We start from the raw sequence: 57,671 nt of genomic DNA, 5'->3' as shown, positions 1-57,671 counted from the left end.
GAATACCACTGCGAATCAATTCCGAAAAGTCTTCATTGGGAATCATAACAGTCAATGTGTACAAGCGAGTAGAACCAGTATTTTTAATCAAATGAGTACCAGTGGGAGGTACTAATAAACTATCCCCAGCCTTGATCGTGGCACTCTTGCCGTCACAGATGGCGATCCCTTCGCCTTTGAGGACGAAAAACATTTCCACCGCCCACTGATGGCGATTTGGAGGTGTTTGTCCACCAACATCGAAAATTTCTATGCAGCAAGTCAACGAAGTGTTAGCACTTGTCGAATCGAAGATAATTGCTAATCGATTCGAGGCGTCGGGACTGATGCGATATACTTGGTAATCTTTACTAGATTTGATAACCGGAATTACACAACGAGTAGCGTACATTTATTTATCCCCTCTGAAGTTATCGATGGGTATGAAAATTCCTAAAATAGGATCAATCTAAAATCTAAAATTCAAAATTGATTCACTCCTCACCTTTTTGCAGCGCTGTTAAAATCTTTTGGGAGTCAGTCACAAAACCGAAGCATTGTTTGACATTATACAACGTCGCCAGCCAACAATATTCAGGAGAAGTGGTAGCAGTACAGTCTTTAACTAACACGCAATCATATCCTAAGAAGCTAGCATCACATAACGTAGTTAGCACACATTGATCGGCATTAACACCAGCAAAAAATAATGTTGTCTTTCCCAGATTTCGCAAGATACTATCTAATGGCGTATCCCAAAACCCACTCATGCGGTATTTGTCTATATAAATATCTTCGGGTATTTTTTCTAATTCGTCTACTACTGCTGCTGCCCAACTACCTGCCATGAGTACTCTAGCACCATTGCTTGGCAGTGGATCGCCCAATCCTACACCCTCTCCTGTGGGATTATAGACGTGACGCGAACCAGCACTAATATTGAGTAAGTCGGGACGATTTCCCCAATTTATCCAAATAACTGGAACACCAACTTCACGCAGTTCTGGAAGCAAGTTGTTCAAAGGTTCAATAGGCTGACGCGCCGGAGTTACGTCTACGCCGATATGCGCTAACCAGCCGTCAGGGTGACAGAAGTCGTTTTGCATATCAATGACGAGGATAGCTGCTTTTGCCAAGTCTAGGCGCAGGGTTTTAGTTTCTGTTGATAAAATAACGGGTTGTGGGGCCTTTTGAGGACGAGTGATATCTGCGATCGCATCATTCACTGTCCACGCATTTGGTGGAACTCCCAATGTCCGTAATGGTAAATTCATAAAATTGCAATACCGAACGCCATTTTCTATTTTGTAACTTGAAATTCAGTTGAGAATACAATTACTTAATCAAGGTTAAATATGGTAAGTTTCACCATCCAGAATGTTTTAATTGCCGCCGATGATGATTATGCAACGGTAGATGTACAGATTATAGATGGTGCAATTGCAGCCATTGCCCCTAATCTACAGGTAATCGGCACACCTATAGATGGCAAAAACAAGCTATTGCTACCTGGCTTTTTCAATGCTCACACTCACTCATCAGAGATGTGGCAACGGGGGATCATGTCAGCTTTCCCTTTAGAATTATGGTTAGCAGAACTGTATGATTTTGCCCCTCTCGATCCCGAACAGGTTTATCTCAGCGCCTTGGGTACTGCGGTGGAAACTCTACTTTCCGGCGGGACGAGTGTAGTAGATCATCTGGTGTTAATTCCCGGACTTGAGTTAGAAACGATCGCCATTGCAACTCGCGCTTACAGAGAAGTAGGAATTCGCGCCTTTATCGCCCCTTTAATTCAAGATGAATCCCTCAGCGCAGGTATCCCATCTGGGGAATCAGCCCGAAAGCATGAACCTTATTTTCGCTCAACTGCGGCAACATTAGAAATTATCGAAGAGGCGGTAAGACAGTTTCATCGCCCGGATGAGGGTATAAATATTTTAGTTGCACCAACAGGGATACAGTTGTGTACTGATGCTTTATTTGAAGGATGCAGTGAGTTAAGCGATCGCTATAATCTTTGTCGTCACTCCCATTTACTTGAAACCAGGGCACAGGAAAAACTCGCCCAAGAAAAGTACGGTTGTACTGCTGTAGAACATTTGAAAAGAATCGGATATTTGAGCAATAAAACTTCTCTTGCTCATTGCGTTTGGTTAAATGATGCTGATATCGCCATTCTCGCCGAAACTCAATCTACAGTTGTTCATAATCCCTTAAGTAATTTGCGTTTAGGCAGTGGCATCGCCCCTATTTTAAAATATCGTCAAGCTGGAGTAAATGTAACTTTTGGTTGCGATGGTGCTTCGAGTAATGACTCTCAAGATTTGCTAGAAGCAATCAAAATGGGTTCTATTTTACATAATGTTACAGACTCAAATTATCAAAACTGGATTACGCCCAGACAAGCTGTAGAAATGGCATCCTTGGGAGGCGCAAAGGGACTGAATATAGCAGACAAACTCGGTTCTTTAACTGTGGGTAAACAAGCAGATTTGGTACTTTATGATCTCACCAATCTATCATTATTACCCCGTACAGATCCCATTGGTTTATTAGTCTTAGGTCGTCCTACCAATGTTGTTGATAGTGCTTGGGTAAATGGTAAGCAAATTGTTGCTGATGGTAAAGTTACCACAATTAACGTTGATGATTTGCGACAAGAATTATTTAACCGCAGTCAATGGGAGACAAAACGCAAGTCTAAAACCGTCGCGCAAATAGAAGCGCATTATCGCACAGTTATGGGGTTGTGAAACCCAATTAAACACGCTTTGATCCCCTTATGCCTTATAATTAATTACCCTATTTAATGTGTTAAACTGCACCTTTGCAGTCCGGAGTCTTAATGGATTTCAATCTACAGGCTGAAATCAAACAGTTAGTGGCAACGAAGCGAGAAGGTCAATATTGGGATTTTAAAGAGAAGCATCATGACAATAAGGCTTCACTGCTTCACGATATTCTTTGTCTCGCTAATTCGTTACATAAGGGAAATAAGTACCTAATCTTTGGAGTGGGCGATCCTCAAGCTGGCTGTGAAATAAAAGGAGTAGAGCAAGAAAATAGAAAGTCACAAACTGACTTGATCGATTTTTTGCGATCAAAGCCGTTTGCTGGCGACATAAGACCAGAGATCGAATTAAGGACATTTGAATTAGAAAGCCATGAAATAGATGTTTTAATAATCTTTGATAAACCCTTTAAACCTTACTATTTAAGAGACGAGTACAGAGATAGGGACAAGCAAATAAGAGCAAACAGCATTTACACAAGAAACATTGATACGAATACACCTATTGACAAAAGTGCTGACATCAGAATAATTGAAATGATGTGGCGAGAACGTTTTGGGTTGGATGTCCAGCCCGGTGATAGAATCGTCGATTTCTTATGGAAGCCAGAGGAATGGGACAAGGATATAGGAAATAAAGAGTGTGCTTATCACAAATATAATCCTGAATATCAAATAAAATTCGGAGAACCAAGAGAGTTTAGGGATATATTCAGTTATTTCTATATAAATAAAAGTTCGTTTATAGGAGAAGCAGAATTTAAATACTTATCTACAACATTGTTCACGTTGCCTTATATGTACTGCGATGAAATGAGGATTGAATTAGCAGTACCTAATAATGGTCATGTTCGAGTATCAGGACGTGAAGTTTGGTATATCTACTATGTGCTTAAAAGCAGGAATGGAGCGTTTCTAAATTTCATGACAGATAGCAAACTAGACTTTCAGAGTCGGAGTGGAGAGGCTATATTTCTGTTATACAGAAATCATGATGAGCGCAAGGAATTTGAGAATTATCTCTCGAATAATTTAAGTAAACTGGATGACATAGATGATTCAGATATCGGTAGGTATATTCAGAGTGACCTCGATAGAGAGGATCAGCACTTTATTTTTAAACCTGTAGAGATGGTGAAAGTTAAAAATCTATTTGAATATTGGAGAATACATAAAGATATAACTTAACAAGTCAGTTGCACCCCATGAAACAAGACTTTCTGGTTAGGATCAACAGTATGATGAAAGATACAAAATATTTAGATAGCTACTGATTGCTGTGTTTGCTAGAATATCGCGCAGAGGCTCAATGCCAAAGGAAGTAGCTCTATGCCAATTGTCATTACCCTTAGCCCAGAATTAGAAGCATTATTACGTGACAAAGCCACTCGCCAAGGTCAAGATGTTAGTCTTGTAGCATCTGAGTTGCTTACCAGTGTCTTAGAGTGGGAAGTACAAGAATCAGAGGAGGCAATAAAGGGGATTCAACAAGGATTAGATGATTTTGAGACAGGACAGTTCCGGTCTTTTCATGAATTTGCCCAAGAACAGCGTCGCAAGTATAATCTGCCAGCTGATTCATGAAATATCGCATCGAAATTTCCAGTGTGGCGGAGTTTGAAGCAGACAGTGCCTTTCTCCGGTTGTCCCAAGTCACATCCCCTTTAAGGGCAAGTCAATGGTATGCCGAATTGCTGGAAGCAATTGATTCTTTGTCTCAAATGCCGAAGCGCTGTCCTTTAGCGCCAGAAAACGAGTATTTCAGCCAAGAAATTCGACAACTACTTTATGGTCGAGGACGCAACTCATACCGCATCCTTTTCACTATTTTGGAGGATCAAGAAGTATCTATGGTGCGTATTCTGCACATCCGACACACTGCACAGCAAATACTGGGTGAAGATCCTGAAAAACCCAACGCCACCTAACAAATTCACTATACCCGATCGTCTAGAGATTATATCCTGAGTATTTAATGTTATCTGCCACCAGTTATCTTGGTCTTATTTCGTTGTGTGTACCTTTACAGATGAGAGCAACTATGCTGAAGTTATGTCGGGTATACAAAGAGATGAACCTATAATTACTGTTACACACTGTATCTGGCAAATTATTGGTGTTTGCGATCGCAACTTTGGCATTGAGTCTGGTTATGGTGGGATAACTGGCACAGATAACCAAGGGAGCCAGCGCGGTCTTGGGGGTTTCCCCCATGAGCGACTGGCGTGTGGGGTTCTTCGGGTTTAATAAATAATCAAGCGAACATAATATTAACCTCCATACCGCCATGTTTTTCTACAATAATTTGAAGTGCGATCGCTAAATCCTTCTTTACACCATTAAAACTTGAGTAATTCACTACAAACCCATAAAAACACGCGGATTTTTGTGTATGCTTTGTGGCCAAGTGCCTTTGCCATACATTTCCGGGAGTAAATATGGAACGCGCCATTTCTGCGTTGGGGATTTTAGTTTTTATCGGTATATCCTACGCTTTCTCGGTTAATCGTCGTGCGGTTCGTTGGCGCATAGTGGCGTGGGGTTTGGGATTGGAGTTTGCATTGGCGCTAATAATTCTTAAAACTCCTTGGGGTTTGAATGTGTTTAAATCTCTGGGAGATATTGTCAGCCAATTTTTAGCATTTTCTGATGTTGGTGCAAAATTTGTCTTTGGAGAAAATTTTAAGGATCATTTTTTTGCCTTCCAAGTGCTGCCGACAATTATCTTTTTCTCTGCCTTCATCAGCGTTTTGTATTACTACGGCATTTTACAGCGAGTCGTAAATGTGATGGCGTGGGTAATGATGAAGACGATGAAAACATCCGGTTCTGAATCTTTATCCTGTGCAGGTAACATCTTTTTGGGGCCAACAGAGTCGGCGCTGATGGTTAAACCTTATATAGCGAACATGACGCAATCAGAACTTCATGCTGTGATGACGGGTGGTTTTGCCACAATTGCGGGTGGAGTTCTAGGGGCATATCTCTCCTTTGGGATACCAGCAGAACACCTGATTGCTGCTTTTTTTATGACTGCTCCCACATCGTTGGTGGTATCAAAATTGCTGTATCCAGAAACAGAAGCATCAGAGACGGCTGGCGAGGTAAAAGCGAGTGTAGAAACCAACTATGTAAATGTAATTGATGCTGCTACTAGCGGAGCAATTGATGGTGTGAAATTAGCAGTTAATGTTGGGGTGATGATTATTGCCTTTTTAGGATTATTAGCTGCCCTAAATGCACTGCTGGGATGGTTGGGAGCATTTGTGGGTTTACAGCAACTCTCATTACAGTGGATTTTATCTTTTATTATGGCTCCCGTAGCTTGGCTGATGGGCGTACCTTGGGCTGATTGTCGGCAAGTGGGGGCTTTGTTGGGTACAAAGACAATTTTGAATGAGTTTATTGCTTTTTTAGATTTGAAAGCACTAATTGAAAGTGGTAAAATTTCCCAACGTGCAATAATTATTGCGACTTACGCCTTATGTAATTTTGCAAATATCGGTTCAATTGGAATTACTATTGGCGGCATTACTGGAATAGCACCTAATCGCCAGCATGATTTAGCTCGCATGGGTCTAAGGTCAATGATTAGCGGATTGTTAGCGGGTTTTATTACCGCTTGTATTGCTGGGATGTTGATTTAAAGCAGGCAGGGGGGAAAAAGGGTTTTCCGATTTTTGCGATCGCTCTTACCCCCTATGATGGAGAAAGCGATCGCTTAGTGAGTCTTAACACCTGCGTTTCCAAAATAAGTTACCAGCTGAATTACCAACCTCAATTGCAGATTTGCTAGTGCAAAGGTATGACTAAAACTTTTTTATAATCATGCTTCACAGTAGTTAAAACGCCATAATACGTTGCATTTATGTGAAAATACTGGGTTAAAGGGTGGATTAAAACCGGATTTATTACTTTATATCCAGAGGAGTTCTCAGGAAAAATGTTACATATTAGACACTTTAAAAATTCTAATTTATCCGTAGATTCACTTTTATAAAATTGTATTTTGCAAAAAAATAATTCCTAGCCAAAAATCTTGGCGCAATCATGCCTAACATTTTTGATTGCGATGCTAATTTTCAGTCTAGTATTTGAAAATTTACTGTCACAGACAACTATCTAAAGAGTGAAAGTTCTTCCTCGAAATCCAGCCAATAGTTAGTTGTATAATTTACCTCAAAGATTAATAATACAGTATATAGCCAAGACAAATTTTATTTCTTAAATGTTGCTAAAGATTATGATTCATGTAGCTTGACGGCATTAACCATCTTCTGCAATCATAAAGAGATGGCTATTAAAAGCTAATTATTCTAGTGCTTGGCTGCGATTTTATAACTGATAAAATCGCATACTTGCATGTAAGAATCTTTATTTTTGCAACATATCCATATACCACAATATCGTTGCTTATGCATATTAGTGTTATATGCGGTTTTTGAAAAACCAAATAGAAATTTTGTACTGCGTGTGGTGAAAATTCAGATAATAGAGGATGTTTCCATGTTTAGTTCCTTTCGTTGGCCATCAGCAAGGGTTGCTTTAGTAGTTCTGGGAATGACAGCTGCTACAATCACTCCCATCGTAATATCTACCCCAGCCTCATCTCAAACTACTGTTCCATCTACGACACCATCACAAGACACACAATCACCTGCAACACCATCACCTGCGACACCATCGCCTACTTCAACAGTAAACTTGTCTGATGTTTCCTCAGATTATTGGGCGCGTCCCTTCATTCAAGCCTTAGCTGAAAATAACGTAATTAGTGGCTTTCCTGATGGCAGCTTCAGGCCGAATCAAGGTGTGACTCGTGCAGAGTTTGCCGCCCTAATTCAAAAAGCTTTCCCTAGCCAAAATCGAGTTCGGCAATTAAGCGCAGGTGGATTTAGAGATGTTCCTGCTGGCTATTGGGCGGCTTCTGCAATTCAGAACGCTTACGAAACTGGATTTTTGGCAGGCTATCCTGGTAACGTGTTTAGACCCAATGAACAAATACCGAAGGTACAGGCGATCGTTGCTATAACCAGTGGTTTGGGTTTAACTGGTAGCACCACTGGAAGCAGTACTGACCTCAGCACCTACTACAACGACGCTTCAGCTATTCCAGGCTATGCTGTTGCTGGTGTGACAGCAGCAACTCAATCTAATATTGTTGTTAATTATCCAGATGTAAAACAACTCAATCCGCAACAGCCTCTAACTCGTGCTGAAGCTGCGGCAATTTTATATCAAGCTTTGGCTAAACAAGGAAAGGTGCAACCCATTGCGAGCAATCTTCCAGCTAGTCAATATATTGTCGGTTCAACTCAAACCGGTACTGATATTGTTTCTCTTGCTGCATCCAGTAGTTCTTTGACAACTCTGACTTCTTTATTAAGAACATCAGGTTTAGCAGATATTCTTCAACAGCCTGGCCCTTATACAGTCTTCGCTCCCACCGATCAAGCATTTGCTGCTTTACCTGCTGCTACCTTACAGCAATTACAGCAACCAGAAAACAGAGATGCATTGATTAAGATTTTGTCATACCATGTGGTTCCTGGTGCAGTAACTTCTAGTCAACTCTCGGCTGGAGAACTGAGAACCTCTGAACAAAGCCCTGTAAATATTAAAATTGATCGCGCTAATAATCAAGTTGCGGTGAATAATGCCACAGTTATTCAGGCAGACGTAAAAGCTAGCAATGGTGTTATCCATGCAATTAACCAAGTCCTGATCCCGCCTGATGTTAAGCTCAGTCAGTTAAATCAACCAGGGACAGGAACCCCAAATGCTACAACGCCTGAGGTGAGGCCAGGTAGAACTACTCTTGGTGGCCCTAGCTATATTGGAGTTGCTGGTAACATTGGTTTGAGTGGTAACGATACAGCTTTGAGTGATGGTAACTTTGCAGCAATTAGCAAAATTGGTCTGACACGCAATATATCAGCACGACCATCAGTGATCTTTGGGGATGATACACTAATTCTGGTTCCCTTGACTTTGGATTTTTCGCCCCGCACAGCAGGTTCAGTGGGTTCAAGAACCTTTGCCATATCTCCTTATATTGGTGCTGGTGTAGCAATTGAAGCTAATGCTAATACTGATGTTGGATTACTGTTAACTGGTGGTGTAGACCTTCCTGTTGGTTCTCGATTTACGGTGACAGGTGGTGTAAATGCTGCTTTTCTGGATGACACTGATGTAGGGCTATTATTTGGCGTTGGCTACAACTTCTAAGTAAATAGAAGTAGAACACGCAATGGGGTAGCATATCTATGCTACCCTTATTTATATCAATACTAAGTTTGCATCAAACTGTATTAAGGTCGCTTGATGGCTAAAGTAAGCCCATCAGCAATGGGGACAAGGGAGAGCGTTACCCGTTCGTCATGATGTAACTTCTCGTTGAGCGCCCGGATAGCTTGGGTGCTTTCATCTCGATTTTCTGGGTTAGCAACTTGTCCTGACCATAAAACATTATCAATAGCAATCAATCCACCTGGACGCACTAATTGCAGCGATCGCTCATAATATCCATCATAATTTTCTTTATCAGCATCAATAAAAGCAAAATCAAATGTCTCGGCTTGCCCAGTTGCCAACAGCTGATCTAAAGTTTCTAAACCGGGTGCTAATCGTAGATCGATTTTATCGGCAACTCCAGCTTCTTGCCAATATCGGCGGGCGATCGCAGTAAATTCTTCACTTACATCAGCAGCGATTATCTTCCCATCAGGCGGTAGCGCCAAAGCTACAGAAAGTGAGCTATAACCAGTAAATACTCCAACTTCTAGGGTTTTCTTAGCTCCAATAAGCTGCACCAAAAGTCTCATAAACTGCCCTTGTTCTGGTGAAATCTGCATTCCACTTCGGGGATGGCTGGCGGTTTCTTGGCGCAACTTCAAAAGAATCTCCGGTTCCCGCAGCGAAACAGATAAAAGGTAATTATAGAGTTGGAGATCAAGACCTATAGACTGTTTTGGCATAGTAGGTGAGAGAATTTAAAGAAACTACAGTTATACTATCGCTTAAGAGTGGTTTATCAGGAATCCCCAGTCAGCTTAATCTCTATCGTCTTCGTCTGGGTCTGGTATTTGTATTTTTAGCTTTAAGAAATTCTTAGGATTTGGGAAGACTAACTTTATGTTGATGCGGTTATGGCTAGCCTATAGCAATGAAAATTTCTCACAAACTGGCAGGCGAGCAATTCCGAGATTTAAAAACTTGCCAAAATGGCAACCAAATTCTAATTAACCAAGTTAAATTGTACAAAGATAAACGACTTCAAGGGTTTTGTTATCAGGGACTACCACGTAAGCAAATTCCTTTTGTAAAACACTATTTACTAAGTGATTTACAAGAAAAAACTATCTCTACCAATTATTTGCAGAGGATTTTCATCAGCAGATAAATATTAATAATCAGGTTTGGTATTTGCTGCAACAGGACTATTAAATGCTTATGGGCGTTGTTGTTGAAGTACGCATTAAACCTAAAATAAGGGCAACGTCTGTATACATTCCTGTTCACTTCAGCAGCAAATAGCTGAGTGGGAGTTTGAAAGCTGACTGATACGCTTCCTCCCACTCTCTTTTTATTCTTCTATTGATAAATAAAGTTTTTCTGTCCGTAATTATGAATTATATCATGTCCGCCTAATTAGTTATAATTCCCGCATATATGCAAAAACTAGGAAAACTTCTTTCCCCCTGCTCCCTGCCCCCTGCTCCCCTGCGGTTTTAATGATAAGTCTTTCACCGAACACGATATTATTGGTCAGTATCCCGTAAAAACTCAATAATCGCTGCATTCAATACTTCAGAAGCACCACTTGAGGCATCATGATAGCAGTTAGACAAAATTTGTAATTTAGAATTGGGAATATACTGATGCAATTTTTCACCATGACTAACAGGAAACCAACTATCTTGTTCACCCCACAAAACTAATGTAGGACACTTAATTTTACTTAGGCTATTTTGAATTTTGGTGAGCATATTAGGCTTATTTTCTTGCCAATTCTCAATTTCTCGCGCTGCTATTTGTAACTCTTCGGCGACTTTTGCAACTGTACCAGGTAGCTCAATAAATGGGTAAGTTATCCAATAAACATCTTCCTGTGTCAAAATTGACGGATCAAATAATACTCTACGTCTTTCTATCGCCATAATTTCTCTAAATAGAGGTGCAAACAAATATGCTAGACGTAAAGAATCAATTGTTTGTATTATTTCCAAAGGCGTTTGGGCAAGTAACCACATAGCCCAATGGGGTAGACGTTCGGCAAAAATAGGTACATTTACAACTATAAGCCGCCCGACTAACTGCGGATTTTCTTGAGCAATGGCAAGGGCAACCAATCCCCCCAAAGATTCAGCCACAATCACTGCGGGTTCGTCACATAATGCCTCAATAACTCTTTTAAACTCAATAACTTGATGACCGTTGTGTTCTCTACGCGATAATGGTTTTTCGGAAAAACCAAAACATTTGGCATCAAAACAAATTACCCGAAAATATTTAGATAATGGGGCTATACTATGGCGCCAATTATAGCTCCAACTACCCATGCCATGTAATAAAATTAACGGTTTACCTTTACCTTTTTCGCCATAAGCAATTTGTACAGGATACCCTTGTGCATCAGTAATAATTAGACTTTGCCGCCCTTTAGGAAAAGTAGCTTGCCACCAATCTTTCATTCCGTTATTAATAAATAATTTAACTGCCAGTTAAGGCATTCCACAGCATTCTAACTAGTATTACTGGTAATGCTACTAAAACAATGGCAATCAGCAACAATCCTACCAAAACACCAAAGATAAACCACCTGTCTGCACTCTTTTGCTGACTAGGAAACTTTAAGTAATCTTCCAACAGCTTGATATTATTAGTATTAGCTCTCCAGGTAAAATCAAAAAAGTCTCCCAAAACTGGGACAGCGCCTACTAAGCCATCAATGATTACATTTAGAACCATTTTGCCTAAAGTGGCTCTAGATACACCCAGCCGCGCTGCTTCTAGGATGATGTAGCTAGAAAACATGATTCCCAAAAAATCACCACCAATAGGTATTAATCCTAAAATTGGATCTAGACCAAAACCAATCTGCGTACCAGGAATGGTAATAACGTTATCAAGCAGTCGGCTTAACTGACGTAGACGCTTCAAGGTGGGTGCTTTGGCATCGGGTTCAATCATCGAAAATCGAAAAGGAGAATCAGGCATGAAGGCGATCGCTAAGTTTGTCTTGAATCGTTAGACATTCTACTCCCCTATTGAACTTTTGCAAAAATTTTCTCAGAGATTTATAATGATATTTACAAATTAATATTTTTTACGAGATCCTGACGTGCTTTTGGGCGCATATCTTCACCGACAGTCACATTCAACTGATCGCCGATTAACAGAACCGCAGCACTCATCAATAACCAAAGCATTAAAACTATCACAGCCCCTACTGCGCCATAGACTTTATTATAATTGCCAAAATTCGCCACATAAAGCCGAAATAGAGCTGACAATATCGCCCAGAAAACAGCTGCTAAAATTGCTCCAGGCATCATTGGCGTGCCTGAGTTCCACTGGCTTGGGCCATAGCGATAGACAAAGCTAAAGGCGACAGCAACAATGCTTAAAGCTAAAGGCCAGCGTAACAGTTGCCAAAGATGCAACAAGAAAATCAAAGAACTATTTCCACGCACTACCATTGCCAATAGAAAATCACTGGTAAACACTAAGAAAGAAGCCAACACTAAAAGCAACATAGTACCGACTGTTAATCCCAGAGAGACGAGCTTGGCTTTCCAAAAGGGACGGATGTTTTCTGAAGGAATTTGATGGATTTGGTCGAAGGCAGTCATAGCAGTACTCACCGCCCCAGAAGCAGTCCAAATTGCTAATACGAAGCTCAGAGAAAATAAACCACTGTTTTTGGAGCTGGTAATTTCTGTAGTGGCAAAATCACGAATCAGAGCCAAGGCTTGTTCTGGTAGAACTTGACTGAGTTGTGCGGCCAGTTGTTTAAAGGTAGCTTGTAAAGATTCTGCTAATAAGCCAATGGCTGTAACGATCGCAAGAATTGCCGGAAACAGGGATAACATAGCATTGAAGGCAATTTCCGAGGCGAGTCCAAAAAGTCGTCTTTCCATTGTCCTAGCAAAAGTTTTTTTGAGCGTGTGCCAATTGAGGTGGCGAAAGAAGCGTAAAAAACGAGGCTTTGGCATAATTTAGAGTTAAAACTGGTTAGCTTTATTAATTACTTTGCCAAATTTTGCGTAGCGATCGCATTTATCTTTTTTCCGCAATAATACTTAGTAGGGAGTGGGGGAAGAAAACAAATGACAAATTATTTATGAATCAAGATTTAACACAAGAGTGGTTGACCGAAATCCAGACAATCAAAGAGCAGATGGCGGTACTTCAGAGCGATCGCGATGCTGCTTGGGAAAGCGCCCAAAGATGGCGTCAGCTTTACAACACAGAAGCAGAACAAAGGCGCACAGATGCCCAATTGTCCCAACAGGCGATCGCATCCCTCAAGGCAGAATTGCATAAACTCCAGGGTCTTGAGATGGAAACACTGGCTCCTGGAACGCCAGTAACAGCAATCCAACAAGAAATAGAACAACTAAAATCTGTAGAGGAATTGCAAGATAAACTCATCAGCGTAATCAAAGAACGCGATCGCCTCTTGCAAGCTTTGAAAACTGAGCAGGATAAGCACGCTCAAACCCGCAATAGCCTTACTACTGCTTTGGGTGATGCTATTGATAGCTTGACACAGGAACGAGCCAAAGGAGAAAAAGAGAGTAAATAAGGGACTTTCAAATAAAAAAATAATCAATAGTTTTGGAAGGCAGGGGGAGAAAAAATTGGATAGTGATGTTGGATGTAGAAATTGAATAATTTAATTCTTGGATGGGATGTCCCTAACCTACCGCTAAATACTTAGGCTTTGTAACACTATTCTTGTCTCGGCTGAATGCCAGATGCAAGTAATGTTTCTATCGATTTGCTATCTAAAGGTTTGGAGAAGAAATATCCTTGTGCGTGCTTACATTTCATGGCTCTAAGTAGTGCCAGTTGCTCTACAGTTTCTACGCCCTCTGCTATTACATCTATATTTAGACTCTGAGCTAGGGTGATGATCGCTTGAACAATCTCCAAGTTTTCGCCGTTAGCACCAATTTTGGTAACAAAAGAACGATCAATCTTCAAGGCGTTACTTGCAAAGCGGTGCAGGTAACTCAAAGATGAATAGCCTATACCAAAATCATCTAAGTGTATTTGGATATTCATCTCTTGCAGTTGCAAGAGCATAAAAGTTGCTGATTGAATATTTTCCATCAGTACGCTTTCGGTAATCTCCAGCTTTAAGTTGCTGCCTTCCAGACCAGTCTCTTGCATAATTTGGCAAATTTGCTCAATTAGCCCAGGCTGTGAGAATTGTTTAGTGGAAAGATTTACACTAATTGTCAAGGGTGGGTCAATAGGAAATTGTATTTGCCAAGCATGCATCTGCCGACAAGCTTCGCGCAGTACCCAATAACCAATAGGGATAATCAACCCAGTTTCTTCCGCTAGTGGAATAAAGTTGTCTGGAGGAATTAATCCCTGTTGTGGGTGCTGCCAGCGAACAAGAGCCTCAAAACCAATAATTTTGTAAGTTTCTAACAATACAATTGGCTGGTAGTAAACCTGAAACTCCTGGCGTTCAACTGCCCGCCGTAGATCCATCTCTAACTCTAATTGCTCCGTTGCTTGCCTGTACATGCTTGAGTCAAATATCTCATGGCGTGCCTTACCCAATGCCTTAGCGCGATACATTGCAATATCAGCATCGCGTAGTAGTTCTTCTGGTAGGTTGTAATTACCCTTATTTAAAGCGATACCAATGCTGACGGTGGTAAATACCTCATATCCACTGAGTTGGAATGCAGATGTCAGAGCTTCGTGTATCCGCTCCACTACGCCTGTTACGTCATTGATATTGTTGAGATCCTCAAGCAAAATCGTAAACTCATCTCCCCCTAGACGCGCAACCGTATCTCCAGCACGTAGGCAGCTTTCTAGTCTGCGAGCAAGGGCAGTTAGTAGTTGATCGCCAATTGTATGGCCAAGACTGTCGTTAACAACTTTGAAGCGATCTAGGTCTAGAAAGAGAACAGCAAATGTATAGTTCGCACGTCGTTTTGACAGCATCAGCGCCCGTTCTAGTCGTTCCATAAATAAGGCGCGGTTTGGCAGACCCGTTAATATATCGTGAAAAGCGTCATAAATTAATTGCGCCTCTGCAAGTTTTAGGGCAGTAATGTTGCGAGAAATACTCAAAACACAATATACTGAGCCATCGCTAGCGAATTCAGGCACAAGACGGATATGGTAATGTTTTGTTTCCTGAGCGATCGCTAAACTGCATTCAAACTCCGTCTCTTGCTTAGTTTGGAAAACTTGCTGGAGTTTGCGATCGCATATCCGGCAAAATTCGTCTGGCAGATTTAACTCTGTGTTTGTTTTGCCAATAAATGTTTCGGCTGAGATTCCTGTAACATTTTCAATAACTGGATTAACGTAAACGTAGCGCAATTGAGTGTTAAATCTGGAAATAATATCAGGTGCATTTTCAACTAATGCTTTAAATTCTTGCTGACGACGCGCTAGTGCCTTCAATATTTGCTGACGCTCGGTAATATCCTGAAAAACGCAAACTGCACCCGTGATGTTACCGTTGTCATCTTTAATCGCTGCAACACTATCATCAATTGGGATTTCTGTACCGTTTTTAGTAATAAGTATCGTTTTTTCTGGTAGACCGACATTAACGCCAGATTGAAGGACTTGCTTGATCGGACTTTCAATTGTTATCCGAGTTTCTTCATGAGCAATATTAAATATTTCTGTTGCTTCTTTACCAAAGGCATCAGAATAATTCCAACCCGTCAGCCCTTCTGCCATAGGATTCATAAAAGTTACATTTCCAGAGGCATCGCTAGTAATGACAGCATCTCCAATACTTTTAAGTACAGTAGTCAACCATTGTTCATTCTGTTTTAACTTTTTTTCTGTTCGATGTTTAGAAAGTGTAATTTCAATAGTGAACTTTAATTCCTTTTCTTTGAAAGGCTTGAGAATGTAGCCAAATGGCTCTGTTTCCTTTGCTCGATTCAATGTTGATTCATCTGCATTAGCGGTAAGATATATTACTGGAATTTTAAAAATATTATGAATTATTTGAGCGGCCTCCACACCGTCCATCTTTCCTTTGAGATGAATATCCATTAAAACTAAATCTAGAGAATCATTTGCTGCTTTTTTAATAGCTTCTTCTCCAGAATCGGCAAGCCCCATAACAGTGTATCCAAATTTTCTTAGCCGATTTTGTATATCCATTGCTACGATTATTTCATCTTCAACAACTAATATATTTACTGGATTCATGATTTTTAAGCTTATAGCTTTATAAATTCTTAGTCGGGAATATAATTTTATACTCTACTCCGTTATAGCTGATAAAATCGATATTGCCCTGTAGCTGATGTGTTAGACCTTTGACTAATCGCAAACCTAACGATTCTGTAGCTTGAAAGTCAAAATTTTGGGCAAAACCGACACCATTATCACTGATAGTAAGTTTAAATAAATTTGCTTCTATGGAACAAAATTCAATACAAATTTCTCCTAATTCTCTTTGAGGAAAGGCATATTTTAGTGAATTTGAAATAAGCTCATTGATAATCAAGCCACAAGGAATAGCTGCATCAATGGCTAAAAAAACCTCCTCAACGTTCATTTTTAAGGTAATAGCACTGGAATTAACGTTATATGAATAAAATAAATTAGTTACTAAATCTTGGATATAATCAGCAAAATTAATCTTTGCCAAGTCTTGAGATTGATATAGTTTCTCGTGGATCAAAGCCATTGAGTCAATCCGGTTCTGGCTATCTTTGAATACCTCAAGGGCTTGATTATCCTTGAGATACTCTGCTTGCAGGTTGAGCAGACTAGAAATAATCTGCAAATTATTTTTTACTCGATGATGAATTTCTTTTAATAGCACCTCTTTTTCTTGAAGCGATGCTTTAATCTGCTCCTCTGCTTGTTTACGCTCTCGTCTCACCTGTGCCTCACGTAACTCGCGGGCAACAGCAGGGATAAGTCGTGCTAAATTGCCTTTGATAATGTAGTCATGGGCACCAGCTTTCATGGCTGCTACTGCGGTATCTTCACCAATAGTGCCTGAGACAATAATAAATGGCAAGTCAAGTCCACTTTCCTTGACTTGCTTCAATGCAGCAGGGGCGCTAAAGGTGGGCATAGAATAATCGCATATGACGATATCCCATATTTGCCCAGCGATCGCAGCTTTCATAGCTGTGGGCGTATCAATCCGTTCAAAGGTTACTTGATAGCCACCACGTTGCAGTTCACGCAGCACCAACAAAGCGTCATCTTCTGAATCCTCAACAAGTAACACGCGCAGTGGTATACCCATGTAATTCGTAATTCGCAATTAAGAAAGTTAGCCTTGGACTCTAGCCGCATTTTGAAGGACTGGTATAACGGACTTCCAAGAAATAAATTATCCAATTTCACCGAATTAAAAGGATTTTCTCTCCCTCTGCTCCCTGCCCCCTGCCTATACCCTTGGCGGTGATTCGTTTAACACAAACCAGTACAATCCTAGTTGTCGCACTGCTTCACTGAATTGAGAAAAGTCTACTGGTTTACGAACATAGCTGTTGGCACCTAAGCTATAACCATTGATTAAGTCTTGCTCCTCTTTGGAGGAAGTGAGAATGACGACGGGAAGGATTTTTGTCCTGTCGTCGGTTCGCAGGTGTCGCAAAACTTCCAAACCATCCATTTTAGGCAACTTCAAATCTAGCAGGATAAGATTCGGCATAACGCTCATGTCGCGATCGGCGTATATACCTTTACCAAACAGATAATCTAGGGCTTCTACCCCATCGCGTGCCACTATTACCTCGTTCATAATATTGTTTTTCTTGAGTGCGCGTAGGGTTAGCGCTTCATCATCAGGATTATCTTCTACAAGTAAAATCATGTTGTGTGTTCTCCTATAGTTAAAGGGTGAAGTAAAATGTTGCGCCTTGCTCTACTGCACTTTGCGCCCAGACACGGCCACCATGACGGTGGATAATGCGTTGCACAGTAGCTAGTCCGATGCCAGTGCCTTCAAACTCAGTCATGGCGTGTAGGCGCTGAAAAGCACCAAAAAGTTTATCAATATAAGCCATATCGAAGCCTGTGCCATCGTCACGGACAAAATACACATGGGTGTCATCTTGCTGCAAAAGCCCAAATTCTATGCGTGCTTTTTGATTTTTTCCTGTAAACTTCCACGCATTTCCCAGCAGGTTTTCTAGCACGATCCGTAAAAGATGAGTATCACCATTGGCAACCAATCCCGGTGTAATTACAAACTCTACTTGGCGTTCTGGTTGTGTTCTGTGCAACTCTGTGGCGATCGCTTCCACCAATGCGCTCAGATCCACCTTTTCGTAACGCATCTCACTACGCGTTAGTCTTGACAGATTCAGTAAATCGTCGATCAGTTGTGCCATTCGCTGGGTGGCTGCACGCACTCGCTGTAGGTAATTTTGCCCTAGTGCGTCAAGGTTATCACTATAATCTTCTAGTAGCGCTTGGCTAAAGCCGTCGATGCTCCGTAAGGGGGCCCGCAGATCGTGAGATACAGAATAACTAAATGCTTCCATTTCTCTATTAGTGGCTTCGAGTTGTGCTGTACGTTCTGCAACTCGCCCCTCAAGCTCGGCGTTCAAGCGCAGAATCTCTGACTCTGCCTTTTTACGCTCATTAATTTCAGTTTGCAATTCTTCGTTAGTGTTTCTCAGTTCGGCAGTCCGTTTGCTAACTTCTATTTCTAACTCATCACGAGCTTTTTGCAGAGAATTTTCCATCCGCTTGCGTTTGAGAAGTTCCTGATTGGTAATCATCGCTGCTAAACCGACGATCGCAGAAGCGATAACGCTGCCAAAAATAGTTAGCAAAGTTGCTTGATGAGCGCTGATGTTCGCCTCTCTCGACCTCTGTTTCAACAACTCATTCTCTTCTTTCTCCATATCTGTAGTCAGCATTCGGATGTCCTCCATAACCTGCTGACCTTGATCTGTCTGAATTATTTGCAGCGCAGATTCTAAATTTTTGCTCCTGGCGTTAATTGCCTGTTCCATCAAAACTAGTTTTTTGGCAACCAGGGGTTCAAGGCGATCAAGCCGCCGTTGTTGACTGGGGTTATCCGCAGTCAATTGGCGCAAAGTCTTAATTTTCTGAGTAATCTCGCTAGTTGCAGTGCGATAGGGTTCTAGATACCGTTCTTTACCTGTGAGAATATAGCCTCGTTGTCCAGTCTCTGCATCTTTGATTTGTGACATTACTTCTTTAGTTTTGTCCAGCACCTCGCGTGTATGTGTTACCCATTGAGCATTTTCTCTATACTGAAGCAAACTAAGATACGAAACTACGCCAACACCAGTCATAATTGCGACTGCTATTACAAAACTGCCCGTATTCTTTTTGTAAATAGCCCATTCCATTTTTTACCTTCCTAGTTGAAAAAGTAGCTGCTGACTAAATTGGTAAAAACGGTGAGCCACCTCTGTAGACGGGTAACACCTATTAGTGCAGCGTTAGCGACCTTAGAAAATCCTTACCTCTACCTCTAAGCAAGCTACGCGTTAGCGTCGTACCGCACAGAAGGAGAAGGTTGACTAGCAGCCCGAGTCCAAGCGGCTATATCTTCGTTCCAACCAAACAAGACCCATGAAAAAATTGGCTTGCTGAATAAGAAAACCGATATAGAGACGCGATATATCGCTTCTCTACCTCTTGATTCATGTCTAAATCAGTAATGCCAAAAGTTTTTCACAGTACTACTCGTCATAGTCGTGCTAACTGATACCAAGTTTCTTAACTTCAAGAGCAAATTAGCTCTAATAAAGGATACCTATATTTAGTTAATTATTGGGAGCGTATATTTCCTGACTCATGGGAAGACAAATAATAAACTTTATTAAATTATTCAGTATATCCCGTAAGTATTTTCAATAGATTCTCGCTTGCATAAATTATGTAAACATGATAAACAAACCCATCAATTACACTTAAAAACCTTTGTCTATACTAGCTTGATATTAGCTTGATTGTTTTAGTATTTAGAATAAATAGAGACATAAAGCAATGTCAGTGACGCTTCGGAATTGCTGGAATAAGGTAAAAATAATAGGGTATGGGGATAATTAACTTATGCAACCAACTCAAGGCAAGGTAAAGTACACATGTTTAGGCGTTTAATTGTGATTGTTACTGCTGCTATGCTTTTTAGCAGTTCCTTGACGCTGGCACAAACTAAAAACCCCAAAGTACCGGATAAATTTCCTCCTAATCCCCTAGAAATTACCACACCCGATCCACTGCTACCACGTTCGCCCAAAGATAAACAGCCGTTAACTCTCCAAGAACAGCAAAAGTTAGAACCGGCGTTGGATGCCTTAAATCAAGAAGCAGCAGCGAAACTGCAAGCAGGAGATCAAGTGGCGGCGTTTGAAATTTGGAACCGGGAACTTCGTTTGCGCCGCTTTTTAGGTTCATTAGCAGAGGTGCAAGCACTATCACGAGTCGGGGCGATCGCCTGGAAGCAAAATGATGGACAAGAAGTACAATACATAACGCAGCGATTGCAAGCAATTCAAAAGCAGGCACAATCTCAGAAAACAACTGCCCCAATTGATCTAGAATTGTGGCGATCGCTAGGTCAAGCTTATCAAAATGTGCGATCGCCTAAACTAGCTGCGGAAGCTTACGACCAAGTTTTGCTAGTGGTACGGCAACAAAAAGATACAACAGCACTCATAGAAACACTCAAGACAATTGGAGAAGTGCATTTGAGTTGGTTTGATTATCCCAAAGCTGCGCCAATCTACGAGGAATTATTGAGTTTAGCTACATCTGTTGGCGAACGTGTAAATGAGGTAACATATCTGCGACAGTTGGCTGAAATTTACGATTGGACAAGCCAACCACAGCAATCATTGAATGTACTTAATAAACTAGTAGAAATTTACGTTGGTGAAAATAATCTTACTGAAATACCACAATTAAAGCTAGCGATCGCCTCAGATTACGAATCTCTAGCAAAGAAAGATCCTAACTTACTGCTAGAAGCTTTTAATAATTATCAAGAAGCTTATACTACTGCTTGGCAATTAAAGGAATACGTTCGTGCTGGTGAAGCTTTGCAGAAGTTAATTGCGCTGTACCGTTCTCAAGGACAAACAGAGGAGGCTTTGCAAGCTAGCCAAATTCTTGTGGAGACAGAGACGCAAGCCGCCAATTTTTACGGGCTGATGCAAGCTTATGACCAAATTGGACAATTGTATCTAGAACGCAAAGAATTTCCTCAAGCACTAACAGCTTTTCAGAAAGGGTTAGAAGTAGCGCAACAACTTAAACATGAGGAAGCATACTTTGCTGGGCAAATTAAAAAAGTCTCGAAAGAAAATTTTTAATACCAATTATGTATGAAGATGTACAGAATATTAAACGAACCGCCCTTCGGGTGACGCTCCTTCTCTGCGAGACGCTACGCGAACGTCGCTAACGCTACGCTAACACCAGTCGCCTACGGTGGGAAACCCGCCTACAGCGCTGGTTCACCAAGTACGCCAAGAATAGAGAGTTACTCATTTAGTACAGCTTCACATTAAATTGGTATCAATTACAATGTAATGTTGAAAACCAGCGTAGGCACAGCCCGCCCTTGGCATCGCCTTGCCATTGAAGCCGCAAACGCTTATACCAATTCTCCAAAAGGATGCAACAGATATAAATCACGAAAGTCTTACTGCATCTAAGTTTCTTAATTGCGTTAGCCAAGCGGGGCGTTAGCTCATTACGTTAGCGCAGCGTTAGCGTTCGCGTAGCGTCTCGTAGAGAGGAACGAGCGTCATTGCGAATTGCGAATTGCGAATTGCGAATTGGTATTATTTGCTAAGATTTTCAGTGCGACAACATTGAAACAGGGCAACTTCTCATCACTATGCCAACATCTACAATTGACGATAAAGATGCAGCAGCTATCCAAGCTGCCAGAGTTGGGGTTGCAATATGCGATCGCACCGCCTGGGGACGTATCAAAGTAGCTGGCGACGATCGCCTCAATTTCTTACACAACCAAAGCACTAACAATTTCCAAATACTCAAGCCTGGGCAAGGTTGCGATACAGTTTTCGTCACTTCCACAGCCAGAACAATTGATTTAGCAACCGCCTACGTTAGAGAAGATGCAGTAATCCTGCTGGTTTCACCCAACCGTCGCCAATATCTCATGGAATGGCTGGATAAATATATTTTCTTTGCCGATAAGGTGGAATTATCTGATATTACAGAATACACCAATACTTTTAGCCTTATTGGCCCAGGAAGTGACGCTGTTTTAGAAAAGTTGGGTATTGGCGAACTTATTGGGCAACCTTACGGTAGTCATAAAGTATACACAATTGCTCCGGCTGAAGGGGTACGGATTGCTGTGGGTAGTGGGTTAGCGGCTCCCGGATATACCTTAACTTTCCCCTATACTGACAAAGAAACGGTGTGGAATAAATTGTTAGAAGTTGGGGCAGTAGAAATGAGCGATCGCGCTTGGGATGCCTTGCGAATCTTACAAGGCCGCCCCGCCCCAGATGCGGAACTTACAGATGATTACAATCCTTTAGAAGTTGGTTTGTGGCAAACAATTTCTTTTAATAAAGGTTGCTATATTGGGCAAGAAACCATTGCTCGATTAAATACATATAAAGGTGTAAAACAACACCTTTTGGGTATACGCCTCAGTGCCCCTGCTTCAGTTGGAAGTGCGATCGCAGTTGGAGATGAAAAGGTCGGCAAACTTACTAGTTACACAGAAACCACTGATGGTTACTTTGGGCTAGGTTACATTCGCACTAAAGCTGGTGGCGTGGGGTTGAAAGTCAAAGTGGGAGAAACTGAAGGTGAAGTTATAGAAATCCCGTTTGTTTCTCACGATTACCCATAACTAATTCAAGTCAAAATATCTTCTTCCTTATTCCTAGCGCCGTAACAAAATTCATCTACCCAAGAAGCTATACTACGGGCATTAGTGGTTTCTAGATTCACTTTGCTCTTAACATTTTCTAGTTGAATATTCGGCTGTTTCCCATTGCTTTTAATCTCAGTAGTAATTGCTAGCGATGCTTCTGAAGGGAGCCGCCCAAGGGGCGATGTCTGACGACAAGCTGCAAAGCAGCTACGGACTGGTTTACCATTACTATTAATGTCAGTGGTAATTGCCAATGATGCGCTCACAGGGATTCGGACAGGTGGCGCGTTGCTTTTAACCTCGGTAGCTAATGCCACTGATGACATAGTTTTGGCTTTGCTGTTAACCTCACTGGTCATTGTCGCCGATCCTCTTGAAGGTAACTGACCAGAGTGCCAGCGCACTGGTTGATGTCCCCTTGGGAAACCAGAGGATGGCGTTTTTACCGGAGTGTCTGGAGCAATTTTAGTTGCTGCTACTACCAACTCCGGTTTGCGTGTGCGAACTACTTCAGTGTTAGCTGTAATCGATGACACAAGTTCATCAGTGCGTGACAAGTTGGAATCTAGAGTCTTGGTAAGAGAATGAGAGGTAATCTGGCTGGCAGTTACAACCGATGAAAGATGTTGATCCTCAGAATGCTTCTCATCTGGCGACTCACTATCAACTTGGGTTATAGCCATAGAATGGTCTAATTTTATTAAACGTAACTCTTCATCAGGATTGAAGTTAAGACCTAAAGCGGCGACTATTTTATCTGGATCGTTATTCAGATCCAGCATAAAAGCAAGTATTTCATCAAACTGGGGTTCTAAAACAGAAAGTGTTGCCAAAATAAAACCGGACAAAGGACGGCGTAGACCATCGTAAGTGCCCCAAATTCGTATTTTGACCAGCCAGGAAATATTTTGCTCATAGTAACTCAGCCACTTTTGTTTTAAGGATTGACGCAGCTGTTGGATATTCATTGGATACCTCACTTCAGTCAACAATATTGCAGACATTGATATTGAAAATTTGGCTTTATTTCTGGTGATGAAACCGATAATAGAGCATCTGTTGGACTCTTTGACCACCTAGCAAATGATTTTCTATCAGTAGAGATACTTCATCGGGTTGAATGCCGCTATACCAAACCATATCAGGTAATACCAGCACCATCGGCCCATTGCCGCATTGTCCCAAACAGCTGCTAGCCGTTACCGTTACACCAGGGATTGGCAGAGCTGTAAAAGCTGCTAAAACTTTAGCTGCACCTTGCTTTTTGCAAGTGCGATTTTGACAAACCCGCACACATTTAGGAGAAGAGGGTTGATCTATTGTGGGGAAGTTTGATGGTTGAGTTGTCATTTGTCATTTGTCCTTTGTCATTTGTCATTTGTCATTCGTCACTTGTCCTTTGCTAATGACCAATGACTAATGACTAATGACTAATCTATTGAAAGTCCTTTTGAGGCTAGCCATTCAGGGTTGAATATCCGCGACTGATAGCGAGAACCACTATCACATAAGATGGTGACAATGGTATGTCCTGGCCCCAACTGCTTTGCTAGGGCGACAGCTGCCCCAACATTAATACCTGTTGAACCGCCCATTAATAGTCCATCTTTCCTTAGCAGTTGGTAAACTACCCGTAAAGCTTCTTGGTCATCGATTTGGATGGCATCATCAGCAGGTGCGCCTTCCATATTGGCTGTAACGCGACCGTTACCAATGCCTTCAGTGATAGAACTTCCTTCTATATGGATTTCGCCGGTTTTGACATAACTATAAAGTCCACTACCCAATGGATCGGCTACAACGCATTTAATTGCCGGATTTTGTTCTTTCAAGTACAAAGCCACACCAGCATAAGTACCACCAGTACCAGTTGCAGTTGTCCATGCATCTATTTTACCATCTGTCTGTGTCCAAATTTCTGGCCCTGTGGTTTCGTAGTGGGCGCGGCGGTTGGCTAAGTTATCAAACTGATTTGCCCAAATAGCGTTTTCTAACTCAGCAGCGACTCTGCCAGATAGTTTGACGTAGTTGTTTGGGTCTTTGTAGGGTACAGCAGGGACGGGACGAACTTCTGCGCCTAGTGCTGTTAGTGCGTCTATTTTTTCTTGTGACTGAGTATCGGGAATAATAATTAGGCATTTGTAGCCTTTGGCGTTGCAAATATGCGCCAGCCCAATGCCAGTATTACCAGCAGTTCCTTCTACAACTGTGCCACCGGGTTTGAGTAAACCATTCTTTTCTGCGTCTTCGATAATATAAAGTGCGGCGCGGTCTTTGACGGAACCGCCAGGATTGAGAAATTCTGCTTTAGCGAGGATTTCACATCCTGTTTCTTCACTGAAGCTGTTTAAGCGAATCAGAGGTGTGTTACCAACAGCACCGACGAAGCCATTCTTAATATCCATTTTGGCTATACCTGTGTGAGTATCTATAAAAATTTTGGCTTATAGCGATCGCATAATTTACAACTAATTTGCCTAAAATCCTATAATGCCTATGAAAAGAAAGACGCGATTCATCGCGTCTCTACAAGGGGCGATCAAAAAAATGATCGCTACTTACACATTATGGTTTATTTGCGTAGTTTACCGCCGTAGGCATCGCAGCATTTCGGATATCAGACGAGCGATACATTTGTTAAATTGTGGTTGCTAAATTAACTTTGATAATTACATCATTGAAATCCTTGTCGCCACCACCAGGCAAATCCTCAAAGCCAAAGGTGTTACTTGCTAACAGGCGAATGTGATCCGACTGATCAGAATTAGCACCCAAGAATGGAAAATAAACCGCCGGATCGTTATTAGAATTGTTATCTAAAAGCGCATCAGGACGACCATTAACAATAATAAAGGGAACAAAAATCGCACCGGGTTGAAAAGTACCACTGTAAGTAGCACTACTTTGGTTACTCGCACTCAAATCAATACCAGCAACCCGATCACGCACAGCAGCCTGAGTATAACCAGCCTGTCCCGTGAGAATATCAGCATTGCCGTCGCCATTGGTATCAATTCCACCCTGAACATCAGTCACTTGATAGAAGCCGACGTAATTGTTGTAAGACGCCTCTCTATTAACGTTAAATTGAACCTTGACTGATTGTTTGATATCTCGCAAATCAATCACTTCCCCTTGGAATTTATCTTGGAGATTTGTACCTAAAAGTAAAGCTTGATCTGTCTGTTTAATTTTCACCACTAAAGCATTAAAATCTGTGGCACTGTTACCAGAAGCATCTTTCCAAGCGAGAGAGAAACGATCATCACCCAAATCTGTAATTTTTTGGGTTAAAACACTAGAAAACAGTAATTTTCCGATGGAGTTAGGATTATTGCGTACATCATCAAGCGTACCGTCTTGAACTAATAAGAATCTCAAACTCTGACCAGAATTCAATTCCAGCAGAGTGGTGAGATTATTGGTGTCAAATCCCTTAGGGATTTTAGCGATCGCTGATAAAATTACTTTTGACCGATCTATTGCTGCTTTGGCATAACCTTCAGCACCAGGGGCAATACCATTAATCGTACCTTTGGCATCATCAACAGTAAATAAAACCAGTTCATTCACCAGCTTAGAACTTTGTCCAGTGAGTTTGATTTCCAGTTTGACTTTGGCATCTTTACCTGTAATGTTAAAGACATCATCATCCGGGTTAGTGAGACGGCTGGGTGTTTCAACATTATTATTAACATTAATAGTCAATCCTTTCTCAAAGGTGAGATTACCATCATCAGTGGTACGAACGCGGATTTTGTAACTAGATTTAGTTTTAAAGTCTGGAGAATTGTTGATTTTGAGGCTATTGCCATCAATGGTGAAGGCATTATTATCAACATCGTCAATTCCCGAAACTAAGCTATAGGTGAAGGTATCTTCTGGATCTGGGTCAGTGCTGCTAAATGTGCCGATGACTGTTCCCGCTTGCACATTTGCATCGACATCTGTCTTACTCAATGCCAAATCTGTGGGTTTGTCATTAACATTGTTGACATTAACAATAAAGGCACGAGAAGTTACTTGCTCCCCATCACTGACATTGAGAGTGATTTTTGATTGACCATATTTAGTAGCAGCAGGTGTGACAGTGATAGTGCGATCGCTTCCTGTACCACTAATCAAAATACCATTGTTGGGAATTAAATCTAGGTTAGATGAACTTGCTGTCACCGTCAGATTACTAGCAGCCGTTTCCGAGTCACCGATGCTAAAAGGAATTTCGGCTGTGGCGGTATCCTGATCAATGGTTTGGTCGGGAATATCACCGCTAGTAGTAACTTTGACAAACGCTAAATTGCTATTTGTACCCGCAGATGGGGTATCGTCTCCAAAGAAGAGGAAATTGGGCTTTTCGTAGACATCAGGTATGGGAGTCGGTGTTACAGCAGCAGTGTAATCTCTTACTTTACCTGTCAATTTGGCGACACCATCAGCAAATAGGGTGTAATTGTCGCCTAAAATTGCCAAATCGTAGTTGACTGCTGTTGTAGCGGTGTTAAAGTCCACCCTTTCGGCTTGGGTGAATAGGGTTTTGAATGGATTACCAGAAGTATCAGGTTCCAGAGACGGATCTTTTTGTGTTGTGCCGTCATCCTGAGCAAAAATCCGGTCAGTGAGGAACCCTAATTCAATACCCTTTTTGTCTTGATCGAGAACAATAACGCTAAATCCAGCCCGATCTGTTTCGGCATCATTATTCTTATCGGCAGTGGTAGCTAAAGTTTGAGAATTTACCTGTAACCCAAAGGAGACAACAAACCCAGTATTCCTATCAAGGGTAGGGAAGAGACTATTTAAAGGGTTAGGGGTTAAAGATGTTCCAGTGATACCGTAGTTAGTATAACCAGCATCGGCTGAATTATTGGTCGTTAAATTAGTTGTATTATTTGTAGCAGAAGTGGTCGCAGTACCAGGCTGTGCAATAACTTGATAAGCAAACCAAGGTGCATCTTTAGCTGCACCTGATTCTTCAGGTTTCTTACCAGTACTACCGTCGTAAAGAACTAGTGTATTGCCAACACTGGGTGCATCGTTGACAGCAGCCACTTTGACTGTTTTTGTTACAGCTGCACTTTTAGTTCCTGTGTCATCGGTTAAAACTATCTCTACAGTACGGTCAACAGTGGCAGGATTTTTAGAAGTGTTAGTAAAAGTAATATTACGTACTAAAGCTTGAGTTGCTGCTACAGTAGCGGCAGAATTCAGGTTAATGACTAAACTCTCAGTACCAATACCACCACTAAAGTTACCAATTTTGGTGCTGCCGTAATAAATTTCCCTACCATCGAGGTTAATTTCAGTTCCCCCGGTGCCTTGATTGCGAATACTTAAGCGATCGCCTGCTGTCCCCCCACTAGTGAAGCGGACTGTAAGATTACCTGTATTTAAGTTGGGCGAGTCAGTATCGCTGACAGTTGCATTTAAATCTAAAACAGTTGCGGCGGAGTTTTCAGTATAGACAATACTATCACCAGGTAAGGTAATGACTGGGGCAACAGGTTCGGCAATTGTTAAAGTGGCACTGGGGTTAGCATTGAGTAGCACTGAGACATTATTGCTGTTAATGTTAGCAGCAGCCAAATCCAGCTTGCCGTCGCCGTTAAAGTCTCCCACTGTGACTGAAATAGGACTAGTGCCGACGCTGAAGTTGGTGGCAGTGGCAAAGCTGCCTGTGCCGTCGCCAAGCAGAACTGAGACATTATTGCTACTGACGTTAGCAGCCAAATCCAGCTTGCCGTCGCCGTTAAAGTCTCCTACTGTGACTGAAAAGGGACTAGTGCCGACGCTGAAGTTGGTGGCAGTGGCAAAGCTGCCTGTGCCGTCGCCAAGCAGAACTGAGACATCATTACTATTGATATTAGCAGCAGCCAAATCTAGCTTGCCGTCGCCGTTGAAGTCTCCCACTGTGACTGAAATGGGATTAGTGCCGACACTGAAGTTGGTGGCAGTGGCAAAGCTGCCACTGCCGTTGCCTAGCAGCACTGAGACATTATTGCCATTGATGTTAGCAGCAGCCAAATCCAGCTTGCCGTCACCGTTGAAGTCTCCCACTGTGACTGATCGGGGATTAGTGCCGACGCTGAAGTTGGTGGCAGTGGCAAAGCTGCCACTGCCGTTGCCTAGCAACACTGAGACATTATTGCTGTCGATGTTAGCAGCAGCCAAATCCAGCTTGCCGTCGCCGTTGAAGTCTCCCACCCTGACTGAAATAGGACTAGTGCCGACGCTGAAGTTGGTGGCAGTAGCAAAGTTGCCACTGCCGTCGCCTAGCAGCACTGAGACATTATTACCATTGATGTTAGCAGCAGCCAAATCCAGCTTGCCGTCGCCGTTGAAGTCTCCCACCCTGACTGAAATGGGATTATTGCCGACGCTGAAGTTGGTGGCAGTGGCAAAGCTGCCACTGCCGTTACCTAGCAGCACTGAGACATTATTGCTGTCTCTATTAGCAGCAGCCAAATCCAGCTTGCCGTCGCCGTTGAAGTCTCCCACTGCGACTGAAAAGGGACTAGTGCCGACGCTGAAGTTGGTGGCTGGTTGAAAATTGGCGGTGCTGTTGGCACCAAGAATGTAGTCTGGACTGGCTTCTAGGTTGACAGTGACAGTTTCGTTGGGGTCAGAGACTCCATCAGCGATCGCTTTGACTGTTAAGGTAGCGGTGGTTTGCCCGGCGGCGATGGTGAAAGTGTTGGCTGTGACATCGGTAATATTTGTACCTGCTGCCAAGGTGTAATCGGTGGTGGCGGTGGCGGTGCCTGTGGTGTTGAAGTTGACGACTAAACCACCAACTGGGGCAGGAGTATCGAGGCTAATGGTAAAAGTGCCATCTGTAACGCCTTCTTTGGGGCTGGTGCCTGCGGTGATGCTGATTTTGGGAGTAGTATTCAACAGGACTGAGACATTATTGCTACTGACGTTAGCAGCAGCCAAATCCAGCTTACCGTCGCCGTTGAAGTCTCCCACTGTTACTGAACTGGCATTACTGCCAACGGTGAAGTTGGTGGCAGTGGCAAAGCTGCCTGTGCCGTTGCCTACCAGCACGGAGACTGTGTTGCCGTTAGCCATAGCCAAGTCCAGCTTGCCGTCGCCGTTGAAGTCTCCCACTGTGACTGAATTGATAACACTGCCAACCGTGAAGTCGGTGGCAGTACCAAAGCCGCCTGTGCCGTTCCCCAGCAGCACGGAGACTGTGTTGCCGTTAGCCACAGCCAAGTCCAGCTTGCCGTCGCCGTTGAAGTCTCCTACTGTGACTGAAGTGGGATAATTCCCAACGGAGAAGTTGGTGGCGGTGCCAAAGCCACCAGTGCCGTTCCCCAGCAGCACGGAAACTGTGCTACTGGTGTAGAAGTTAGGAGTAGCCAAGTCCAGCTTGCCGTCGCCGTTGAAGTCTGCCACTGTGACTGAAAATGGACCAGCGCCGACGGCGAAGTTGGTGGCGTTGGCAAAGCCGCCAGTGCCGTTCCCCAGCAGCACAGAGATTGTGCTGTCGTAGAAGTTAGAGATAGCCAAGTCTAGCTTGCCGTCGTTGTTGAGGTCTGCCACTATGACTGACCGGGAACCCTTGCCAACGGAGAAGTCGGTGGCGGTGTAAAAGGCGCCTGTACCATTCCCTAGCAGCACGGAGACTGTACCGTAGTAGTTGAGGTTAGCCACAGCCAAGTCCAGCTTGCTGTCGCCGTTGAAGTCTCCCACTGTGACTGAAAAGGGACTAGTGCCGACGGTGAAGTTGGTGGCAGTGTTAAAGCCACCTGTGCCATTCCCCAGCAGCACGGAGACGGTGTTGCTGCCTTGGTTAGTCACAGCCAAGTCCAGCTTGCCGTCGCCGTTGAAGTCTCTCACTGTGACTGAACTGGGACTACTACCGACGGAGAAGTTGGTGGCGGTGTCAAAGGTGGCGAATACTCCGGGGTAGACTTCCCTAATTTCTGGTTGCAACGCTAGTGTAGAGGCGATTTGCCCGATCTTCATTTCTAGTTCCCAACTTCCCCCTTGTTGGGCGTTGCCAACTTTTTTATCTGAGGCGGCGATGTTTGCCCCAGTAAGTTGATGTAGCTGTTCTATAAAGGTTTTTCCCGTTTCTTCTCTGGCGACTTCACAGCCATAAATAAGGATTTCGGCAGCAAGCCATTGTTGTAGGTGCTGGCGATAGGTGTGGAGGTTGTCTAAATTTAGTTGACTACTACCTAGTTGCAAACTGCCGGAGCTACCGTGGGCAATTATCTGGATACTGGCTGCCGGATAGTTGTGGCAGAGGGCGCTGATTTGGGCAATACCGTCTTGGTGTTTGTTGAGGACAGTTACTTTGGCTGTGGGTATGATGCCTTGGACGAGTATTTGATGATCTTCAATTGCTGAGTCGATGATGACTAGGGTGTGCTTTGTGGTAGTTGCAGTTGTCATAATGTTTAAGTTTTTCCCTGTTTTGGTATTCATTTGACCTTGGGTAAAATTACTTAGTGGTCAGATCCCCAACTTCTCTAATAAGTCGGAGATATTAAAGCTCCCAGTAGAATTGCGGCGGCGAAGAGCAGGGGTGAGAAATGTTTTAATGAATTTATGTAGCTATTGACTTGATTTTGTATGTATGTATAGTTAATAACTAAACGCCCAACACTCTAGCAATGTTTATTACTAGTGTCAAAAGTTAATTTTTTTGCTAATGATTGTACAATCCACTGCTAAAGCTGCTCTCCCTGTAGAAATGCTCACCTCACGTCATTTCGTTGACTGGTTGCAATTGCAGCAAATTAGCCTGGCTTTAACTACTTATCAAAGTTCGCGTCTGATGCTATTAGGGGTGAACGCCCACGGACAATTGTCGGGATTTGAGCGTGTTTTTGACCGTGCAATGGGGTTATATGCTACCCCAGAACGAATTTATCTCAGTTCTAAATCGCAACTCTGGCAGTTAGACAATGTGCTGACTCCCGGACAACTTTATTATGGTTATGACAAGCTTTATATTCCCCGGATTGCTTATACTACTGGGGATTTAGATATTCATGATTTGGTAGTAGAAGCTGATACTGAACGCATTATTTTTATCAGCACTATATTAAATTGTCTGGCGACGGTGAGCGATCGCCATAGTTGCATTCCTTTATGGAAACCTAAGTTTATTTCTCGTTTGGTAAATGAAGATCGCTGTCACCTCAATGGTTTAGCGATGGTAGATGGTAAACCCCGCTATGTCACTCTGTGCAGTCAATCTGATGTGGTGGATGGTTGGCGCGACAAGCGACAAGGCGGCGGTTGTATTATTGATATTCAATCTGATCAGGTGATTGCTACGGGTTTATCTATGCCCCATGCCCCACGATTTTATCAGGGTAAGTTGTGGTTGCTTAATGCTGGCACCGGAGAATTTGGCTATATTAACGCTGATGGCAAATTTCAAGCCGTGACTTTTTGTCCGGGTTTTCTGCGTGGTTTGGCATTTAGTGGCAATTATGCCATTGTCGGTTTATCTAAACCCCGTGACAAAACTTTTTCTGGTTTAAAACTAGATGAGAATCTCCACAGCAAAAATGCTGAACCCCATTGTGGGTTAATGGTCATTGACTTAAAAACTGGCGAACTTGTCCACTGGCTACGTCTAGAAGGAGAAGTGACAGAACTTTATGATGTGCAGGTTTTACCAGGAGTCCGTTGCCCCCAAGCGTTAGGATTCCAAACTCAGGAGATTCAGCAGTTAATTACCCTCGACCCCCGTTCTCCTTTACTTGGAGGAAATCTGCCATTTGCTGGTGACACAGATAACCATAATATCATCTCTGCAATCCCGACTGAAAATCAAGTCTGGTCTGATTTATGGACAAAACAAGCGCAGCAATTCCCAGTTGTAGAACAATATCAGCACGCATTAGCCTTACAAAAACAACTACAATTTACAGAAGCGATCGCTTCATACGAACAAATTATCGCCCAATATCCCCAATATGCTCCGGCTTGGTATCAGTTGGGGGTAATTATGGACAATCAAGGACAAACTCACCAAGCTGTTTTGGCTTATCAACAAGCATTGACAATTAACCCGAAATATGCAGAAGCATACAATAATTTGGGTATTGTGGAAGTAGCCGAGAAAAATTTAGAAAAAGCGATCGCTTATTTTGAGTCTGCAATTCTCAGCAACCCGAACTATGCTTTTGCTCACAATAATCTTGGTCTAATTTGGCAAATGCAAGGTAAGCTATCAGCTGCTGCTGCTAAGTTTCAAGAGGCTTTACAGAAAAATCCCGATTATCCAGAAGCTTATCTAAATCTGGGCATAGTCTTAGAGGCGCAAGAGAAATTAGAAGGTGCGATCGCTTGTTATCGTTCTGCTATTGGCCACAACCCAGACTATATTAAAGCTTATATCCGCTTAGGGTCAGCGTTGTTATCTTTAGCGATGGTTACTCTAGGTCAAGTAGATGAAGCCAGGGTAACATTTGAAAAGGTTTTACAACTACAACCAGACTCGGCTGAAGCATTCAATTACTTGTTTTACCTCAAAGAAGCCACTTGCGATTGGCAGATGCGTCAGTCTGATTTAACCCGCATTCAGGAACAAACTCTCTCTGAGGTTGAAAAAGCAAAACCGACAACAATTAGCCCCTTCGATAGCTTATACAAGCCTTGGGACAGGACTTTTTTGCTAAAAATAGCTCAAACTCATGGAGAAAATATTAAAACACAATGGGCAAGTGAAAAGCAATCTCTGAATTTTACTCATTCCCGTTCCTTGAATGGGCGGCTACGCATAGGTTATTTATCTAATGATTTCCGCAACCATGCTACTAGTCATTTGATGAAAAGCTTATTTAATCTGCATAATCAAGCTAATTTTGAGATATTTGCTTACTCTTTCAGTGCAGATGACAATAGCGAATACCGCCAATACATTGCTACTAACTGCGAACACTTCCAAGATATTACTAATTTATCTATAGAAGAAGCCGCCCGCCAAATTTATGCAGATGGCATTCATATATTAATCGATCTCAAAGGTTACACTGCTGGTTCTCGCAGTGCTATTTTGGCTTTGCGGCCTGCTCCCATTCAGGTCAGTTATTTGGGCTATCCTGGAACGATGGGTGCTGACTTTATCGATTATATTATTAGCGATCCAGTAGTCACACCGCCAGAATTTGCTGATGGTTTCAGCGAGAAGTTAGTCACCTTACCCCACAGTTATCAAGTCAACGATCATCAACAAGCGATCGCTTCTACCCCTGTAACTCGTTCTCAGTATGGTTTACCAGAGTCGGGTTTTGTCTTTTGCTGCTTCAATCACAACTATAAAATTGAACCGCAAATTTTCGATGTTTGGATGAGAATTCTCGCCGCAGTTCCAGAAAGTGTGCTGTGGTTACTTGTAAGATTTCCTGCTGCTGAGGATAACCTTAGAAGAGAAGCCGAAGCGCGGGGAATTGATAGCGATCGCTTAATTTTTGCCCAATATCACCCCAAAGCAGAACATTTAGCAAGACATCAATTAGCAGACTTATTTCTAGATACTCTATATTATAATGCTTACACTACTGCTAGTGATGCTTTATGGGCAGGTTTACCAGTTCTCACCTGTATCGGAACCACCTTTTCTTCTCGTGTTGGGGCTAGTTTACTGAGGGCAGTTGGTTTACCAGACTTAATCACTAATAACTTAGAACAATATGAGCAATTGGCAATACATTTAGGTCATTCCCCTACAGCATTGCAAGAACTCAGACAGAGATTAGCCCAGAATCGTACTACTTATCCTCTATTTGATACATCACGCTTTACCCGTAATTTAGAACAAGCCTATTTTGCCATGTGGGAGATTTATGCTACTGGAAACTCGCCAAAAACAATAGAGGTGATACCAATTTGAAAAAAGAATACGACAAATAGACCACTTGTAGAGATGCGATTCATCGCGTCTTTACCCAAAGATAGGTTGCAATCATTAATTGAAATGGTATGAGCTAGATATATTTCAAAATATGCTGTCGATGTAAGCACTGAGAGCATTAGCGATCGCATCTGGCAGTGTGATATTTAGGGATTGCATAAGCTGGTTATATTGTTAGCGATTAGTTTTAGAGTAACGCGATCGCATTTCATCTCTGAGCAATCCAACAATAATCATAGTTGTTTACCGCCATACCTGAACCAGCATCAGATCAAAATGAAAGTCATACGTCCACACTGGTAGCTTCATTTCTTCTGACAAAACGGCAGTGACAGCATCGCAGACGGTAATCCGTTGATCTGGAAAACTTGTAGCTTTTTCAACTGCTGCCATATATTGTTCTTGTGAAGGATTGACGAAATGAACTGCTCCTATACATTGTCTAGCAAAGCTAATCGCTTGTTCAGTTCCGAGACGATATAGCAAAAGATTATATGTTTCCAGGTAAACAGGAAAGGGAACTAGGATTATTAAATTTTCTGTATTTATACGTTGTAGTTCGGCTTGGGAGCGCTCATGATATTGGTCGTCTATATCTACAGCAGCATATAAAGGCCCAGTGTCAGCAATTACGGCTCTCAAGGTGTGTTTGGTGGCAATGACTGCAAAAACGTTTGTTCAGCTAGAATTTTATCGTGATTTACTGACGTATCTTTAAATCCGCTTCCCTTGGGTGCAGGAGTGAGGTGTAAACCTTGCTTTTGTGGAGGTAAATAACCACGTTGGCTGAGGAATTCTTCGAGGGCATTTTCTACGATAGCGTTAGCAGGTACGGAAACTTCTTGATCGCCGATGTAAGCACTGAGAGCATTAGCGATCGCATCTGGCAGTGTGATATTTAGGGATTGCATAAACTGATTATATTGTCGTCAATTAATTTAAGAGTAGCGCGATCGCATTTCCCCTCACCAACTCAACAAAAATCGGGAGCAATGCGATTTTGTGAGGTGGGCAAGCAGGGGAGGCAGGGGAGGAAAAATAAATTAAGTGTATTTTGAAGTATTTATAGTAGCGCATGTTACTAAATTCTCTCTTTACTCTCCCTGCTCCCCCTGCTCCCCCTGCTTCAAAAAGCGATGATCTCACATTTTCGCGTTGCTCAACAAAAATCATACTGTGCAACAATAGCTGTAGTTTAGTCGGAGTACAAACTATGGACTAGCAACAGTACATTCATTCAGATCCTAAAATTCTGTTGGGTAAGCCGACTGTGAAAGGAACTCGTTTATCTGTAGAGTTCTTATTAGGTTTGTTTGCTGCGGGATGGACAGAACAACAAGTGCTAGAAAACTATCCTACTCTAACTCCAGAAGCATTAAGGGCAGTATTTGCTTTTACAGCAGAGTGTATGCGTGAAGAATCTTTTCTATAAGTATGCAATAAGCTTAAAAAAATTATTCAGATTGCATAAATTGTATTTTACACAACCGAGGACAAAGCGATGACCATTATCACAATAGATGATGAACTAATTAATGAAATTATCGCAGTCAGTCACTATAAAAATCCACAGGAAGCAGTCATTAAAATATTATCTAATTACTTGCAGCAGCAAAAAAAAGAACTGCCTTTATTTGAGCGACTACGTTTTATAGACGACGAATCTGCTGAAGATGATATCGCCTCGTTGTTTGAACGTGATAGAGACACAGGTAGGAATTTTGAACTATGACTTATCTAATAGACACCTGTGTAATGTCTGAGTTTGTTAAAAAAGCTCCCAACCCCCAAGTTAGTCAATGGTTTAATCAGCAACCGATTGAACAACTATTTTTAAGTAGTATTACTATCGCTGAAATAAAAAAAGGGATTTATAAGATCCAAGACTCACAACCTGAACGATATCAAAAACTAAAAATATGGCTGCAAAGAGTATAAATTGAATTTACTTCTCATATTTTACCGCTAACCGATGATATTTTAGATAATTGGGCAAAATTTTCTACAAATGCCGAATTGAAAGGTAAAAAATTAGCTGTAATGGATAGTCTAATTGCCGCAACAGCACATCATCATAAATTAACTTTAGTTACCCGTAATGTTGATGATTTTAAACTGACACCAGTTAAAATTATGAATCCTTACAGTCTTGTGTAAATTATGACCACCCAACCCGGTATTGAGCCGAGATATTCGCACTCCCTCACTCCCCCACAACCTGATTACGGTCAAACAACCATCCATCGCCGACAATCTCCTCTAGGCGTTGATTGAGTCGGGGGAGAAAATATTCTGGATCATTGAGCCGTTGCTGAGTAAACCAATTACCAAACGCTTCCTCTGTTTCAATTCCTTGGGCATTTGCCGCACCTAATATAATCTCGACACTACGCTCTTGAAGTTCCTCGAACTGCGGATGACCTTCACCTTGGCTGTTGCAAAAGAACATAGCCGTTGCTCCTAACACGGCTTCTAGTTCATCTCCTTGAGGCACTTTATTATATAAAACACGGATTAACTGAATGGTATCTACTAAAAGTGTTTGAATTCTCAGCGTCAACCAGGTTGCTTGAGCTAGGTAAACTAAACCGTTACTTTCATCCGTTACGCCTAAATTACCCAGAACTCTTACCAAATTACTGTATGCACTTATTTGTGCAAATGTGAAAACAACCTGCTCCCAGAGTGCGATCGCTTTTGGGATGTCCCCTTGTTGGGCGAATTGCAGTGCCATGTTGTTGAGGGTAGCGGCTTTACCTTTGACATCGCCAATCTGCTCAGATATTTCCAAGGATTGCTCCCAAAGTGCGAGCGCTTTTGGGATGTCCCCTTGTTGGGCGAATACCAGTGCCATGTTGTTAAGGGTAGTGGCTTTACCTTTGACATCGCCAATCTGCTCAGATATTTCCAAGTTTTGCTCGTAAAGTGCGAGCGCTTTTGGGATGTCCCCTTGTTGGGCGAATTGCAGTGCCATGTTGTTGAGGGTAGCGGCTTTACCTTGGACATCGCCAATCTGCTCCTTTATTTCCAAGGATTGCTCGTAAAGTGCGAGCGCTTTTGGGATGTCCCCTTGTTGGGCGAATTGCAGTGCCATGTTGTTAAGGGTAGTGGCTTTAAGTTTGACATCGCCAATCTGCTCAGTTATTTCTAAGTTTTGCTCGTAAAGTGCAATCGCTTTTTGGATGTCCCCTTGTTGGGCGAATACCTGTGCCATGTTGTTGAGGGTAGTGGCTTTACCTTGGACATCGCCAATCTGCTCAGTTATTTCCAAGGATTGCTCATACAGTGCGAGCGCTTTTGGGATGTCCCCTTGGTCGGCGATTACCAGTGCCATGTTGTTGAGGGTAGTGGCTTTACCTTGGACATCGCCAATCTGCTCAGTTATTTCTAAATTTTGCTCGTAAAGTGCGATCGCTTTTGGGATATCCCCTTGTTGGGCGAATACCAATGCCATGTTGTTGAGGGTAGCGGCTTTACCTTTGACATTGCCTATCTGCTCAGATATTTCCAAGGATTGCTCGTAAAGTGCAATCGCTTTTGGGATGTCCCCTTGTTGAGCGAATACCAGTGCCATGTTGTTGAGGGTAGTGGCTTTACCTTGGACATCGCCAATCTGCTCAGATATTTTCAAGGATTGCTCGTAAAGTGCAATCGCTTTTGGGATGTCCCCTTGGTCGGCGAATACCTCTGCCATGTTGTTGAGGGTAGTGGCTTTACCTTGCAATTCCTCTTCAGGGCAAAGGTCTAAAGCTTGCTGATAATGAGTAACAGCCTCTTGCACAAAACCCAAAACCGTTTCGGCACGGGCAATGGTTCCCAAGATGCGGTAATCCTGAAAAACTGCCAGAACTTGCTTACATAACTCCAAAGCTTCCACAAAGCGCGAATCGTTCACCCAATAGCTTGTAATCCTATCTCCAACGCTAACAGCAATTTCCTGCTCTTGCGCCAGTAGTCCCAAACGTACAATTTCCAGTCTTTCTGCTTCTGTGCGGTTGTCATTCTCCTCCCCCCAAACTTTATGGATTTCCCTCACCGCTTGCTGTCGCACTGCTTGCCATTCTTCCTGAATCAACACTGTTTCTAGCAGCGATTCTAAAATTGTCGTCACTCGATAATTAGCTGGCTGGGCGGGGTGAGTGGTAGCAGACTCAACCAAGCTGAGGCCACTTAGCTTGTCCACAAACGCCAGGAAATCAATTTCCTGGCTCATAGCTGAAGTCCGCTCAAGCGGACTAGAAATTCCCTCCCCTAAATCCTCAGTCCTCTTCAGAGGACTTTCGCTATTAGCCTGGGACTTCGAGTCCCAGGCGTTAGGGTGGGAAGTCGAAGAAATAGCCCTCACAATCTCCTCCGTCACGGGCAGGTGAAACACACTCAACCGTGCGAGAAACTTTCGTTCTTCCGGTTCCAAAGTATCCAGCAGAGTTTGTGCCAAAATATCTTCACGGAATTTCTGCTCAGTCGCCTCCAGCCGATTCAATAATTCATCCGCCGCTATTCCTGGTTTCTGAATCACCTCTAACAGCCACTTCAACAAGCGGGGATTACCATCAGCAATGTGGATAATCCTCTGAGTTCTTAACTGCTGCCTAACTTCTTTATCTAAAGGAAAGCAGATTTTATCAATATCACTGCTGCTCATCCCTGCCAAAGATTCTAAGTGCAGGCGATGAGGTGGCAAGGTGTCTTCTTTCAAATAACGACAGGTGACAATCAGCCGACTTTCTGCCCCATTTTCCTCCAACGCCCCACAAATCGCCCCTAAAATCTCGTAAGCTTCTGCCGTCATCCGCAATGAGCCATCTTTAACGGGGATATTTTGCTCAAAGTCATCCAGCACCAACAGCAAAGGTTGATTGTGTTCTTTTTCTATTGCTTCAAAAAAGTTTTGCAACCGTCCTTTAAGAGACACCTTTGGTTCGTTCAAAAATGCGGGAACATCTGCAAACCGCTCAAACTTACTAGAAAGCTTAGTCAGTAAACCTATCTCATCCAAAGGCCCAATCACCACGACTCGCGCAAAATTAGAACGCTGCATCTGTACCCGCGTACATAACCGCGCCGCCAGACTACTTTTGCCTAGTCCACCCATCCCTGCAATAAACACGCCGATTTGGTCGCTGCTTTCTTGCAATGCCTTAAGACAGCGTTGCAAAGGTCGTCTGCGTCCGACAAACTCAGACCGACTGGCAACTTTAACTAGATTATTCTCATCAAGAAATTCTTGCTCTGACGGTGTAAACTTCAGCTTTTCACGATTTATTGTTCTCAGAGGTGTTACCAGTTCTGCAATGGGGCGCGTATCCCGATACATCCGCAACAGATGCCAGTCGGTGCATTCTTTCTCAATCATTTCCTTCTGCGCCGCCTTGACTGCTTCTTCAACAGTTGCCCCCGTCGCCAAAGCTTGATAAAGTGCCTGTGCCGCTACAATACCTGTGTTGTCATACACCGGACGCGCCCAGCCTAAAACTATACCTGCCCCCGCCTTCACCAACGCTTGCGCCATCGAGGGTACTGTCCCCTTGTTAAGAACCTGTCCCGTATGACAACCAGAGAGAAAAGTTACACGCGGCCAGCGTCCACGAAAGGCTTTTGCTAAATCATTGACGGTAGTAAGTTGCATATTCCCCACCTCATCCTCAGTGATGAAGCAGGGGGTATTGTCTGCCAGTTTTGTACCTGTTGAGAGCAAATAGCTGTAGCTTTGTTGGGTATAAATGATCCCGTGTCCCGTGAGGTGAAAGACATCAAAATAGTCTTCTGGGTAGGATTTCACCAAATTGGCTAACTCTGCAACCGAGCCACTTTCCTCGACAACCAACGCCAAAGGCTGATCCTTAGTTGCTTGCAAAATGTTCGCTTCTTCCCGCTCAAACCCTAGTGGTGGAACTCTGGGATCTTCAGGAGAAGTCGCCATAAACAGCAAACGCAACGGGCGATTTTGCACGCCAATCACTTGGGTTTGACGCTGCTGCACAGAACGCACTGGTAAAACGGAAAGATTCTGGTGTTCTATTAAAAACCCTGCACCATCATGTAGCAATTCCCAAGGCAAATGTGCCAATCCCAACGCCACCCGTTCTGTTTGGGGGTTCAACCCCTGCGCTTCGCTGGTTTGAATCAAATCTAGATTAATCGTTTGCTCATCCGCCTCATCCAGCGCCTTTCTCAGCCATCCTTCTTTACCATCCAGCCATTGATAAAGTTGCCGTCCCAACTGGGTGAGATAAGGTAGATGATCTCTTTGTTGAGCATAGTAATTTTGCTCACATAAATCAATCAGCGCTGCCAACTCCGTTTTATCCAGGCGACGTGAGCCATAATCACAGCGCAGTTCAAAAGTTTGCTGTTGACTGAGGGCGAAGGTGAAGTTTAGAGGCATGGCTGACAGCAGGAGTTTCCAGAGTAACCTTCACCGTATTATCACCTTTTTCCCGAAATTATCGGTAATATTCGTTGCCGCGATCGCTGATTAGCTAGTACAAATCGCGTGATTGGCGAGATACTGCATTGATGCGATCGCAGTTCAACTATAAAATCAGGACAGCAACTCTTTGCTGTTGTTATATTCGTTCAGAACACAAGTCCGTTCGTTCAGAATACAAGTTCATTCGTTCAGAACACAAGTTCATTCGTTCAGAACACAAGTCCGTTCGTCCAGAACACAAGTCCGTTCGTTCAGAACACAAGTCCGTTCGTTCAGAACACAAGTTCATTCGTCCAGAACACAAGTCCGTTCGTTCAGAACACAAGTCCGTTCGTTCAGAACGCAAGTTCATTCGTTCAGAACGCAAGTTTTTTCTTAACGATTTGTTATTCACTCTCGTGTAATTACTGAGCCAGCCATCTAATCTTATTAGAAACAATACTTATTTCTGCAAGGTTTACTGAACCACTACATTATCCCATTGAGCCACTCTAGAAAGGTAAAGGTTAGTAAAAGGTATACATTGATGCCACGCCAAAAAAGAACCTCTCCTGTGCTAGAAAAAACCGAACAGAGAGTAATCGGATTTAAATCGATTGATTCCAGCCTTGACTTTGGTGATTCAATTAGTTTAAAGCATTTAACCCAGTTAATCGGGCAACTCCGCAACCAGATTGACGAGTATAATATGATGCTAACTTCCATTGACTCAGCAAAGGCAAAAATAGAAACCCTTGAAAAGAGCATTCGGGAAACTTCAGAACGCTTGGTTAGTGGTGTAGCATTGAAGTATGGCAAAGACAGCCGGGAATACGAAATGACAGGCGGGACACGCAAAAGCGATCGCATTCGTAAAGCTACCATCACCCGGTTAAAATCGACCGCAGACTTAAAAGCAACTTCTAAACAGACGGCGTAACCAACAGAAATTAGGCATCATTTATTACAGTGAATGATGCCTATTGTGTAAGCGTAAACCGCCGCAGGTATCGCACGCTCGGACTGTTAAACACTTCGCTTTGATTCTGGAAAGCAGGTACATTTTGTGGTAGCTAACTCTATAAGTTTAGTAGGTAATGAAAATTTAAATAGTAATTTTACTGTGGTTTTTAAATATGTACGTAAGTTACGATACAGCATGATTAACGAGTAAATGCTGATATCTTTTCATTGTCTTAGACGGGATGGATACCAATACTGCTCTGTTAAGCATTTTTAACTCGGAATTGGGTTTTGGGAAAAGGTTAAAGGTTTTTTCTTTCCCCTTTCCCTTTTTCCTTTTCCCCTTAACCAACAAGTATTAGGGTGGATACCGATGACATCTGAAAGTAACCGCGAAAAAGAACTTGAACACCGAGAACGTATATTACGAGAACGAGAAGTTGAATTGCGACTGCGGGAAATGGAAAGTAATATCCATGCTACCGATGCGGCTTTTCATCAAACTGTAAAGCATCAACCAGAAAATTCCCAAAAACCTTGGATGAATAAAGTAATTTTGGGTGGAAAGCTTTTTGCTCTTGGTGTGGTAGCACTAGTCGCAGTGAGAATAGCTTCAGTGTTAGCTGGGTTTATTATTGTTGGTACGCTGGGGTGGATGTCTTACAAATTATTTTTTGAATCTAAAAAAACCAATCTTTAATTAAGGTGTATTGTTATGACTGATCAAGTAGCAACTGACAGATTTATCCAAGATTTAGAGCGGGTTGCTCAAGTGCGATCGGAGATTTCTGTATGTTTAACTAAACTAGCCCAAACAATTAATCAAGCTGAGTTGGCTGGAGACTCTTCATCAGGAAAACTCAGTTTGGAGCGAGATATTGAAGATATTACAGTAGCTAGTAAAAATCTCCACCAAGGTGTATTTCGCCTTTTAGTCTTAGGCGATATGAAACGCGGAAAAAGTACGTTTCTCAACGCCTTAATTGGGGAAAACTTATTACCAAGCGATGTTAACCCTTGTACCGCAGTCTTAACAGTTTTACGCTATGGCCCAGAAAAGAAAGTTACTATTCATTTTAATGATGGAAAAAGCCCACAACAGTTAGACTTTCAAAACTTTAAATATAAATATACCATTGATCCGGCTGAAGCTAAAAAACTAGAGCAGGAGAAAAAACAAGCATTTCCTGATGTTGATTATGCAGTAGTTGAGTATCCTTTAACGCTATTAGAAAAAGGAATTGAAATTGTCGATAGTCCGGGATTGAATGATACAGAAGCGCGAAACGAATTATCTTTAGGTTATGTAAATAACTGCCATGCAATTTTGTTTGTGATGAGAGCTTCTCAACCTTGCACCTTGGGTGAGCGTCGCTACCTAGAAAATTATATTAAAGGTCGAGGATTGACGGTTTTCTTCTTAGTTAATGCTTGGGATCAGGTGCGAGAATCATTGATTGATCCTGATGATGTAGAAGAATTACAAGCATCTGAGAATAGATTACGCCAAGTATTTAACGCGAACTTAGCAGAATATTGTACTGTAGAAGGCCAGAATATTTATGACGAACGAGTGTTTGAGCTTTCGTCAATTCAAGCACTCAGACGACGGTTAAAGAATCCCCAAGCTGATCTAGACGGGACTGGCTTTCCAAAGTTTATGGAAGCCCTTAATACTTTTCTTACCAGAGAACGTGCGATCGCAGAACTCCGTCAAGTCAGAACCTTAGCTAGACTTGCCTGCAATCATACCCGCGAAGCAGTTGCTAGACGTATACCATTACTTGACCAAGATGTAAATGAATTAAAAAAACGGATCGATTCAGTAGAACCAGAGTTTAATAAACTCACAGGTATTCGAGATGAATTCCAAAAAGAAATTATCAATACCAGAGACACTCAAGCAAGAACGATTTCCGAATCTTTTCGCGGCTACGTTTTAAATTTAGGTGATACTTTTGAAACTGATTTCTTACGCTATCAGCCGGAATTAAATTTGTTTGATTTTCTCAGTAGTGGTAAACGAGAAGCATTTAACACTGCACTGCAAAAAGCCTTTGAGCAATATATCACTGACAAATCTGCTGCTTGGACATTAACTGCTGAAAAAGATATCAATGCCGCTTTTAAAGAACTTTCTCGCAGTGCTTCACAATATGGCGCGTCTTACAGTCAAGTTACAGATCAAATCACAGAAAAGCTCACCGGACAAAATGTCAAACTAAATACTACTACTACAGCTGAAGAAGATAACTCTCCCGGCTGGGCAAAATGGGCAATGGGATTGTTATCACTGTCTAAAGGGAATCTTGCTGGTTTCGCACTAGCAGGAGCCGGATTTGATTGGAAAAATATCTTGTTAAACTACTTTACTGTAATTGGTATTGGCGGGATAATTACAGCAGTGACAGGTATTTTTCTTGGCCCCATCGGGTTTGCACTGCTAGGTTTAGGAGTCGGATTTTTGCAAGCAGATCAAGCCCGGAAAGAGTTAGTTAAAACGGCAAAGAAAGAGTTAGTTAAACATCTACCCCAAGTTGCACATGAACAATCTCAGGTTGTATACAATGCTGTAAAAGAATGTTTTGACTCTTATGAAAGAGAAGTGGGTAAGCGGATTAACGATGATATTCTCTCTCGCAAATCTGAATTAGATAATCTAGTCAAACAGAAACAAAGCCGTGAAATCAATCGTGAGAGTGAGTTCAACCGTTTAAAAAAATTGCAAGAAGATGTAATAGCTCAGTTGCAAAAAATCGAGGCAGCGTATAGCAATTTATTAGCTTATTATAGTTGATAAATCTCATTACTCTCGTTTCCAGCTAGAAGCTGGGAATACCTACTGGGAGGGCTACTGCCTCCTATAACTATAAGAATGTGAGGTAATTGCATTACCAGGGAAAGACTGGAAACGAGGAATTATGCAACAACAGTATGAAAGTTATAAGAATTTAGCAGATTCTCTCAAATCTGCATCTGCATTACTACATTTAGAACGCAAATCGCAACTGCATCAAGATATAATTACCATTTGCAATCATCTCGTTAATCCTAGCTTTCGGATTGCGGTATTTGGCCCTTTTAATCATGGCAAATCTACTTTACTTAATGCCATGTTAGGGAATCGTACCTTACCAATTGATTTAATTCCCACCACAGGTGCGGCAATTACTGTCAAGTATGGTTCTGATGTGCGGACTCGCATTATGTTGGTAGACGGTACAGAAATTTATCGCAGTGGCACAGAAGTTTTACAACAATTTGCAATTCTTGATGGCAATAGACAGATGCGAAAAGATGTAGCTTCTGTAGAACTTTTTTGTCCGCATCCTTTCTTAGAAACAGGTGTAGAATTTCTCGATTTACCGGGAACCAATGATAGAGATGAACAAGATAATTTAGTTCGAGAACAACTTTTAGGTGCAGATTTAGTTATACAATTATTAGATGCACGTAAGTTAATGACTTTAGGTGAGCGGGAAAACTTACGAGATTGGCTATTAGATCGCGGAATTAAAACAGTTATTTTTGTTGCCAATTTTCTTAATCTACTCGAACCTGACGAGCAAAAACAAGTCCAAAATCGCCTGCTGTTTGTTGCAGAGAGCTTTCGAGCCGAATTACCTCCAGGTTTTAGTAATTTATATCGTGTTGATGCTTTACCTGCTTTAAGAGCTAGATTAAAAGGTGATGTTGCTGCTGCTAATAGTAGCGGTTTAGCGGCTTTTGAAACAGCTTTGCAAAATATTGTAGGAATTTTGCAACCAAATCGTGGTAGTGTGCGTTTGCCAAGAGTGCAAGCGATCGCTTCTCAAATCCAATACTCATTAAAAGCTAAAATTGACCCAATTGCTCTTGAAATAAAATCCTTTGATGAGAAAGAACATAGCAAAATTGAAATTAAACGCAAAGCAGCCGAATTAATTTATAAAGGTTTTTCTACTAGCGTAGGAGAATTACGCGATTGGCTAGCATTACCCAAGCTACTCACAAAATATCAAGCTGATGCAGCAGTCGCATTGGCAGAAAATAAATTTAAAGATTGGCAAATAAATATTCTTAAAAAAGACCTGACTCAATTACAATTTGCTACGGTAAAATGGCTTTATCAAGCTTACGAATTTTTCCAAGAAGAACGACCGCAAGATTTAATAATTCCCTTTCCTAGCGAACCACAAGTAATATTACCATCAAAGCCAAGCAATACTGATAATTTGAGTGAACCTGGTTCTATTGCTGTTGGTGGTGGTATTGGTTGGTTATTAGGTGGCCCAGTGGGTGCTGCTGTCGTCGGGAGTATTTCTTATTTGCTAAACAAGAATATCCAAAAACAAGACGATCAATTAGCAAAGGAATCTTATCACCAAGAAGTTGCTAAACTTTGTATAACTGCAATTGAAGATTATTTATCTAGCTTCAGTAGCCAAGGGTTATCTATTTTGAATGAATATGAACAAAAAGCAGAAAAAGTAATTTGTTTTGAGTTTAGTCAAGAACCGCTAGAAATTACTAAAAAGCGTGAAAGTTTGCAACAGTTACAAAACGGCTTTAATCAGTTGTTGCAAGAGTTAGAGAAAGTAAAAATGTCCTCAAATCATCAACCTTATAAAGAAATACCCAAATCCAATAATACTAATAGAAAATATTCACCACAGCCAGAGAGAGTTCAAAGTTTTTCTCAAAAAGATACTAGTGTTAAGCAACAACAGGAAAATAGTGCTAAGAATACTCAGACAAAGGTAAAATCTGTTTCTCCACCACCGCCAAAAGTTTCTCCTTCTCCACGGAAAGAAGAAGTGGAGGCGAAATTTCGTGAGTGGGAACTCAATGAGGAAATAGCGCGAATGAAAGCAGAGATGCGTAGCCCTAAGGCTTCTCGTCAGACATCGCCTGGTTCTCAAACTGGCAAACAGCAAAATACAGCTCAAAGCAACAAAACACCCAACCAATCAAAAACCCAGACGGAAAAAGATAAGATTACTCGCGCCTACAGCATTTTAGGATTGCAAACAAATGCTTCTTTGGCTGAGATAAAGCAGGCTTATCGAACTTTAGTAAAAAAATGGCATCCAGATTTGTTTGTTAATCAGCCGCAACTGCTAAAACAAGCACAAGAGAAAATGCACTTAGTTAATGAAGCTTACACAACTTTGACTGATAAATGACCAACCAGATCCCCGACTTCTTTAAGAAGTCGGGGATCTTTAGATTTCAGTCTAGCAATTTGATTAGATTAGAATTGGGAAATTGTTAGGTGAGATTTATGCAACTGCTATCTTTGAGGAATGGGTTTTTGGTGTTAACCTTGACTGCGATCGCTTCAGCCGGTGGGTTAATCACAGGATGTACCAATACTGCTTCCCAAAACCAAAGCCAAGCCCTAAAGGAAACTGTCACCAATGCTAACGATAAGCAGATGATGAATCATGGTGGAAGTATGAATCACAGTATGGGAATGGATTTAGGCCCAGCCGATGCAAATTTTGATTTACGATTTATCGACGCGATGATTCCGCACCATCAAGGCGCTGTGGAAATGGCGAATGTTGCACAGCAGAAATCAAAACGTCCTGAAATCAAAAAACTAGCAGACAATATCATCAAATCGCAAAATCAAGAAATTACTCAGATGAAGCAGTGGCGACAAGCTTGGTATCCCAAGGCGGGAGATAAACCAATGGCTTACAATAGCCAAATGGGCCACATGATGGAAATGTCGCCCGATCAAATGAAAACTATGATGATGAGTCAGAATTTAGGTGCAGCCGATGCAGAATTTGATCTGCGCTTTATCAATGCGATGATTCCTCACCACGAAGGGGCTGTAACAATGGCGCAGGATGCCTTAAGTAAGTCTAAGCGCCCTGAAATCAAGAAATTAGCCCAAGAAATTGTTAAAGCCCAAGAGATAGAAATTAAAGAAATGCAACAGTGGCGAAAAGCTTGGTACAACAAGTAATTCGTAATAGTCAGATAATCGTAGGTTGGGTTGATTGCAAAATAACCATCAAGGTTATGCACTAATTGCATGATTTGGATTTACAATGGCTCTATAGATGCGATTCTAATATCAGGGAATAAAGATGGATACCCCTGGTGTTGACCAGGGGCTTTTTATTCAGGGGCTACACCTTAAACGTCAACACCGAACTCAACCGCGTTACAACCTCTACCATTTCTGCTTCAACCTGCACATCAATCACAGGACGATTAGTAGTCTGCCAACCCAAAAATGCTAAGTGAGGGCGCAGGAATTGGGGAAAGGTTAAAGGTTAAAGGAGTAAACATCTTTCCCCTTGCCCTTTACCCCGCCAAGTTTCCTTGGCGAACTACTAGCGGCTTTCGCAAGGTCGGCTTTGGCTACTTGGCTCTATGCTTGAGCATTGCAGCTGCGGCTATTTGTTGAGCTAGTCTTAACTGCGCTCTTTTCTCCAAAACCCGACAAGTATTGGGACTACACCAAGATGAATTCAGACTGAGCGCTTGCTTTACTTCATCTTGCTATAAACTTGATCTAAATATTCTAAAAGCTGATATACCACTGGCTCTCCTTGGGAAATAACTCAAAGAGTCAATTTACCTCTATTCCGATGAGAGTCTATTTTTGACTTATCTGAGTTTTAATAAAAAAAGACCCTGGATATTATTCCAGGGCGCATACACGTTTTCAGGCATTAACAGGCTGAATAATAACTTTGTAAAATAGTTATTTCTACTATCTATAGAATGATACTAATATCGATCCCTATATGGTAGTAGTGATTCTTTGTTGCTAAACTTATTTATAAATGATATTTAATAAAATTAACTTAATAGAGTTTGATAATATTGCTTATTCCTTTAGCATTAGACTAAATATTCCGTAATCTAATATTAAGATAAAGTTATATTCAAAGCTCGCAGAGTAAGGATTACCTTAATTATTTATAGGTTTTCCTTGCTTGATATTACTAATAAAAAAGGCATGGCTAAAAGCCACACCCCATATATACCAGTGTTTTCCATATTTATTTTAGAATTACTTTGATTTCAATTCATCTATCTATAGTGTGTTTAAAAAATAGTTAGATACTTCAGTACGTACTAAGAGAAATCCCCCATAGGTCGGGGGCTGCAAGTCAAAAGATAATATTAGATTGGCTTAGTTGCTATGGTAGCGCTTGCCTCACTTACAAAAACACTTCAAAAGTTTGAATCTTCTTTAAAGAAAGATTGTGATAACCAACACAAACTAAAATTATTATAAGGTTTAATTCTTTTCATTATCGTCTCGTGGTCGTTCAGTAGCAGCAGGATTGACCACAGGTTTAGTTGTAAGTTGCTTTTTCTTGTCAAGAAGAACTGCGATCGCTAACTTTACTAAAGTTTTCTGGCGTGTTTGACCGATATTATTCCTGCTGAAAGCCTGATCTAGAGCAACAAAAAGCGGATGCGCCCAAAGCCCACAAAAAATCTTCTGTAATTTTGCGTATAATCGAAAAGTATCTACTCAACTTATCTGCTTGAGGTTTTCTTACCTCAGCTATTTTTGTATGAATTAGAATTATCAACTAGGCAAAAGCAAAACACGAGTCAATCCTAACTGAGTACTATTCTATTATTCGCAGTAAGCCTAGTTTGTATAGCAGTCCGCTTTGATTTTTGAAATTATTTGCATGGTGCGTGTTCGCGTTCGCGGAGCGTGTCGCAGACAAGCGTCTCCCACAGGAGAAGCGTCTCGTACAGAAGCGCGATAGACAGGGAGTAGGAAGAGATGCGATTAATCGTGTCTCTATTGGGGAGTCGGGAAGAAGACTTTTCAGGGTATACTGATTTTTTCAAAGAATCAAATATACGTCCTATATCTCTCAAGTAAAGATGATGAATCCTAATAAAATCTTCTGGAGAAGAGATGTATTTGACACATTCATTCATGAGTGATGAAAATAAGCAAAACTCTTACCAGCCCTTGATTCTGGCAGTAGAAGACGATGATGATAGTCTCCTGGTAATTAGTTATGCTCTGGAGTCAATGGGTTATAGATTCATTTGTCAAACGGATTCTTCTGCAACGGTGCTGGTAGCTAAAGAACATCAACCAGACTTAATCTTATTGGATATTTTATTACCAGGTCTTAGCGGTATGGATGTTGTGCGTCATCTAAAGCTTGAACCCCTAACTTGTGCAATTCCGGTGGTAGCTGTCACAGCTTTAGCTAGCACGGAGGATCGTGAGCGTATTCTCAAGGCAGGATTTAATGATTACATCAGCAAGCCTTATATGATCGAGGAATTAGAGGCTATAATCCGCCATGAGCTGGCAAGAAAATTCACCCCTTACCCAGCTTTGAAGCTTTGCCAAGATTAGCAGTCGAGCATAAAAATATAAAGGCAAAGGTGAAAGACTTAAATGTTTTTAGGTAGTTGCATAGTGAACAAACTACCTTTACCTAGTTCAGAGGTGACTTTGATAGTTCCTGCGTGCGCTTCTATAATTCGGTGGGATAAATGTAGTCCTAAACCACTACCTGAGCGTTTATGTTTGCCTTGGCGAAATCGCTCGAAAATTGTTGCCTGATCTTCGGGCGCAATTCCATATCCTGTATCTTGGATCTCGATTGTTACCGAATCTGCATTTTCTGAATTAAGTGGTGTTTCAAAAATGCGGATTGTGATGCCTCCTGTATCTGTAAATTTGATGGCATTTGCGATCAGGTTGTTTATCACTCGCCGTAGTTCCAAGCGATCGCCCATAATAATACCCGCGTTTTTGCCCTGTGGATCTAATTCACGAGTATCTATTTTCAGAGTCAAACCTTTTTCACTAGTTAGAGGACTTAGTTCGCTGACTACTTCTTGAGATATTTCACGTAAATCGCATTCTTCCCAATTCAACGTTTTTTTACCTGCCTCGAAGCGATAGACTTCAAGGAGGGTGTTTACCATGTCCATCAAATTTTGGTTACTGCGAATCATAACTGCGATCGCCTGTTTCATTTCCGGCGAAATTTTGCAGAATGTTTCCATCTCAAACAAATTCAACATGCGATCGGCGGCTACTAAGGGAGTTCGCAAATCATGAGTCAGACGGGAAACAAAATCTTCGCGTTGGCGGGCCATTTTTTGTTGTTCGTCCAAACTGTGCTTGAGACGCAATAGCGATCGCACCCTTGCCAATAGTTCATCAGTATCAAATGGTTTACGAATAAAATCGTCTGCACCAGCATCCAAACCTTCGACAACGCTGGATTCGTGAAAGGCAGTAATCAGCAGAATTGGAATATAACTAATTGCTGGGTTATTCCGAATCCGACGTGTGACTTCATAACCATCTATCCCTGGCATCATCACATCTAACAGAATCAGATCGGGTGGAGATTGTTCAACTTGCTGCAAAGCCTTTATTCCATCTGAAACTAAATGAATTTCATACCCCTCACTTTCTAAAATTGCTTGAACCAAAATGAGATTATCTGGAGTATCGTCAACTGCGAGAATTCGATAAATTCTATTATTTTCAACTACAGACATAATTTATCAATTTTTATTAGTTTTTTGAAAGTAATTTATAGTTTAAATTTAGGATATCCTATTGGTGCTTGCCTAGCTTGAGAAGATGAATGATGCGGATTTTTAGTAGAGGAAAAAACCTGGTTGCTATCTATCGGTGGAGCATCGCCTCCTACAGCCGATAAAGTGATTTGACGCGGCAATTCAATTTTAAACGTTGAACCCACTCCTAATTTGCTCTCAAGAAGTATTTTGCCGCCCATCATTCGCACTAGTGAATCTACAATTGCCAAACCCAACCCTGTACCTGGATATTTCCGAGTAAGAGTTTGATCGACTTGTCGAAATGCTTCAAAAATACGTTTAAAATCTCTCGGTGCTATGCCAATACCTGTATCCCGAATAATAATTGTGACTTGATTTGCAGGTAGTTCCTTAACTTCAACGCAAATTTCACCTGACTCTGTAAACTTAATGGCGTTGGAGAGCAGGTTAATTAAAATTTGTTTGACACGAACTGGATCATTAAATACCAAACTATTTTGCAAATCAGTTTGCACTAATAATGATAGGTTTTTAGCGTCAGCTAAAGAACGCATTTCACTTACAGCAAGATTTATTACTTTTAAGACATCAAATATTTCCGCCTTTAAGTCTAATCGTCCTGCCTCTAGTTTGGAAAAGTCGAGAACTTCATTGACTAGCATTAGCAAATGCTTACCATTATTTAAGATACGCTCAACCATATCTGCTTGCTGGTGCGTTAGTTGACCAAACTTAGGACGCAGCAGTATTTGCGAAAAACCAATAATCGCATTCATTGGCGTTCTTAGTTCGTGGGACATAGTTGCTAAAAAATGTGATTTTAGCACTGATGCCTCTGATAGCTTGAAGTTTTGCATTTGAAGCTGTTGCTGTTGTCTCTCCAATTCTTGATTCTTACGAACAAGTTGTTCATGGCTTTCTCTAAGCTGATCTTTTGCTAAAGCTACCTGTATTTCAGCCCGATAAACCCGAATCGCACTCCGCAGAACTTGTGCCAAATTTTCTGGAGATATTCTAGACTTAGAGAGATAGTCTGTAACACCAGTTTTTAATAATTGGACAGCAGTTTGCTCATCTTCTTGACCAGTTAGGACTACTAAAGGAACTTTAAGTTCCGAAGAACGTAGCTGTTGAATTAAGGTTAGTCCATCCTGATCTAGTAAGCGATAGCCGAGGAAAACACAATCATAAGCAGTAGTGCTTAAAATAGAAAATGCATTATTGCCATCGGCTACTTCAGATAGTTCCATTTGAATACCTGCTTTAGTCAGGGCACAACGGACTGCCATCCGGTCTACTTCATCATCATCTACAACCAAAATTTTCAGCGTATCTTCCATCGGTTTTTATTTTTGCCGCTAAACATAGGTTGATGTATAACATTCCTGTTTTGAGATTATCTAATTAAAATATAAGATTTTCGGACATCTAAAATCTGTAACTTTATTGACTAAGGCATTTTGCACAATATTCAATACTTATTGAGCTTTGTCATCATCTCTAAAAAGTTAGGGAAGGTCAGTTAGCTCCAAATTAAAAATTAATAATTAACATAAATTTAGAGTTTTGTATCATGAGTCTGTTTCGCTAATTAACAAACCAAAAACTATTGGTCTGAAGACAGCAAACATAGCTAATATAAAGTAAAATAAAATACTTTACTAAGCTTAAAACAATTGTAATTGAGTCAGCAAGCGACCGTCGTCACCCATTGGTGAGAGTTGCATACCATTGTTATGTACCATAAGCTTGAGTAGTTATACTCATAGGATTGATTAATTAGGTAGATAAAAAAGTAGCTCCTTATACCAATTTGTGAATTTGAAGTAATCCTACCTCATGAGATTTCGACAATTTTCTTAACGATCGCTAGACCCGTGTTAGTATTTTTGTGGCGATCGCAGTCTTCCACATCCACTGAAAAGTCAGGTCAGCAAGCTTCCCACGAAGAACAACGAATTACTTTGCTGCTAGTAATTGCACCAAATTTTAACGCCGTCTAATTCTCTTCTATAAGGATAACCATTAGAGGGATCAATCCAATGAATCCAAAGGTGTGGTTAAAAAGCACTCGAAACCATCGTTTACTTTGTCGTGAGATAATTTTTACCTTTTGTAATTTGTCCATTTTTGTAAGCTTTATACAAGATAATAGTAATTAACTAATGGAACATGGCAACTGAAAACTGAATTTTTCGCACGGGAGGAGCAGTTTTGCATTAACCTCAATCTTTCATACTTATTGTGCAAGTATCTATATATCTCTAGCTAGATTTATTCTCTATCTAAATGTTAAAAAATAGGAGGTTGATTATTTCTATCGGTGGATGCAGAGTGATTGAAAGATCATCTATCTTTAGATTGGGAAAATAAAAGATAGCGCTTACAAAAAGTAATACCTTGAAAGATGCAAACAGCGTAAGAGCGAGTGTAGCAATGAATGAAATTAGCATTATTTTAATTGAAGATCATGACTTAACGCGAATGGGACTACGAGCAGCATTACAGTCTCACAGCGCATTAAAAGTAATTGGCGAAGCAGCAAATGCTACCCAAGGACTAAAACTTTTAGAAACGGCAAAGCCAGATGTAGCGGTTGTAGATATCGGTTTGCCTGATATGGATGGCATTGAACTCACTCGCAAATTTAAACGCCACCAAGCTGAAACTGGGCAATCGGCAACCAAGATTTTGATCCTGACAATGGATCACACGGAGGATGCTGTACTTGCAGCCTTCGCGGCGGGTGCTGATTCTTATTACATGAAAGAAACAAGTATCAGTAAATTAACTGAGGCGATCCAAGCGACTCACGGTGGTAATTCTTGGATTGATCCGGCAATTGCCAACGTGGTATTGCGGAAGATGCGCCAAGGTATTCCTGGAGAGAGCCAAGGTTCTGATAAAACGCCGAAGACTGTAAAAATTGAGGCATTGGCATCAGAATACGAGCAAGTTTTGGAAACATACCCCCTGACTCAACGAGAACTAGAAATCCTAGAATTGATTGTAGCTGGGTGTAGCAATGGGCAAATTGCCGAGAAACTCTACATTACAGTTGGTACTGTGAAAACCCATGTTCGTAATATTTTAAATAAACTGTGTGCGGATGACCGTACCCAAGCTGCTGTAAGGGCTTTACGTTCTGGGTTGGTAGCGTAAGGAAGGGGGGATGAGGGAGCAGGGGGAGCAGAGGAGCAGAGGAGCAGAGGAGTAGAGAGGAAATAACCAATGCCCAATGCCCAATCAAAATCTTTCCTGTAAATATTCTGCAATGCGTAATGCTGCTCCGGGTTTACCCATGCGTCGTAGACCATTTTCGGCAATAATTTGCAAAATATCAGGATCTTTGAATAGAGACTGTACAACCTTCGCTACTTCTGCTGACTGCTCAACTAAAATCAAAGATGAGCCTAAAAGACGACTTTGAGCTTCAGCAAAGCCACGGTTATATTGAGGGCCATTACCAGGAATTGCGATCGCAGGTTTTCCTAAACCGATAAACTGTTCTGTGGCTGTACCTGCCATAGCGATCGCTATATCTCCCAAATGTAAGCAATCATTATAAGCTTTTTGTGTCATCAGTAAATATGCATTTCTTTTTTTAAATGTCAAAACATTCGCATCAGCAATTTGGATAGGACATGTTGATTCAGTGCGCCAACCTTGGGATTGGACACTTTGGGATAAAATATGAGAGTCTAAACCCGGAGCGATCGCACCTAAAAAGATCACTCGGTTAGAAGTATAGAAAATCGAATTTCGCTCTTGGAAACTTGCCATCAACGCAGATACAGCAATCATAATTGCTTCCCAGTTGGCGTATGCCTCTGGTGGACGGGAACCTGAAAGAAGAGTTACTACAAAAGGTCGAACAGTCTCTTGTTGTTGGCTATCCTGACTATAAAATTGTTGGCGTGAAAAGGTCGGTTGCAGACCATCCATCATGGGATTACCCAAATAAAAAGCTGGAATAGGCCATTGTTTTAATGTTTCCGTCGTCAGTGCATCTCTAAGAAACACCGCCTTACAACGGCGACGGCTCATTAACCAACGTTCCCAAGGATGGTAAACTGAACCAGAAAAGTTTTCCCAACGCATATCTTTAGATTTTTGTGGTAATAATCCAGCTTCATCCCGCACATAATATTCAGATTTCGCCGTACCTACAAAAGCATAATTAGCGCCACTGAAAGTTGCAAACAACAGTGGCAAAATATCTCCCACCGCTAAAATCGCTCTTTTATGACCTAATTTTTTTTGAGAACTCACCCAACGACGAATAGCTTTTATCTGGGTAAGGGTAAGTTGTAACAAACCACCGCGTACATCCCGTGCTAATTGGCGGCCATCCATATAAATAAAGCCGCCAGAAGGCATAGTGCGAACTGAACCGATGAGGGGAATATCCAACTGTTGGTAAGCATGTCCTTCACCCACCAAAGGTAAAGCAAAGATTTCTGGTGGGTTTAATTGTCGTTGGAGTTCTTGTAAAATCCGAACTGCAATGATATCTTCCCCATGACCATTACTTAATACAAGTAAGTGTAAAGGAGAAGTTGCAGCTTGAGAGTTAGAGCTTAGGGATAACCGGGATACATTACTCATAGAATCTTGCATTAAGTATTGTGAGTATCAAGCGATGCTGATATCATGCCATGAACAGTGCCGAGTTCCCTTAGCGTTAGCGGAGTGTTTAGCTAATGCCTCGGCTTCGATTTGAAAGACCACTCAACAAGGGGTAGCCACTGCGGTAGAAAGCTTTCTCGGCATGAAGCAAGTGGTATCGGCACTTTTACCAAGTAAAAAAATGCTGAGTATTTCTTAATTCACTCAGGACTCAGCACTGAGTTCTATGAAAAGCACCCAGATTTTGATAAACCGCAACTTGGGTTAGTATAAAGCTATAGGAATTCTACTTGATTATTGTTAAATATACTGAGAGCTAAATCTTTATACAGTTAGCTCTTATGGTTTTTCAGGCAATCAAATAGGAGTCCTATATCAGGTAAACACAAGCTCTTTGAAGGTTTATCTGATGCCAATCTTTGATTTAATAATGGGAACTAACTTTATGTCTCAGAAAGTTCTAGTTGTTTTAACCAGCCATAACACCTTGGGAAACACAGGCAAAGAAACCGGATACTATTTGCCAGAAGTGAGCCACCCAGTCGCCGTTTTCGAGCGAGCTGGCTTGACTGTTGATTACGTCAGTCCCAAAGGTGGGAAAGCACCCATGATTGGGATTGATCGTAATGATCCAGCGAACGCTGCATTTCTCGACAACCCTGAGAAGATGGCACAGGTGGAAAATACATTGAAACCAAGTGAGGTTGATCCATCAGCTTATGATGCAATCTTCTTTGCGGGTGGACATGGCACAATGTGGGATTTTGCTGACAATTCTCAGTTGGCTAGCATTGCAGCAAGCATCTACGAACGAGGTGGTGTAGTTTCTGCCGTGTGTCATGGCCCTGCTGGGTTGGTCAACATCCGACTTTCAAATAATGAGTATTTGGTAGCCGGAAAGAAAGTGTCTGTCTTCACCAACGAAGAAGAAGCAGCAGCAGGATTAACCGATATTGTACCCTTTCTGTTAGAAGCAAAGTTGATTGAGCGGGGTGCAACAGTAGATAAAGCACCGAACTTTCAAGCAAAAAGTGTGGTGAGCGATCGCTTAGTTACTGGACAAAACCCAGCCTCAGCAACGGGTGTTGCTGAAAAGGTGGTGGAACTTCTGAAACAGCAAAGTCCTAGCCTTGCCTCAAGCGCAGGTTGGGCCGAATAGAAAAACAATAGATAATATTTCTTTAACAAGAAGAATCATTATGGTGAGAAAGGGGTTGCCGATGGTAACTCCTTTCTCACTATAATTTTCTTTTAATAAACAGAAATATTTATTAGAAGTGGATAACAATACTATAGGAATCGTATTTGATTTTTGAAATTATCTCCGTGGGCGGGGAGTGGGGAGTAGGGAGTAGGGAATAGGGAATTAGGCTTTTTAATTTGT

General features: G+C 41.8%; 47 protein-coding genes (1 of these 47 only partly in view). 27 read left to right on the top strand and 20 right to left on the bottom strand.

The window, feature by feature from the left end:
• Positions 1-391, bottom strand: partial view of a cupin domain-containing protein gene (locus tag RMY00_RS13015; RefSeq protein WP_322647948.1) — the 5' portion only. It extends 65 nt beyond the left edge of the window; 391 of the gene's 456 nt are visible here — the first part of the coding sequence; the start codon lies at positions 389-391; its stop codon lies off the left edge, out of view.
• A gap of 82 nt (positions 392-473) precedes the next feature.
• Positions 474-1,253, bottom strand: coding sequence for an isochorismatase family cysteine hydrolase (locus RMY00_RS13010; protein ID WP_322647947.1), 780 nt, complete (start codon positions 1,251-1,253; stop codon positions 474-476).
• An 81-nt stretch (positions 1,254-1,334) separates the two neighbouring features.
• Here RMY00_RS13010 and RMY00_RS13005 point away from each other — a divergent pair, with 81 nt between their 5' ends.
• From RMY00_RS13005 to RMY00_RS12975, 7 genes are all read left to right on the top strand, one after another.
• Entirely contained in the window at positions 1,335-2,735 is a 1,401-nt protein-coding gene (locus tag RMY00_RS13005; protein ID WP_322647946.1) for an amidohydrolase, read from the top strand.
• Positions 2,736-2,827: 92 nt separating this feature from the next.
• Positions 2,828-3,961, top strand: coding sequence for an ATP-binding protein (locus RMY00_RS13000; RefSeq protein WP_322647945.1), 1,134 nt, complete (start codon positions 2,828-2,830; stop codon positions 3,959-3,961).
• A 141-nt stretch (positions 3,962-4,102) separates the two neighbouring features.
• Positions 4,103-4,357, top strand: a complete 255-nt coding sequence (locus RMY00_RS12995; protein ID WP_322647944.1) for a hypothetical protein — start codon at positions 4,103-4,105, stop codon at positions 4,355-4,357.
• The gene (locus tag RMY00_RS12990) at positions 4,354-4,701 is read left to right on the top strand and encodes a type II toxin-antitoxin system RelE/ParE family toxin (protein ID WP_322647943.1); all 348 of its coding nucleotides are present in this window, start codon (positions 4,354-4,356) and stop codon (positions 4,699-4,701) included. Before RMY00_RS12995 ends, RMY00_RS12990 begins: the two co-directional genes overlap by 4 nt.
• A gap of 85 nt (positions 4,702-4,786) precedes the next feature.
• Entirely contained in the window at positions 4,787-5,020 is a 234-nt protein-coding gene (locus RMY00_RS12985; protein ID WP_322647942.1) for a hypothetical protein, read from the top strand.
• A 191-nt stretch (positions 5,021-5,211) separates the two neighbouring features.
• A complete protein-coding gene (locus RMY00_RS12980; RefSeq protein WP_322647941.1) occupies positions 5,212-6,420 on the top strand; it encodes a NupC/NupG family nucleoside CNT transporter in 1,209 nt (402 codons plus the stop codon).
• An 859-nt stretch (positions 6,421-7,279) separates the two neighbouring features.
• Positions 7,280-9,001, top strand: a complete 1,722-nt coding sequence (locus RMY00_RS12975; protein ID WP_322647940.1) for a fasciclin domain-containing protein — start codon at positions 7,280-7,282, stop codon at positions 8,999-9,001.
• A gap of 83 nt (positions 9,002-9,084) precedes the next feature.
• Here RMY00_RS12975 and RMY00_RS12970 read toward each other — a convergent pair whose 3' ends face one another.
• A complete protein-coding gene (locus RMY00_RS12970; protein ID WP_322647939.1) occupies positions 9,085-9,750 on the bottom strand; it encodes a class I SAM-dependent methyltransferase in 666 nt (221 codons plus the stop codon).
• A 188-nt stretch (positions 9,751-9,938) separates the two neighbouring features.
• Here RMY00_RS12970 and RMY00_RS12965 point away from each other — a divergent pair, with 188 nt between their 5' ends.
• The gene (locus RMY00_RS12965) at positions 9,939-10,175 is read left to right on the top strand and encodes a hypothetical protein (RefSeq protein ID WP_322647938.1); all 237 of its coding nucleotides are present in this window, start codon (positions 9,939-9,941) and stop codon (positions 10,173-10,175) included.
• A 358-nt stretch (positions 10,176-10,533) separates the two neighbouring features.
• On the opposite strand, the gene RMY00_RS12960 is transcribed toward RMY00_RS12965, so the two are convergent.
• From RMY00_RS12960 to RMY00_RS12950, 3 genes are all read right to left on the bottom strand, one after another.
• Entirely contained in the window at positions 10,534-11,466 is a 933-nt protein-coding gene (locus RMY00_RS12960; RefSeq protein WP_322647937.1) for an alpha/beta hydrolase, read from the bottom strand.
• A gap of 19 nt (positions 11,467-11,485) precedes the next feature.
• Positions 11,486-11,992, bottom strand: a complete 507-nt coding sequence (locus RMY00_RS12955) for a DUF4112 domain-containing protein (protein WP_322647936.1) — start codon at positions 11,990-11,992, stop codon at positions 11,486-11,488.
• A gap of 92 nt (positions 11,993-12,084) precedes the next feature.
• Complete coding sequence (locus RMY00_RS12950; protein WP_322647935.1) at positions 12,085-12,990, bottom strand: YihY/virulence factor BrkB family protein; 906 nt, start codon at positions 12,988-12,990, stop codon at positions 12,085-12,087.
• Between the two features lie 128 nt (positions 12,991-13,118).
• On the opposite strand from RMY00_RS12950, the gene RMY00_RS12945 reads away from it, so the two are divergent.
• Positions 13,119-13,583 (top strand): hypothetical protein, encoded by a 465-nt coding sequence (locus RMY00_RS12945; RefSeq protein ID WP_322647934.1) that lies wholly within the window; start codon positions 13,119-13,121, stop codon positions 13,581-13,583.
• Positions 13,584-13,729: 146 nt separating this feature from the next.
• Here RMY00_RS12945 and RMY00_RS12940 read toward each other — a convergent pair whose 3' ends face one another.
• The 4 genes from RMY00_RS12940 to RMY00_RS12925 all read right to left on the bottom strand — a co-directional run bounded on the left by RMY00_RS12940 (position 13,730) and on the right by RMY00_RS12925 (position 19,347).
• Positions 13,730-16,204 (bottom strand): EAL domain-containing protein, encoded by a 2,475-nt coding sequence (locus tag RMY00_RS12940; RefSeq protein WP_322647933.1) that lies wholly within the window; start codon positions 16,202-16,204, stop codon positions 13,730-13,732.
• A 19-nt stretch (positions 16,205-16,223) separates the two neighbouring features.
• Positions 16,224-17,261, bottom strand: a complete 1,038-nt coding sequence (locus tag RMY00_RS12935; protein WP_322647932.1) for a sensor histidine kinase — start codon at positions 17,259-17,261, stop codon at positions 16,224-16,226.
• Between the two features lie 144 nt (positions 17,262-17,405).
• Complete coding sequence (locus RMY00_RS12930) at positions 17,406-17,834, bottom strand: response regulator (protein ID WP_322647931.1); 429 nt, start codon at positions 17,832-17,834, stop codon at positions 17,406-17,408.
• A gap of 19 nt (positions 17,835-17,853) precedes the next feature.
• Entirely contained in the window at positions 17,854-19,347 is a 1,494-nt protein-coding gene (locus RMY00_RS12925) for a sensor histidine kinase (protein ID WP_322647930.1), read from the bottom strand.
• A 741-nt stretch (positions 19,348-20,088) separates the two neighbouring features.
• Here RMY00_RS12925 and RMY00_RS12920 point away from each other — a divergent pair.
• Both RMY00_RS12920 and RMY00_RS12915 read left to right on the top strand, forming a co-directional pair.
• Positions 20,089-21,318: a tetratricopeptide repeat protein gene (locus RMY00_RS12920; RefSeq protein ID WP_322647929.1), complete on the top strand. Its 1,230-nt coding sequence runs from the start codon at positions 20,089-20,091 to the stop codon at positions 21,316-21,318.
• Positions 21,319-21,848: 530 nt separating this feature from the next.
• The gene (locus tag RMY00_RS12915) at positions 21,849-22,844 is read left to right on the top strand and encodes a folate-binding protein (protein WP_322647928.1); all 996 of its coding nucleotides are present in this window, start codon (positions 21,849-21,851) and stop codon (positions 22,842-22,844) included.
• A gap of 5 nt (positions 22,845-22,849) precedes the next feature.
• Here RMY00_RS12915 and RMY00_RS12910 read toward each other — a convergent pair whose 3' ends face one another.
• From RMY00_RS12910 to RMY00_RS12895, 4 genes are all read right to left on the bottom strand, one after another.
• Positions 22,850-23,836 carry a DUF5331 domain-containing protein gene (locus tag RMY00_RS12910; RefSeq protein WP_322647927.1) on the bottom strand — a complete coding sequence of 329 codons (987 nt, stop codon included), beginning with the start codon at positions 23,834-23,836 and terminating at the stop codon, positions 22,850-22,852.
• A gap of 55 nt (positions 23,837-23,891) precedes the next feature.
• A complete protein-coding gene (locus RMY00_RS12905) occupies positions 23,892-24,218 on the bottom strand; it encodes a (2Fe-2S) ferredoxin domain-containing protein (protein ID WP_322647926.1) in 327 nt (108 codons plus the stop codon).
• Between the two features lie 80 nt (positions 24,219-24,298).
• On the bottom strand, positions 24,299-25,273 hold the full coding sequence (locus RMY00_RS12900; protein WP_322647925.1) for a cysteine synthase A: 975 nt from the start codon (positions 25,271-25,273) through the stop codon (positions 24,299-24,301).
• Between the two features lie 232 nt (positions 25,274-25,505).
• Positions 25,506-31,271, bottom strand: a complete 5,766-nt coding sequence (locus RMY00_RS12895) for an FG-GAP-like repeat-containing protein (protein WP_322647924.1) — start codon at positions 31,269-31,271, stop codon at positions 25,506-25,508.
• A gap of 259 nt (positions 31,272-31,530) precedes the next feature.
• On the opposite strand from RMY00_RS12895, the gene RMY00_RS12890 reads away from it, so the two are divergent.
• On the top strand, positions 31,531-34,728 hold the full coding sequence (locus RMY00_RS12890) for a TIGR03032 family protein (protein ID WP_322647923.1): 3,198 nt from the start codon (positions 31,531-31,533) through the stop codon (positions 34,726-34,728).
• A gap of 264 nt (positions 34,729-34,992) precedes the next feature.
• Here RMY00_RS12890 and RMY00_RS12885 read toward each other — a convergent pair whose 3' ends face one another.
• Positions 34,993-35,391, bottom strand: coding sequence for a type II toxin-antitoxin system VapC family toxin (locus tag RMY00_RS12885; RefSeq protein ID WP_322647922.1), 399 nt, complete (start codon positions 35,389-35,391; stop codon positions 34,993-34,995).
• The gene (locus RMY00_RS12880; protein ID WP_322647921.1) at positions 35,388-35,660 is read right to left on the bottom strand and encodes a hypothetical protein; all 273 of its coding nucleotides are present in this window, start codon (positions 35,658-35,660) and stop codon (positions 35,388-35,390) included. Before RMY00_RS12880 ends, RMY00_RS12885 begins: the two co-directional genes overlap by 4 nt.
• Positions 35,661-35,980: 320 nt before the next feature.
• Here RMY00_RS12880 and RMY00_RS12875 point away from each other — a divergent pair, with 320 nt between their 5' ends.
• The 4 genes from RMY00_RS12875 to RMY00_RS12860 all read left to right on the top strand — a co-directional run bounded on the left by RMY00_RS12875 (position 35,981) and on the right by RMY00_RS12860 (position 36,906).
• Positions 35,981-36,181: a DUF433 domain-containing protein gene (locus tag RMY00_RS12875; RefSeq protein WP_322648104.1), complete on the top strand. Its 201-nt coding sequence runs from the start codon at positions 35,981-35,983 to the stop codon at positions 36,179-36,181.
• Positions 36,182-36,250: 69 nt separating this feature from the next.
• On the top strand, positions 36,251-36,481 hold the full coding sequence (locus tag RMY00_RS12870; protein WP_015131253.1) for a type II toxin-antitoxin system VapB family antitoxin: 231 nt from the start codon (positions 36,251-36,253) through the stop codon (positions 36,479-36,481).
• On the top strand, positions 36,478-36,687 hold the full coding sequence (locus RMY00_RS12865; protein ID WP_322647920.1) for a hypothetical protein: 210 nt from the start codon (positions 36,478-36,480) through the stop codon (positions 36,685-36,687). Before RMY00_RS12870 ends, RMY00_RS12865 begins: the two co-directional genes overlap by 4 nt.
• Complete coding sequence (locus RMY00_RS12860; protein ID WP_322648103.1) at positions 36,688-36,906, top strand: PIN domain-containing protein; 219 nt, start codon at positions 36,688-36,690, stop codon at positions 36,904-36,906. It abuts the gene before it with no gap.
• Between the two features lie 46 nt (positions 36,907-36,952).
• Here RMY00_RS12860 and RMY00_RS12855 read toward each other — a convergent pair whose 3' ends face one another.
• Positions 36,953-41,137 carry a tetratricopeptide repeat protein gene (locus RMY00_RS12855; protein WP_322647919.1) on the bottom strand — a complete coding sequence of 1,395 codons (4,185 nt, stop codon included), beginning with the start codon at positions 41,135-41,137 and terminating at the stop codon, positions 36,953-36,955.
• A 131-nt stretch (positions 41,138-41,268) separates the two neighbouring features.
• On the opposite strand from RMY00_RS12855, the gene RMY00_RS12850 reads away from it, so the two are divergent.
• The 8 genes from RMY00_RS12850 to RMY00_RS12815 all read left to right on the top strand — a co-directional run bounded on the left by RMY00_RS12850 (position 41,269) and on the right by RMY00_RS12815 (position 50,471).
• Positions 41,269-41,586, top strand: a complete 318-nt coding sequence (locus RMY00_RS12850; RefSeq protein WP_322647918.1) for a hypothetical protein — start codon at positions 41,269-41,271, stop codon at positions 41,584-41,586.
• A 122-nt stretch (positions 41,587-41,708) separates the two neighbouring features.
• The gene (locus tag RMY00_RS12845) at positions 41,709-42,101 is read left to right on the top strand and encodes a hypothetical protein (protein WP_322647917.1); all 393 of its coding nucleotides are present in this window, start codon (positions 41,709-41,711) and stop codon (positions 42,099-42,101) included.
• Between the two features lie 396 nt (positions 42,102-42,497).
• Positions 42,498-42,824 (top strand): DUF3040 domain-containing protein, encoded by a 327-nt coding sequence (locus tag RMY00_RS12840; protein WP_322647916.1) that lies wholly within the window; start codon positions 42,498-42,500, stop codon positions 42,822-42,824.
• Positions 42,825-42,839: 15 nt separating this feature from the next.
• Positions 42,840-44,921 (top strand): dynamin family protein, encoded by a 2,082-nt coding sequence (locus RMY00_RS12835; protein ID WP_322647915.1) that lies wholly within the window; start codon positions 42,840-42,842, stop codon positions 44,919-44,921.
• 124 nt (positions 44,922-45,045) lie between these two features.
• The gene (locus RMY00_RS12830; protein WP_322647914.1) at positions 45,046-47,289 is read left to right on the top strand and encodes a dynamin family protein; all 2,244 of its coding nucleotides are present in this window, start codon (positions 45,046-45,048) and stop codon (positions 47,287-47,289) included.
• A 98-nt stretch (positions 47,290-47,387) separates the two neighbouring features.
• Entirely contained in the window at positions 47,388-48,083 is a 696-nt protein-coding gene (locus RMY00_RS12825; protein WP_322647913.1) for a DUF305 domain-containing protein, read from the top strand.
• 273 nt (positions 48,084-48,356) lie between these two features.
• Positions 48,357-48,530 (top strand): hypothetical protein, encoded by a 174-nt coding sequence (locus RMY00_RS12820; protein WP_322647912.1) that lies wholly within the window; start codon positions 48,357-48,359, stop codon positions 48,528-48,530.
• 1,485 nt (positions 48,531-50,015) lie between these two features.
• Entirely contained in the window at positions 50,016-50,471 is a 456-nt protein-coding gene (locus tag RMY00_RS12815; RefSeq protein WP_322647911.1) for a response regulator, read from the top strand.
• 38 nt (positions 50,472-50,509) lie between these two features.
• Here the strand turns inward: RMY00_RS12815 and RMY00_RS12810 are convergent, their stop codons facing one another.
• Both RMY00_RS12810 and RMY00_RS12805 read right to left on the bottom strand, forming a co-directional pair.
• Positions 50,510-51,634 carry a hybrid sensor histidine kinase/response regulator gene (locus RMY00_RS12810; RefSeq protein ID WP_322647910.1) on the bottom strand — a complete coding sequence of 375 codons (1,125 nt, stop codon included), beginning with the start codon at positions 51,632-51,634 and terminating at the stop codon, positions 50,510-50,512.
• A 35-nt stretch (positions 51,635-51,669) separates the two neighbouring features.
• Positions 51,670-52,998, bottom strand: a complete 1,329-nt coding sequence (locus tag RMY00_RS12805; protein ID WP_322647909.1) for a hybrid sensor histidine kinase/response regulator — start codon at positions 52,996-52,998, stop codon at positions 51,670-51,672.
• A 537-nt stretch (positions 52,999-53,535) separates the two neighbouring features.
• On the opposite strand from RMY00_RS12805, the gene RMY00_RS12800 reads away from it, so the two are divergent.
• Positions 53,536-53,661 carry a hypothetical protein gene (locus RMY00_RS12800; RefSeq protein WP_322647908.1) on the top strand — a complete coding sequence of 42 codons (126 nt, stop codon included), beginning with the start codon at positions 53,536-53,538 and terminating at the stop codon, positions 53,659-53,661.
• A gap of 433 nt (positions 53,662-54,094) precedes the next feature.
• A complete protein-coding gene (locus RMY00_RS12795) occupies positions 54,095-54,820 on the top strand; it encodes a response regulator transcription factor (protein ID WP_322647907.1) in 726 nt (241 codons plus the stop codon).
• 84 nt (positions 54,821-54,904) lie between these two features.
• On the opposite strand, the gene RMY00_RS12790 is transcribed toward RMY00_RS12795, so the two are convergent.
• On the bottom strand, positions 54,905-56,266 hold the full coding sequence (locus RMY00_RS12790; RefSeq protein WP_322647906.1) for a lipid-A-disaccharide synthase-related protein: 1,362 nt from the start codon (positions 56,264-56,266) through the stop codon (positions 54,905-54,907).
• Positions 56,267-56,732: 466 nt separating this feature from the next.
• On the opposite strand from RMY00_RS12790, the gene RMY00_RS12785 reads away from it, so the two are divergent.
• Positions 56,733-57,446 carry a type 1 glutamine amidotransferase domain-containing protein gene (locus RMY00_RS12785; protein ID WP_322647905.1) on the top strand — a complete coding sequence of 238 codons (714 nt, stop codon included), beginning with the start codon at positions 56,733-56,735 and terminating at the stop codon, positions 57,444-57,446.
• Positions 57,447-57,671 lie beyond the last annotated feature (225 nt).

This window comes from Nostoc sp. ChiVER01 (assembly GCF_034531155.1).
Taxonomy (GTDB): domain Bacteria; phylum Cyanobacteriota; class Cyanobacteriia; order Cyanobacteriales; family Nostocaceae; genus Nostoc.
The sequence above is the reverse complement of the archived record's forward strand: the minus strand, read 5'-3'. Positions and strand labels throughout refer to the sequence as shown.

Coding starts and splice junctions, on each gene's coding strand:
- RMY00_RS13010 (WP_322647947.1), bottom strand. CDS start 1,253: ATGAATTTACCATTACGGACATTGGGAGTTCCACCAAATGCGTGGACA.
- RMY00_RS13005 (WP_322647946.1), top strand. CDS start 1,335: ATGGTAAGTTTCACCATCCAGAATGTTTTAATTGCCGCCGATGATGAT.
- RMY00_RS13000 (WP_322647945.1), top strand. CDS start 2,828: ATGGATTTCAATCTACAGGCTGAAATCAAACAGTTAGTGGCAACGAAG.
- RMY00_RS12995 (WP_322647944.1), top strand. CDS start 4,103: ATGCCAATTGTCATTACCCTTAGCCCAGAATTAGAAGCATTATTACGT.
- RMY00_RS12990 (WP_322647943.1), top strand. CDS start 4,354: ATGAAATATCGCATCGAAATTTCCAGTGTGGCGGAGTTTGAAGCAGAC.
- RMY00_RS12980 (WP_322647941.1), top strand. CDS start 5,212: ATGGAACGCGCCATTTCTGCGTTGGGGATTTTAGTTTTTATCGGTATA.
- RMY00_RS12975 (WP_322647940.1), top strand. CDS start 7,280: ATGTTTAGTTCCTTTCGTTGGCCATCAGCAAGGGTTGCTTTAGTAGTT.
- RMY00_RS12970 (WP_322647939.1), bottom strand. CDS start 9,750: ATGCCAAAACAGTCTATAGGTCTTGATCTCCAACTCTATAATTACCTT.
- RMY00_RS12965 (WP_322647938.1), top strand. CDS start 9,939: ATGAAAATTTCTCACAAACTGGCAGGCGAGCAATTCCGAGATTTAAAA.
- RMY00_RS12960 (WP_322647937.1), bottom strand. CDS start 11,466: ATGAAAGATTGGTGGCAAGCTACTTTTCCTAAAGGGCGGCAAAGTCTA.
- RMY00_RS12955 (WP_322647936.1), bottom strand. CDS start 11,992: ATGCCTGATTCTCCTTTTCGATTTTCGATGATTGAACCCGATGCCAAA.
- RMY00_RS12950 (WP_322647935.1), bottom strand. CDS start 12,990: ATGCCAAAGCCTCGTTTTTTACGCTTCTTTCGCCACCTCAATTGGCAC.
- RMY00_RS12945 (WP_322647934.1), top strand. CDS start 13,119: ATGAATCAAGATTTAACACAAGAGTGGTTGACCGAAATCCAGACAATC.
- RMY00_RS12940 (WP_322647933.1), bottom strand. CDS start 16,204: ATGAATCCAGTAAATATATTAGTTGTTGAAGATGAAATAATCGTAGCA.
- RMY00_RS12935 (WP_322647932.1), bottom strand. CDS start 17,261: ATGGGTATACCACTGCGCGTGTTACTTGTTGAGGATTCAGAAGATGAC.
- RMY00_RS12930 (WP_322647931.1), bottom strand. CDS start 17,834: ATGATTTTACTTGTAGAAGATAATCCTGATGATGAAGCGCTAACCCTA.
- RMY00_RS12925 (WP_322647930.1), bottom strand. CDS start 19,347: ATGGAATGGGCTATTTACAAAAAGAATACGGGCAGTTTTGTAATAGCA.
- RMY00_RS12920 (WP_322647929.1), top strand. CDS start 20,089: ATGTTTAGGCGTTTAATTGTGATTGTTACTGCTGCTATGCTTTTTAGC.
- RMY00_RS12915 (WP_322647928.1), top strand. CDS start 21,849: ATGCCAACATCTACAATTGACGATAAAGATGCAGCAGCTATCCAAGCT.
- RMY00_RS12910 (WP_322647927.1), bottom strand. CDS start 23,836: ATGAATATCCAACAGCTGCGTCAATCCTTAAAACAAAAGTGGCTGAGT.
- RMY00_RS12905 (WP_322647926.1), bottom strand. CDS start 24,218: ATGACAACTCAACCATCAAACTTCCCCACAATAGATCAACCCTCTTCT.
- RMY00_RS12900 (WP_322647925.1), bottom strand. CDS start 25,273: ATGGATATTAAGAATGGCTTCGTCGGTGCTGTTGGTAACACACCTCTG.
- RMY00_RS12895 (WP_322647924.1), bottom strand. CDS start 31,271: ATGACAACTGCAACTACCACAAAGCACACCCTAGTCATCATCGACTCA.
- RMY00_RS12890 (WP_322647923.1), top strand. CDS start 31,531: ATGATTGTACAATCCACTGCTAAAGCTGCTCTCCCTGTAGAAATGCTC.
- RMY00_RS12880 (WP_322647921.1), bottom strand. CDS start 35,660: ATGCAATCCCTAAATATCACACTGCCAGATGCGATCGCTAATGCTCTC.
- RMY00_RS12870 (WP_015131253.1), top strand. CDS start 36,251: ATGACCATTATCACAATAGATGATGAACTAATTAATGAAATTATCGCA.
- RMY00_RS12865 (WP_322647920.1), top strand. CDS start 36,478: ATGACTTATCTAATAGACACCTGTGTAATGTCTGAGTTTGTTAAAAAA.
- RMY00_RS12855 (WP_322647919.1), bottom strand. CDS start 41,137: ATGCCTCTAAACTTCACCTTCGCCCTCAGTCAACAGCAAACTTTTGAA.
- RMY00_RS12850 (WP_322647918.1), top strand. CDS start 41,269: ATGCGATCGCAGTTCAACTATAAAATCAGGACAGCAACTCTTTGCTGT.
- RMY00_RS12845 (WP_322647917.1), top strand. CDS start 41,709: ATGCCACGCCAAAAAAGAACCTCTCCTGTGCTAGAAAAAACCGAACAG.
- RMY00_RS12840 (WP_322647916.1), top strand. CDS start 42,498: ATGACATCTGAAAGTAACCGCGAAAAAGAACTTGAACACCGAGAACGT.
- RMY00_RS12835 (WP_322647915.1), top strand. CDS start 42,840: ATGACTGATCAAGTAGCAACTGACAGATTTATCCAAGATTTAGAGCGG.
- RMY00_RS12830 (WP_322647914.1), top strand. CDS start 45,046: ATGCAACAACAGTATGAAAGTTATAAGAATTTAGCAGATTCTCTCAAA.
- RMY00_RS12825 (WP_322647913.1), top strand. CDS start 47,388: ATGCAACTGCTATCTTTGAGGAATGGGTTTTTGGTGTTAACCTTGACT.
- RMY00_RS12820 (WP_322647912.1), top strand. CDS start 48,357: ATGCTAAGTGAGGGCGCAGGAATTGGGGAAAGGTTAAAGGTTAAAGGA.
- RMY00_RS12815 (WP_322647911.1), top strand. CDS start 50,016: ATGTATTTGACACATTCATTCATGAGTGATGAAAATAAGCAAAACTCT.
- RMY00_RS12810 (WP_322647910.1), bottom strand. CDS start 51,634: ATGTCTGTAGTTGAAAATAATAGAATTTATCGAATTCTCGCAGTTGAC.
- RMY00_RS12805 (WP_322647909.1), bottom strand. CDS start 52,998: ATGGAAGATACGCTGAAAATTTTGGTTGTAGATGATGATGAAGTAGAC.
- RMY00_RS12795 (WP_322647907.1), top strand. CDS start 54,095: ATGAATGAAATTAGCATTATTTTAATTGAAGATCATGACTTAACGCGA.
- RMY00_RS12790 (WP_322647906.1), bottom strand. CDS start 56,266: ATGAGTAATGTATCCCGGTTATCCCTAAGCTCTAACTCTCAAGCTGCA.
- RMY00_RS12785 (WP_322647905.1), top strand. CDS start 56,733: ATGTCTCAGAAAGTTCTAGTTGTTTTAACCAGCCATAACACCTTGGGA.